Here is a 43,257-nt window from a genome sequence, read left to right on the forward strand (position 1 = left end):
CTGTCGCCCAGCTCATTACTACCTCTCGAGTTCACGCGACTTATGTATAACGCCGAGCGCCGAGCGTGGGAGCGATCACAAACACAACGGGCGTCCCACCCAGCCAGCGGGATGCCCGTTGTTCGCTTCAGCGCAGAACGAAGGCCTCCAGCTTCGGCCCCGCCATCTCATCCTTGAACCGCTGCTGCGACCACGGCCAGGTGTTGGGGATGCCCTCGGCGTCCAGGTACCAGCTGTTGCAGCCGGAGCCGAACACAGTCTTGCGGGCGGCTTCCTTGCGGGCCATGTCGTAGGCGTCCAGCGCGGGCTGCGCGGCGCTTACCTCACTGCACTGGCCGCTGCGCACCAGCTCGATCAGCTGGGCGATGTAACCCCATTGCAGCTCGGCGATGTCGATCAGCGAGAAGTTGCCGACCGGGCCGGTGGGGCCGTTGAGCATGAAGAAGTTGGGGAACTCGGGAATCGAGATCGCCATGTAGGCGGTCGGGCCCTTGGCCCAGGCTTGCTCCAGGGTGTGGCCGTCGCGGCCGGTCACCCGCATCGGGCGCATGAACTGGTCGGCCTTGTAGCCGGTGGCCAGCACCAGCACGTCCAGTTCGTGCAGCTGGCCGTCGCGGGTGCGCACGCCGCCGGCCTCGACGCACTCGATGCCGTCGGTGACCAGCTCGGCGTTCGGATGCTGGATCGCCTGGTAGTAGTCGGGCGAGTAGATCAGCCGCTTGCAGGCCGCGCGGTAGGTGGGGCGCAGCTTCTCGCGCAGCACCGGGTCGCTGACGCTGTTTTCCAGGTTGTTGCGGGCGATGGCCTCGATCTCGAGGATTTCCGGCGAGTTGGCGTCGAGCACCGCGTTGGTGAAGCGCTCGACGTTGGCCAGGTAGGTTTCCTCGTTCTGCATGCGCTTGAGCAGCGCGCGGTCGGCGCGGAAGGCGGCCTTCTGTTCCTCGCTGTAGAACGGGTTCTCGACTGGGAAGATCCACTGCGCGGTGCGCTGGAAGTGCTTGAGCTTGCCGGCGCGGGAGGCCAGCGCGGAGACGATCTGCACGCCGGTGGAGCCGTTGCCGACGATGCCGATGCGCCGGCCGTCCAGCGGGATGCTGTGATCCCAGCGGGCGCTGTGCAACAGGTCGCCCTGGAAGCTGTCCAGGCCGCGCAGGTTCGGGGTGCTGGGGTGGTGCAGCACGCCGGTGGCGGCGATGACGATGTCGGCGCTGTCGGTGAGGCCGCTTTTCATCTCCAGCTGCCAGCGGCCGTCGACGAATTCGCAGCGGACGATTTCCTCGTTGAAGCGGATCATCTCGTCGACCCGGTACTTCTTCACCGTGCGCTCGAAGTACTCCTGGATCTCCGCGCCCGGCGGCAGGAAGCGGCTCCAGTCGGGGTTGGGCTCGAAGGAGTAGGTGTAGGCGTGCGAGGGGACGTCGCAGGTCAGGCCGGGATAGGTGTTCTCGCGCCAGGTGCCGCCGATGCGCGAGGCCTTCTCGTAGATGGTCACGTTGGCGAAGCCGGCCTCGCGCAGCTTGATGCCGCTGAGAATGCCGGCCATGCCGGCGCCCATCACCACCACCCGCAGATCGGGTCTTGCCGCTTGCTTGTTCATGGTCACACCGTTTTGTTATTGGGTGGAACCAATCTAGGGAGTTGTCGGCGGGCGGACATGACCGGTCCCGGCTAGTCCTGTCGGACGATAGCGGCCGCATCCCGCAGGCGCTTCGCCTCGGCATCCTTCAAGGTCGCGGTGGTGTCGTGCGGAGGTGCCGATGGCGCTCGCCGGGCTGGCCGCCTCTGGCGACTACACTCAAGTCGAGTCAGCGCTACAACGTCGCCGTTTCGTCCCTCACGCCGGTTTCCGCAGAAGGCTCGACCATGCGCTTCAAATGGGTAGCTGCCTGTTTCGCCATCACCTTCCTCGGCGTGGCGAGCGGCCAGGAGCGGGCGGAGCAGGCCGCCGAAGACAAGGCGCAGCTTCTCGAGCAGAAGGCGGTCGAGAAGGGCGACAAGGCACGCGTGCCCAAGTCCCAGGCCATCACCGCCCCCGAGGCGCAGGCGGTCGATCCCGCCGGCGCGGCGCCTCTGGACGATGCGCTCACCTGCCTGGCACGCAGCATCTACTGGGAAATCAAGGGCGGACCGGCGACCGAGATGGAAGCCGTCGCCAGCGTGGTGATGAACCGCCTGGGCCATGACGACTTTCCCGACACGGTATGCGCGGTGGTCAAGCAGGGTTCCGAAAAGCGTGCCTGCGAGTTTTCCTGGTGGTGCGACGGGCGTGCGGATCAAGTCAAGGAAGACGACCAGTACGCCCTCGCCAAGGAAATTGCCCGCAAGGCCCTCAACAAGCAGCTCCCGGACCGCACCCACGGCGCGCTGTATTTTCACGACAAGACGGTGAAGCCCGGCTGGGCCAAGAAGTACGTCAGGACGGCGGAAACCCGCAATTTCCTGTTTTATCGACCCTGAAGGGGACGGCGCCCAGGCCGCTTCGGTCGAGCCTCTCGACCGGGCGGCCGTGGAGTGCGGCGCCGCCCGGCTCGCGCATGCATTCGCGCCGCTTGCCTGGCCGTGCCTGCCGCTGCGACGAGAGCAGACGACGGCCGCCGGATCGGCTCAGGCCTGTTGCAGCTCTTCCTGCTTCTGCTGCTGTTGCGCGCGCTGGGCGGCAACGTGCGCGCCGGCGCGGCGGCCGGAGAAGATGCAGTCGGCGGCGGACAGCCCGGAGATGTACAGGTGCGAGGGCAGGCCGATGGCGGTGCGGCCGGCGGCGTACAGCCCGCCGATCGGCGTGTCGTCGCCGCGCAGCACCTGGCCGCTGTCCTCGTCGACGCGCAGGCCGCCGACGGTCATCGCCGACAGCGGGAACAGCCGGCTGCGGATCGACACGTCGATGGCGTAGAAGGGGCCCTCGGCGATGGCGTGGATGTCCTTCTGGTCCTTGCCGAAGCAGTCGGCCTGCCAGCCGGCCGCCGCCTGGTTGTAGTCGCGCACCGTTTCCTCCAGCACGCGGGGATCGAGGCCGCACTTGTGCGCCAGCTCGGCGAGGGTGCGCGCCTTGCGCGAGGCGAACAGCAGGGCGAGGATCGCCGGCTGGCGCTGGAACGGCAGCATGTCGTCCTTGCGCACCTGCTGCCAGGCCTTGCGGTACAGGGCGCGGTCGAGGATCAGCAGGCCGGTACCGTCCTGCTCGTCGCCCATCGCCTGGCCGATGGCGGCGCCGTAGAGCATCTCGTCGCAGTAGCGCTGGCCGCGCCCGTTGACCAGCATGGCCTCGGCGAAGGCCTTGGGCGGATTGAGGAAGCGCCAGCTGCTGATCCGCCCGAGCCGGTCGGCGGCGCCACCGACGCTCTGGCCGAGGCGGATGCCGCTGCCGTTGTCGCCCAGCGAGCCCAGCGGCATGGCGTCGGCATAGCCGGGCGCGTAGTGGTTGGCCATCGCGCGGTTCTGGATGAAGCCGCCGGTGCTCAGGCATACGCCATGGCGGGCGCGGATGCGCCGCTCGACGGCGTGCGCGTTCTTCAGCGCCTCGGCCTTGCGCCAGTAGCTCAGGGCGATGGCCCCGGTGATGCCGGAGCCGGGGAAGCTGGCCGGCAGCATCAGCTGGAAGCGCGCCGCCTGCTGCATCAGGTGGCTGAATTGTGCGGCCGCCGCGCCGGGGGGTATCTGCACGACCTTGACCCCAACGACGTTGTCGTCCTGATCGACGATCAACTGGCGCACCTCGGTCTGCGCCATGAAGCGCACGCCCATGCGGCTGGCCCGCTCGCGCAGCGGATCGGTCATGCGCACGCCGAAGCCGATGGGCGCGGAAGTGGGCGGCGAGTAGACCTTGTGGCCGCGCGGCGCCGGCCGGGCGACCGCCGCGGCGCGCGGCGACAGCGAGCTGTCGGAGTGGTAGAGGTGGTAGCCCTGCGGCGGATAGGAAGTCTTGCCCGCGTACAACGTGCTGTCGAAGCGCACGCCGTGGCGGATCAGCCAGTCGATCATCTGCGGACTCTGCTCGCAGAAGCGGCGCAGGGTGCTGTCCTTGACCACGCCCTGGGTCTCCAGCTGGAGGTAGCGGAACATGTCCTCCACCGAATCCTCGACGCCCGCCTCGCGCTGGATGGCGGTGCCGCCGCCGGCGTACACCACGCCGCCGTTCATGGCCGTCGAGCCGCCGCCGTCGAAGGCGTCCATCGCCAGCACCTCCAGCCCGTGCTCGGCGGCCTCCAGCGCCGCGGCGATGCCGGCGCCGCCGTAGCCGACCACCAGGAAGTCGGCGGCATCGTCCCACGGAACGCGCGTGGCGTCGGCCACCCGCTCCGGTTGGCGAACGGGGGAATACCAGTGCTGGCTACCGGGTTCATCGCGCTGGGTCACGGCGGGCATCTCCTTGAGTTGTTGTTGTTCGATCTGTAGGGCGGATTCATTCGCCATGGGCCGCAGCGCGGCCCCGGTGGTTGCCGAGGGCAGGCCGGGGGCCTGCCTGGCGAAGAAATTCGCCCCTACAGGGATTGGCCGGGCTTGGACGCCATTCATGCGCTTGCTCCGGGCCGGGTTCGCCATTGCGTCGGCGATAGGGTTGGCCGCCAGGCGGCATTTGTAGGGGCGAATTCATTCGCCATGGGCCGCAACGCGGCCCCGGAGGTTGCCAAGGGCAGGCCGGTGGCCTGCCTGGCGAATGAATTCGCCCCTACAGGGATCGGCGGTCAGGACCGGGCGGGCAGGGCGTTGAGCTGCGCGTCGCCGGGCTTGCCCAGCACGCAGCTGGTGCCGCCCGGGGTGTACATCATGGCCACGCAGCGGTTGCAGGAGGTGCAGCCGGTGGCGCCGTCGCCGCCCGCGGCCATCTTGTTAACGAACTCGGGATCGAAGATCAGCCCGCGGCCCAGGGCCACCGCCTCGAAGCCTTCGCCGAGCGCCTGCTGCACGTTGGCGGCGGTCTTCACGCCGCCAAGGTAGGCCAGCGGCATGTCGACCGCGGCGCGCACCTTGCGCGCATGTTCGAGCAGGTACAGTTCGCGGAACTCCACCTTGGGTTCGGTGAACTGCTGGATGGTCATCGCCGCGCGGACGATGGGGTTGCTGACGCTGACGCGGTTTTCCTTGGGGAAGGACGAGCCGAACAGGGTGGTGGTGGACTCGACGTTCATCCCCGCGCTCAGCACCAGCAGGTGGGCGCCTTCGCGCTCGAGGATGCGCGCCACTCCGGCGCCGTCCTCGGCGGTGTGGCCGCCCTTGGCGCCTTCGGTGACGCTGTACTTGCAGATCACCGCCAGGTCGCGGCCCACCGCCTCCAGCACGCGGCGCAGCACCAGGCTGGGGAAGCGCAGGCGGTTGACCAGGTTGCCGCCCCAGGCATCGCGGCGCTGGTTGTACAGCGGCGAGATGAACTGGCTGAGCAGGTAGCCGTGGCCCATGTGGATCTCCACCGCGTCGAAGCCGGCCTCGCGTGCCAGCAGGGCGGCCTGGACGAACTCCTCGGCGACGCGGTGCATGTCGGCCTCGCTCATCGCTCCCTTGAGGAAGCGCCCGCTGAGCACGCCGACCTTGTTGAAGCCGCCGCTGGCCGACAGCGGCCGGCCGGTGGACAGCTCCTCGAGGAAGGTGAAGCAGCCGCCATGGGTGATCTGCGCCGAAGCCGCGCCGCCGTGGCGATGCACGGCATCGGTCAGCACGCGCAGATGGGGCACGGCGTCGCGGTCGAGGGTGATCTGGTCGGGGAAGGTGCGGCCGTCGCGGCTCACTGCGCAGTAGGCGACCGTGGTCAGCGCGGTACCGCCGGCGGCCATCGCCTCGTGGAAGCGCACCAGCTGCTTCGACGGCGTGCCGCCGCGGGCCATGCCCTCGTTGGTGGCGGACTTGATGAAGCGGTTCTTCAGCGTCAGCGGGCCGATCTTCAGCGGGCTGAACGGGGAGGGCGAGGCGGGCAGGATCTTGTTGTTATGCATGCTGAATCCCAGCGAATCGACTGCGGATGGGAAGCCTGGCGGGGCCTGGACTGGAGGAACCTGGAGGAGCGCAGTGGCGGCCGTATTGCTTCCGGTGGCCGGGCCCGCACGGGAGCCCGGTGGCTGTGCGCCCACCATAGCAGCGTGCGCGGTGGCGACCTCGTCCGAAGGGACTAATTTCCGACCAATATCCTCTGGCGGCACCGGGAGCCGGCAGGTGCGGGATAAAAAAGCGCGGCACCCCTTACGAGGATGCCGCGCAAAGACGCTCAAGCGGATCTACTCAACCTGTCGCGCCTGGAGAAGTGTTTCGCCCATTGCCCGAAGGCGCTGGCCGTGCTGGCCACTATGTGAAGAAGCCGGAGAGCGGACATCGTCCGCCGAGACTAAGCGCGAGATCGCCGCTTGTTTGCCGAGATTGCCGCGTTTTTTGGATTAGTCCCAACGGACGATGTGACCGCCCAGCCACGCCTCAAGAATCCGGCTGACTGCTTGTCGGGAACCGCTTCCCGCAGCCCATACAAAAAGAACTAGGAGCAAGGCGATGAGCGAAGGCAATGGCGCCTGGGACCACAGCTGCGACGTGCTGGTGGTCGGCAGCGGCGCCGGGGCGATGACCGCGGCGTTGCGCGCCCACGACCTCGGCCTGCAGGTCCTGCTGGTCGAGAAGAGCGACCGCTACGGCGGTACCTCGGCGATCTCCGGCGGCGGCATCTGGATCCCCGACAACCATCGCATCGCCGCGCTGGGTGGGCGGGACTCGCCGCAGGAAGCCATCCACTACATCAAGACGGTGACCCGCGGCCTGGTCGACGACGCGCGCATCGAGGCCTACGTCGCCAACGCCCGCAAGATGGTCGAGTACCTCGACCGGCAGACCCGCGTGCACTTCGAGGCGCAGCCCGAGTACGCCGACTACTACCCGGAGGTCGAGGGCGGCAAGAGCGGCTATCGCTCGATGGACCCGCTGCCCTTCGACGCCCGCGACCTGGGCGACGATTTCGAACTGCTGCGCGCGCCCTCGGGCAACACCCTGATGCTGGGCCGGATGAGCATGACCATGAAGGAAGCGCGGGTGATGATCTGCCGCGCGCCGGGCTGGATGCGCGCCACCCTCAAGGTGATGTGGCGCTATTGGAGCGACATCCCCGGCCGCCTGCGCTCGCGGCGCGACCGCTACCTCACCCTCGGCAATTCGCTGGTCGCCGCGCTGCGCTGCTCGCTGCGCGACCGCCAGGTGCCGCTGTGGCTGGAAAGCCCGCTGCGCTCGCTGATCGCCGAGAACGGCCGGGTGATCGGCGCGACCATCCTGCGCGACGGGCGCCCGCTGCGCATCCAGGCGCGTCGCGGGGTGGTCCTCGGCGCCGGCGGTTTCGAGCGCAACCAGGCCATGCGCGACCAGTACCACCCGCAGCCGTCGCAGGCCGAGTGGAGCGCCACGCCGCCCAACAACACCGGCGATGCAATCCGCGCCGGCCAGACGCTCGGCGCCGCCACCACGCTGATGGATCACAGCTGGTGGGCACCGACCGTGCACGTCGAGGGCGAGGAAAAGCCGCGCGCGCTGTTCGTCGAGCGCGCGCTGCCGGGCTGCATCCTGGTCGACTCGGCGGGCGGCCGCTTCGTCAACGAGGCCGCGCCCTACACCGACATCGTCTACGCGATGTACGCCAACCACAGCGCGCAGAAGAGCAGCATCCCGTGCTGGCTGGTGTTCGACGCCGACTACCGCCACAAGTACCCCTGCGGCCCGCTGCTGCCCGGCTACGCCCAGCCGGACCGGCAACTGTCCGAGCAGGTGCGCCGCGGCGTCCACAAGGCCGACACCCTGGCCGAGCTGGCGCGCGAGATCGGCGTCGATGCCCAGGGGCTGGTCGAGACCGTCGCTCGCTTCAACACCATGGCCGAGGCGGGCCGCGACAGCGACTTCGGCAAGGGCGACTCGGTGTTCGACCGCTACTACGGCGACCCCGGCGTCACTCCCAATCCCTGCCTCGCGCCGCTCAAGCGCGCGCCTTTCTATGCGCTGCGCATCGACGCCGGCGACATCGGCACCAAGGGCGGCCTGCTGACCGACGCGCATGCCCGCGTGCTGGGCGAAAACGGCCAGCCGATCGGCGGGCTGTACGCCATCGGCAACACCGCCGCCTCGATGATGGGCGCGACCTATCCCGGCGCCGGCTCGACCATCGGCCCGGCGATGACCTTCGGCTACCTGGCGGCCAACCATCTCGGCGGCTGCGCCGCTGCGAAGGCGGACGCCGACGCGGGGCAATCCCATGAAAAGCCTTCGAGCCTGGCCAATCTGTAGGGGCGAATTCATTCGCCAGGCAGGCCACCGGCCTGCTCCCGGCAAATCCGGGGCCGCGTCGCGGCCCATGGCGAATGAATTCGCCTCTACCAACCGGGCCCGCAGCCCGGCTATCCGGCAGCGGACGTCGGCCCGGGAGAAACGCATGAATCGCGACCGAGCCTGGCCAATCCCTGTAGGGGCGAATTCATTCGCCAGGCAGGCCAGCGGCCTGCCCCTGGCAACCCCGGGGCCGCGTTGCGGCCCATGGCGAATGAATTCGCCCCTGCAAACCGGGTCCGCAGGCCCAACCATCATCACCGCAAGGAGTCAGACATGAGTTCCGAGAATCGCCAGGTCGCCGTGGTCACCGGCGCCAGCCGTGGTGTCGGCAAGGGCGTCGCGCTGGCGCTGGGCGCCGCCGGCATGGTCGTCTACGTCACCGGCCGCTCGACCACGACCAGCGGCTCGCAGCTGCGCGGCCAGGTGCTGCCCGGCTCGATCCAGGAAACCGCCGAGGCAGTGACCCGCGCCGGCGGGCTGGGCATCGCCGTGGCCTGCGACCACGGCGACGATGCGCAGGTGAAGGCGCTGTTCGAGCAGGTCGGCCGCGAGCAGGGCCGCCTGGACCTGTTGGTCAACAACGCCACCTTCCTGCACGAGAACCTGATCGATCCCGGTCCCTTCTGGGAAAAGCCGCTGGAGCTGGTCGGCATCCTCGACGTCGGCCTGCGTTCGTCCTACGTCGCCAGCTACTACGCCGCGCCGCTGCTGGTGGGCGGCGGCCACGGCCTGATCGCCTTCGTCTCGTCCTACGGGGCGAGCTGCTACATGCACGGCCCGGCCTACGGGGCGCAGAAGATCGGCTGCGACAAGCTGGCCGCCGACATGGCCGTGGACCTGGAAAATACCGGAGTTGCCGCGGTGTCGCTGTGGCTCGGCCCGCAGCGCACCGAACGCACCGCCATCGCCGGTGAGGAGCGCGCGGACCAGTACGAGGCGTTCCTCGCCCAGGCGGAAACCCCCGAGTTCAACGGCCGGGTGATCCACGCGCTGCTCAACGACCCGGCGCTGGCCAGCCTCAGCGGCCAGACCCTGGTGACCGCCGAACTGGCCGCGGGTTACGGCATTAGCGAGGAGGGCGGCCGCATGCCGCCGTCCTACCGCGAACAGCTGGGCGAACCGCGCGTGCCGCATCCGGCGCGGGTGATCTGAAAGGCAAGTTTCGGCTCTGTAGGGGCGAATTCATTCGCCTTGGCGGGATATCCGGGCGAATGAATTCGCCCCTACAACGAATCGACCAGGCTCTGACGTCACCCATGTTTTGCCTCGGGTGAGTTGACCAGCCGTTATCAAACCTCCGCACCATCGGTCGGTGCGGACGTTTTCCACCCCCCATCAAAGGCAGCGCTTCCATGGAAAAAGTCGTCTACGTCGTCTGGCGCGAACGCCAGACCAACCCCGAAGAATTCGCCAACCGCCTGCGCGGCGAGGTTGCCGAACAGTTGCTGGCGCTCGGCGCCCGCGGCGTGCAGGTGAACGTCGCCGACGCCGCCGTCGAACCCGCCGCCGGCCTGCGCCAGGCCAACCTGCAGCCGCTGATGGACGGCACCGTGTCGGTGTGGCTCGACAGCGCCATCGCCCAGTTCCGCCGCCCGTTCGACGAGGCCATCGGCAAGGCGGTCGAGCGTCTGGCCGCCTACCTGGTCACCGAGTCGGTGCCGATCCGCAACACCCGCTACCCGGCCGCACCGGGCGAGCGCACCCACGGCTTCTCCCAGCTGGCCTTCCTCAGCCGCCCACCGCGCCTCACCCACGAGGCCTGGCTGGACGTCTGGCACAACCGCCACACCCAGGTGGCCATCGACACCCAGGACAACTTCCAGTACGTGCAGAACGTGGTGGTGCGCCCGCTGACCCGCGGCGCGCCGGCGTTCGACGCCATCGTCGAGGAGTGCTTCCCGCCGGCGGCGATGACCGACCCGCAGAGCTTCTTCGACGCACCGGGCGACGAGGAGAAGTTCCGCCGCAACCTGGCGGCGATGATGGAAAGCTGCGGCCGCTTCATCGACTTCGACAAGATCGACGTGCTGCCGACCAGCCAGTACCTGATCGCCAAGCCCGCGGCCGTCTGACCGCGGCGTGTAAAGGCGAGCGTGAACCGGAGTTCGCCATGAGCGGACTCCGGGGGGGCTCGCAGGAAAGCTCGACCCGCTGCCCGCACCGGGGCAGCGGGCGAGTGCCTCAGCCAGGCGCCCGCACGCAACGACGTTGAACAGGCGCGATGCCCGCTTCAGCCATGCGCCTGTACCACGCCTTCGGTGATCTCGGGCTTGCCGAGTGCCTGCGCCCCCAGCTGCTCCGCCACGAACCCGGCGGCGACGCGCACCGACTCCTCGGCCCCGGCCTTGTCCTGGAACACGCTGAACGACGCCCCGGTGCCATTGCCGTTATTCAGCCAGTAATAGGCGACAAACCCCGGAACTTTCTTGATGAGCGGCACGAAGGCCTCTTGGATCTTGCGGTCCAGATCCTCGTTGAGACCTTGATCGAACTGGTACTTGCGAATCACTGCGTACATGGCTGCCTCCCATCTGTAAGGCAGATCGCGACGCCAATCTCAGACCGTGGCCTGACAGCCGGTCGGCGCCACTGGGTCTATGGGCTGTCCCTGATCCGGCTCTGCTGCGCCCATCCGGGTGGCAGTACCCAACCGCTCGCGATCAGCCAGCGGCAGGTCATCCACTAGCATAGCCACTGGTTTTCTGCTGGCCGGGTACTGCTCACCAGATGAAATTGGGCGAGGTCGCCGAGCAGTTGCTCGCGCTGGGCGACCGCGGCGTGTAGGTGAACGTCGCCGACACCGCCGTCGACCTGCCGCCGGCCTGCGCCAGGCCAACCTTCAGCCGCTGATGGACGGGGCGGTTCAGCCCGTCAGATGGGGAAATCGGATGCGAAAGCGGCCTACCCAACCGCTGAATCGTGAGCTGGATGACTGCTTTCTGGCAATTGTGGACGTCCAGCTAGCGTCTGCTTAAAACCTAGCCAGCTGCTACGGAGTTTATGAAATAAAGGTAAATGGCTGAGCTGTGAAGAGCTCAAATCATACAGAGCCTAGCCGTGTGCTTGCTATTCATCTGCATAACAGGATATTCAGTCCCTTCTAGGCGGGCTGGAAGATCGGCCTCGCCTTTGAGAGGTTAGCCACTTTGCTGGTATTGCCAAGGGATGGTCGTATGCAGGATGTAAGGATTCCATTCGGTGAACGTGACGGCACGCTCTTCCGGGCCTTTGAAGTCGAGAATGGCCTTGCTTGTGGCTGCATCTGCCCGGGCTGTCGCAAGCCGCTGAATGCTGCGAATGGTGGCCAGAAAGTCATCCCGCACTTTCGTCACGTCCAATCTGAAGACTGTGTCCGCGGCTACAAGGAGGGTGTGCGCCGGGCGGCAGTAGCTCTGATAGCAGCACGGCGAGGTCTAACCCTTCCTGCATTCTCTCGCCAAGTCAGCGCCACCGCGGTTTCCGGACACTCCCTGTTTCGCGATGTGTCCTTCCAGGCGGCGCCTGTTATCGGTGACTCGGTGAAGCGATTCGTAGATCTTGGCGATGTGGTCGCACATGCAGTTGTCACGGCCTCTAATCGCCAGCTGCTTGTTCGAATCAAAGTCTTCTCCCGAGCAGAGCATGAACGATATCAGAGACTCCTCCGCATTGAAGCTTCGTCAGTTGAGATTGACCTCAGCGGGCTTACCTTTGATCAGATCAACGTCCCGGCAGCTTTTGAACGAGCGGTTCTTTCCGATCCCAATACCAGGTCATGGATTCGCTCACTGCGGGGGGAAATGCTGATTAAGCGCGCTGTCGATGAGCTAGGGGCTGAAGTTATCGTCTACAACGCCCAGTGGGAGCAGGAGCGTACTCGTCTGCAGGCGATAGAGGATGAGAGACGAGTTGAGCAAGAGGCAAAGGCTGCCGAACATGCTGCTGCACTCGCAGCGCATAGGCAGACCCAGTTAGAGGCTGCTGAGGCACAGCGTGCTAATGGGATCCCTGTGAAGGAGGAGCGCGGCGCTCGGGAGCGTCGAGAGGAATTAATCGTCAACCAGACACTTCGAGCAGCCCGAGACTGGGGTGGCCAGGCAGTCGAGTGCTCCGCCTGCTGTCTACTTAATCCACCGGGCAGTGAGTTCTGTCTCTTCTGCACCAGTGAGGCAAGCACGATGACCCGCATCCTGGTGCCGGCCGATATTGCTGCCACCATCCACCTTCGAATGCGCAGCTCGGCCAAGCCGGATCGTTCTCTACGAATGGCATCGACTCTATTAGTTCAACCCGATCCCTTCACCTGAAGCTCAGTTTGTAGCGAGATTTTGATCGTTCCTACGCTCCGCGTGGAAATTCGGTCAGTGACGCTCTGCGTCACTGAGGCGGGCACGGAGCGGCCAGTGAGAAGCTCCCACGCAGAGAGTGGGAGCGATCACGAAAAGGCGCCTTGGGAGCAGGGTCGCTTTTCGTTGGATTCGTTCGACGACTTCACCTAGAAGCCTCCCGGCGCAGCAGCAAATCCGACGCGCCTCCCTCTTTGCTCTGGGGTATCCCCGCCGCTATCGGGGCTTGCGTCGTTTTCTGTGCTTGGCTTCCAAACCGAGATGATAGGCGTGGTATTCCGGTGAGTCCTCGGCATTGGAAAGACCATTAAACTCGAACGATCTCCCTCGTCGCATTGGCCCAAATCGCCGAGCATATTCACCCTGAAACGCTAAGAAGCTGTCCCAGTCCTCCCGGCTCGGCGCATTCCCGCTGTACCCGCTTTGCCCAGGTCGCCGGCCGTACTCATCCATTGCCTCCGCTCGACCATCCTTGTACCCGATCAGGATTTCAGTGGAATACGAGAGGGAACGGGGGTCCGGCATCAACAGGTAGCTGTCGCCGAAATCGGACCAGAGCTTAGGTGCCACGCTTGCCTCGGGATAGAGCCATTCTTTGCGCCTGGCAGCTATGTACCGGTTAGCCCTCATCTTGGTGATGTAGTTGAGCTGTAGGACCTCCTGCTCAGTCAGTTCACGATGGGTCTGGATGTCAGTGAAATTGAACATGGCGCCCCGGAATAGCTTAGGGTTGGGGCGATTATTCATCGGATTGCCGTACGGATGCCTTACCCAGGAGAGATTCGTGAGGATCAGAACGCGCTCTTCCGACAACGGGAAGTAGGTATGAGTACCGTTGGCCCAGATCTCTGGATCACCCGCTGTTCTAGCGACGACGGAAAGCGGAAAGCACCCTTTGTTGTAGACGGTTACAGGGTGGTCGGACAGGATGAGCTTCGTATCCGTTTTCTTACAATCTGCCAGCTGCCATACACATTCTGTCCACAGTGCGCAGAATATATTCCGCAGCCGCTGCAAGTCGAACAGCAGCTCATTCTTGCGTGAACCGGTCCTACGGGCTAGATGCGCCAACCCCTTAGGCGTGCGGAGCTTCTGCGTGCTCATGTAGAGCATCAGATTGTGAAAGGCCTCAGGCTCAACATCAGGGTGTTCAAAGGTGGCGAAGTACTCGACTGCGGCCTTTCCCTGTACATCGATATTTCCGAAGAATTTCTCCTCGATCTCGGTCGACTCGAAATCGCCAAATTTCGTCGTGTAGAGGTCCGTCTCTACGAAGCAGCTATCAGGCCCCCAGCGCAGCATGTGTTTTCGCTGATAGCAAGTACCATTGGCTGCAACCACGGTTTTCGGCTTCAAATCCAGGTAAAAGAATTTCTTCTCACCGCTCCCTGAGGGGAGGAAACGCTTCTGGTACCACTCCGGCACGTAGTGGTTACGACGATATTCGTGAGACGCCATGATAATACTGGCCTACCCTGTCGATGGACTTGCGGGGGGACTAGGCCATTGCCAGTCCAGTATCGGAACTTTGCCTAAAATTTGGCGACATCAGGATAGAGCAGAAATAGATGGCCGGAATAGTCGTTGTCGCCGTCCGAAAAGCCGAGGTCCCCGTAGTCAATCGCGTGACTTGCAATGTGAATCGCCCCGGCTTTCCTAGACACTCGATGACCGCTATTGGCCGATAGTGTCCATCCATTGTCCATCTGACCTATACCCTATCCGGACAGTCGGCAAACCCGCTTCCGAGCGTCTGGATAGGATTCTCTCCGAGATTGTTCGACAGCTGTTCAGCAGCGCCATAGGCCTCATCCCGACACAGTTCAGCCTCGACGAACCGTGCACACGAAGCGGGAGTACCCAGCTCCCAGGATGACTTCCAGGGGACCCGTGCGGTCGCGCGTCCAGGCGTAGGTAAGCGCCTCGCCGGGTCTCCAGCCTCACCTGCCCGAGCGTTCCTGCGCAGCGGCAGTGCGAAAGAAAGCGGCGTCGCCACCGGCTCGCCAGAACCTCACTCCGGGCCATGGCACTGCCTCCCGTAGCGAAACATCCCCCAAGCGGACCATGCAAAATCCGCAGACCCAACAGGATTAGTCTCCTGAGACGATGTAGCCCCTCCAACCCGTTGCAAGAATCGGCTCCAGTCGATAGCGGGCTCGATCCGCGCTGATCCAGCAACGGGAGAACAACAATGAAACGAGTCGAAGGCAAAGTGTGCATCGTGACCGGCGCCGCCAGTGGCATCGGTCTGGAGGACGCCAAACTGCTGGTCCGTGAAGGTGCCAAGGTGGTGCTGACCGACCTCAACGAGGAGGCGGGCCTCAAGGCGGCTGCCGAACTCGGCGGCGATGCCCTGTTCGTGCGCCACGACATCGCCAGCGAAGCCGACTGGAAGCGGGTGATCGACACCACCCTGGAAACCTTCGGTCGTCTCGACGTGCTGGTCAACAACGCCGCCATCCTCGCCGTCGGCACCATCGAGGACACCTCGCTGGAGCTGTGGCGCAAGGTGCAGAGCATCAACAGCGACGGCTACTTCCTCGGCTGCAAGTACGCGGTACTGGCGATGAAGGAAACCGGCGGCGGCTCGATCGTCAACATCTCCTCGCTGGCGGCACTGGGCGGCATGCCGGCGTTCTGCGCCTACTCGGCGTCCAAGGGCGCGGTGGCGGCGATGACCCGTTCGATCGCCATGCACTGCAAGCAGCAGGGCTACCGCATCCGCTGCAACAGCGTGCATCCGGACGGCGTCAACACGCCGATGACCAGCGCCCTGGCCGGCGGCCGGCCGATTGCCCAGGAGGAGCTGGAAAAGGATCCGAAGAACCGCATGTGCGCCCCGGCGGACATCGCCAACGTGGTGCTGTTCCTGGCCTCGGACGAGTCGCGCTTCATCAACGGCGCGGAGATCCGCGTCGACAACGCCCAGCTGATCGGCGGTGCTGCCTGATTTGGCGCAGCGGGCGGAAATCGCCCGCGTGAAGAACTTCGTGTGCTGACAGACCTATCCCTCTGTCACCCTTTCCCCGGCCCCGAGGCCGGGTTTTTTTTGCCCATACGCCGCCAGTATCGCCAGGAGCCGGGAACGGCGTGGGGCAGGGCAGAGGGTTGGCGCTCAGGCCAGCGCGGCGACGCTGTTGAGCAGGGTCTTGACCAGTTGGGCCTGGCGGGTGGCGCCGGTCTTGGCGAACACCCCGCGCAGATGGGCGCGGATGGTGTTGCGCGAAAGGCACAGGCGCTCGGCGCTCTCGTCCAGAGTCAGGCCGTCCATCATCAGCATGGCCACCTCGGTTTCCGTGCGGGTCAGCTGGAACAGGCTGCGCAGCAGACTCCGCGAGGCCTGCGGCGAGTCGCTCGGGTCGCGGATGAACACCGCCACTGCCGGCCGCCGGGCGTTGCCCTGGCCTTCGTAGTTGAGGGCGATGGGGCGCAGCAGCAGGTTCAACGGCACTTCGCCGGTCGGGCGCGACAGGGTGAGCACCTCGACCGACTCGTCGCGGCCCTGCTGGCGATGCAGGAGCACGCTCTGCACGGCTTTCTGGAGATCCCGGTTGTCCTGGGCGGAGTAGGCGTGCAGTCGCTGCTGGCGACACTCCAGGCCATCACAGGCGGCGAACAGGCGCTGCGCCGCCTGGTTGCTGCGCATCACCTTGCCGGTTTCGTCGAGGATCGCCGTGCCCACCAGCAGGCGGTCGATGGTGGCCGCGTAGAGCAGGCGCTCGGAATCCAGCTCGTCCACCGTCGAATGCAGGTCCACCGCCTGCTGCAGGTGGGGCGTGAGCACCTCGATCAGCGCCCGCTCCGCGGCGTCGAAGTCCGCCGCCGCGTGACCGCGGCAGGCGAACAGCGCGCAGTGCATGCCGGCCTCGGTGCGCAGGTTGGCGACCAGCACGTACCGCAGATCCAGCGGTTGCAGGTAGCTGCGGTAGAAGTCGTCGGCCAGCCAGGCCTCCTGGCCCAGCACCTGGTCGGCGCTGGTTACCTGTCCCGGCGGCCAGTCGAGGAAGGGGCAGATCGAATAGTAGTGCTCGCTGTAGGACGGCTCGCCCGGCAGGTGCGGTCCGTGGACCGAGGCGTTGACGATCAGGCCGGGGCGGTCGTGGGCGGGGTTGCGCAGCACCAGGGTCGCGAAGCTGGCGCGAAAGCGCAGGCGCAGCGCTTCCAGCAGGCCGGACCAGGGCGTGGGTTCCAGCGGGCCGCGGTAGGTGAGGGCGAGCAGCTCGCTCAGTTCGCGGGCGCTGAGCCCTGCCAGTTCATGGGCATTGGACGAGTCGTGCATCCGCGCCTCGCTTGTTGTGGTTGTCGGGCTGGATGAGGCCAGTATTTGCGCCCGGCGGGGCGGGCAAATCGTCCGTTCGGCCTATGCGCGGGACTCGCATGAGCTGCAGGGGCGAATTCATTCGCCATGGGCCGCAACTCGGCCCCCAGGGGTTGCCAAGGGCAGGCCGACGGCCTGCTTGGCGAATGAATTCGCCCCTACAAGATGGCGCCGCTTGGCCTGTCAGCGCGACAGCAGGAAGTGCCGATCAGTTGATCGGCTTGGAAGTGATCCGCCACTGCGCATCCAGGGGGCCGATCATCTCCAGCAGCCGTTTGTAACCGGTGCGCAGGATGCGCCACTCGCCCTGCAGCTTGACGTAGCGGTCTTCGTAGATCGCGCTGCCGTTGAGCAGGGTCTGCTTGTCGAGGTTGATGAAGACGTCGTTGAGGTACCAGAGGCCGGTGGCTTCGTCGCCGTTGACGACGATTTCCGGGGTGTGGCCATTGTGCATGCCGAAACGGCGGTTGGTGAAGCTGGTGCGGTAGAACTCCATGGCCTGCTCCAGGCCGTTGAGTTCGAGTTGGTAGGTCGGGCTGTCGAAGCGGATCTGCACCTCGGGGGCGAGGACGCTGCGCAGCAGTTCCAGGTTGCAGGTGTCGATACCACGGAAATAGCGGGCCTTGAGCTGTTTGATCTGCTCAATGGCAACGAGATCCAGCATGTCGATGATCTCCAGAGGGAGGGCGAGGGCCATTCTGCGAGTAGCGAAAGGAGGCGACTTCCCTGTCGCCCGGGCTGGTCAGCAAGGCAGGAAGTGACCGCCGTTGACGTCCAGTTGCGCGCCGGTAATGACCTTGGCGTAGTCGCTGGCCAGGTACAGGGCGGCCATGGCGCAGTCGCCGTCTTCGGGGATCTTGCGCAGCGGAATCTGCTGGGCGATTTGGTCGACCAGCGACTCCATCGAGACGCCCAGGCGCTTGGCTTCGCTCTGGAAGTAGCCGATCACCGGCGCGCCCCACATCCAGCCCATGAAGGTGGAGTTGACGCGGATGCCGAACGGGCCGAGATCCTGGGCCAGGTACTGCACGGCGGTCTTCAGCGCGCCCTTGGAGACGGCGTAGCCGGATTCCAGCTGGTTGGGGATGCGGGTGGCCATGGTGTTGATCATCACGATGCTGCCCGAGCGCTGCTGCTTCATCTGCGGCAGCACGGCCTGGGTCATCTGCATGGTGCCGAACAGGTTGACCTCCATGGAGTTGCGCCAGTCGTCCATCGACGACGCGGAGGAGCTGCCCCAGGCACCGTGGGAGTAGGCGGAGTTGATCAGGGCGTCGATCCGCCCGAAGTGCTCGACCGTCAGGTCGGCGAGCTTCTGGCACTGCTCGACCTGGGCAATGTCGGTGGGGACCTTGAGGACCGGGGTGTCGTAGCCCGCGTCGCGGATGGCCTGCTCGGCCTGGTCCAGCTTGGCCGGGGTGCGGGCGGCCAGCACCACGGCCTTGGCCTGGTATTCGGCGGCGCGCACGGCCAGCTTGATGCCCAGGCCGGGACCGATACCGGAAATGATGACGACTTTATCCTTCAGCAACATGGCGATTACCTTCTTGTTGTTGTGGTGCGGAAATGGGCCGCTCAGGCGCGGCTGGCGTGCAGTTGTTCGGCGCGCCGTTTCAGATCCAGGGCCATCTGGTCGAAGCCTTTTTTTACCCAGGCACCGTGCTCGCGCATGATGGTGTCCTGGTTCAGGCCCAGGAAAATATCGGTGGTGAAGTAGCTGCAGCGGTTGGCGTCGATGGCGGTGATGTATTGATCGCGGCGCGCGGCATCCATGTTTTCCGGGACCGGGCGCTGCTCCCAGGACAACAGCCGCTCGGGGTCGCAGGCCACCAGATATTCGAAGACCGGAACGGTTTCGGCGCTATCGGGGACGCGTACCTGCATCAGCACCGGATCGCCGATCTGCAGGCCGCACTTGATGCTCGGACAGAAGCTGTTCCACGCGTGGTAATTGTCCAGATCGGTCAGCACCTCCCAGACCACCCGGGCGGGGGCGTCGATTTCCACGGTGATCGAGGTGACGATGTTTTCGGCCTTGGCCATGACTCGCTCCTGTAGTGCACTCAGTTGATGGGTTTGGAAGTGATTTGGAGCTGCTTGCTCAAGCACTGCTCCGGTACTCGCTGGCAGCCGCCCGGGACCGACTGGCGGCCCCAAGGCGGGTAGAGGCACCTGTAGGGGCGAATTCATTCGCCAAGCAGGCCATCGGCCTGCCCTTGGCAACGTCGGGGCCGCGTGGCGGCCCATGGCGAATGAATTCGCCCCTACAAGGTGGTGCTCCCGCCACGGCCCGCATGGACTTTCAGCGCGCCAGCAGGTACTCGACGATGCGCTCGGCGGCGGTCTCCGCCGATTCGCGGCTGGTGTCGATGCGCAGGTCCGGCGCCAGCGGCGGCTCGTAGGGCGAGTCGATGCCGGTGAAGTTCTTCAGCTCGCCGCGCCGCGCCTTTTGGTACAGGCCCTTGGGATCGCGCTGCTCGGCCAGCGCCAGCGGCGTGTCGACGAAGATCTCCAGGAAGGCGCCGTCGCCGGCCAGGCTGCGCGCCAGCTCGCGCTCGGCGCGGAACGGCGAGATGAACGACACCAGGGTGATCAGCCCGGCGTCGAGCATCAGCCGGCCCACCTCGGCCACCCGGCGGATGTTCTCCACCCGGTCGGCTTCGCTGAAGCCCAGGTCGCGGTTCAGGCCGTGGCGCACGTTGTCGCCGTCGAGCAGGTAGGTGTGGCGGCCCAGAGCGTTCAGCTTGCGTTCCACCAGGTTGGCGATGGTCGACTTGCCGGCGCCGGACAGCCCGGTGAACCACAGCATGCGCGGCGTCTGGCCCTTCAGCGCGGCGCGGGCGGCGGCGTCGACGTCGATGGCCTGCCAGTGCACGTTCTGCGCCCGGCGCAGGGCGAAGTGCAGCATGCCGGCGCCGACGGTCTGGTTGCTCAGCCGGTCGATGACGATGAAGCCGCCGGTGTCGCGGTTGTCCGCGTAGGGATCGAAGGGGATCGGCTGGTCGAGGCCGAGGTTGCACACGCCGATCTCGTTGAGCTGCAGGGTCCGGGCGGCCAGCTGTTCCAGGCTGTTGACGTCGACCTTGTGCTTGAGGGTGGCGCAGCTCATGGCCAGCGTGCGGCAGCCAATCTTCATCAGGTAGGGGCGGCCGGGCAGCATGGGTTCCTCGCCCATCCACACCAGGGTGGCCTCGAACTGGTCGGCGACCGCCGGCGGCGCGTCGGCCAGGGCGATCAGATCGCCACGGCTGATGTCGATCTCGTCTTCCAGGGTCAGGGTCACCGCCTGGCCGCAGAGCGCCTCCTGCTGCTCGCCGGCCATGCCGAGGATGCCGGCGACGCGGCTCTGCTTGCCCGAAGGCAGCACGCGGATGCTCTCGCCGACGCGCAGGCTGCCGGCGGCGACGTTGCCGGCGAAGCCGCGGAAGTCGAGGTTGGGCCGGTTCACCCACTGCACCGGCAGGCGGAAGGGCGCGCGGCTGGCGCGGCCGTCGTCCAGCGGGGCGCTTTCCAGGTGCTGCAGCAGGCTGGGGCCCTGGTACCAGGGCATGGCTTCGCTGCGCTCCAGCAGGTTGTCGCCCTTGAGCGCGGAGAGCGGGATGCAGCGGATGTCGGTCAGGCCGAGCTTGGCGGCGAAGGCACGGTACTCGGCCTCGATGTCGCGGAACACGCTTTCCGAATAGTCCATCAGGTCCATCTTGTTCACCGCCACCACGACCTGGCGGATGCCCAGCAGGGACACCAGGAAGCTGTGCCGGCGGGTCTGCGCCAGCAGGCCCTGGCGGGCGTCGATGAGGATCACCGCGAGGTCGGCGGTGGAGGCGCCGGTGACCATGTTGCGGGTGTACTGCTCGTGGCCGGGGGTGTCGGCGACGATGAACTTGCGCTTGTCGGTGGCGAAGAAACGGTAGGCGACGTCGATGGTGATGCCCTGTTCGCGCTCGGCGGCCAGGCCGTCCACCAGCAGGGCGAAATCCAGTTCGCCGCCCTGGGTGCCGAGCTTCTTCGAGTCGACTTCGAGCTGGCCGAGCTGGTCCTCGAAGAGCACCTTGGTCTCGTAGAGCAGGCGGCCGATCAGGGTGCTCTTGCCGTCGTCGACGCTGCCGCAGGTGATGAAGCGCAGCAGGTCCTTGCGCTGTTGCTGCTGCAGGTACTGGTCCAGGTTGGTCATCGCGTTCATCAGAAGTACCCCTCTTGCTTCTTCTTCTCCATGGAACCGGCGGAATCGCTGTCGATCAGCCGGCCCTGGCGCTCGGAGGTGCGGCTCACCAGCATCTCCTGGATGATGGCTTCGAGGCTGTCGGCCTCGCTGTCGATGGCGCCGGTCAGCGGGTAGCAGCCCAGGGTGCGGAAGCGCACCTTGCGCATCTCGGGCGTCTCTCCGGGCAGCAGCGGCAGGCGCTCGTCGTCGACCATGATCAGGGTGCCGTCGCGGCGCACCACCGGGCGCTCGGCGGCGAGGTAGAGGGGAACGATGGGGATGCGCTCGAGGTAGATGTATTGCCAGATGTCCAGCTCGGTCCAGTTGGACAGCGGGAACACCCGCAGGCTTTCGCCCTTGCGCTTGCGCGTGTTGTACAGGTGCCACAGCTCAGGGCGCTGCTGCTTGGGGTCCCAGCGGTGCTGCGCGGAGCGGATCGAGAACACCCGCTCCTTGGCGCGCGACTTCTCCTCGTCGCGCCGCGCGCCGCCGAACGCGGCGTCGAAGCCGTGCAGGTCCAGCGCCTGCTTGAGGCCCTGGGTCTTCCAGACGTCGGTGTGCAGGGCCGAGCCGTGCTCGAAGGGGTTGATGCCGCGCTCCACGCCTTCGGGGTTGACGTGCACCAGCAGCTCCAGGCCCAGGCGCTGCGCGGTCTGGTCGCGGAAGGCGATCATCTCGCGGAACTTCCAGGTGGTGTCGACGTGGAGCAGGGGGAAGGGCGGCTTGCCCGGGGCGAAGGCCTTCATCGCCAGGTGCAGCATCACTGCGCTGTCCTTGCCGATGGAGTAGAGCATCACCGGGTTCTCACACTCGGCGACCACTTCGCGGATGATCTGGACGCTTTCCGCTTCCAGGCGTTGCAGGTGAGTCAGCATCGCTTGTCTCCGTGGGAGGGGATCGGCGCCGCGGGCTGCGGGCCGGCTTTTTTCCACGGTAGGGAAGCTGCCGCTCTGGCTTCTTCGTCTGACCAGACGAACTTTTTCCGCCCTCGACGAGCAGGGCTTCCGGCCACCCACCGGCTGCCCGCTTTTTAGTCCGCCCAGACGAAGAATCGATGCCCGCGGCCTCCCTAAGGTGACGACAGCGGCGCCCCCTGCGCCGGACCAGAGGAGACCGACATGGCGATAGACGAGATCGAACGGCAGGTATGCAGCGGGCAGGTCTGGAGCGATTTCTGCGACCAGCTCAAGCGGTGTGGCGAGCAGATCCTGCGGGCCGAGGCGCCCAGCGACGCGCTGAACCGCGCGGAGGGTTACCGCTACCTCACCCGCCTGCTGCGCATCGCCCTGGAAATGCACCTGGAGTTCGCCGACCCGGACTTCCCCGGCTTCTTCTCGCCGTCCCATGAGACGGCCAAGATCGGCGCCGACAACCCGGACAACCTGTACCAGTACGCCCGCCTCAACGGCGAGAACCAGTACCGGGTCAGCGGCCGGCGCGGCAGCGTGGCCTACCTCAGCTTCGGCACCCAGAAGGGCGGCTACGAGAGCGACGGCACGATGATCCAGACCGGCTTCATCGACGCCAGCCAGTTGCAGCTGGAGGCCGACGGCAGCTTCGAGCTGATCCTCAGCCAGCAGCCGCCGGCCAGCGGCAACTGGCTGCGCCTGGAGCCGGCGAGCAACGCGCTGATCGTGCGCCAGACTTTCCTCGACCGCGGCGCCGAGCAGCCGGCCCAACTGCGCATCGAGCGTCTGGACAACCGGCAGCAGCCCGACCCCCTGACTGCCGAACGTCTGCAGCAGAGCCTGGGGCGGGTCGCCAGCTTCGTCGAGAACACCGCGCGGCTGTTCGCCGACTGGGCCGAGGGTTACCAGGCCCGGCCGAACCAGTTGCCGCCGGCCGACCAGGCGCTGTGCCAGGCGGTGGGCGGCGATCCGAACATCTTTTACTACCACGGCTACTGGAAGCTGGCCGAGGACGAGGCGCTGCTGATCGAAGTGGAGCAGGTACCCGACTGCGACTTCTGGAACCTGCAGATCGACAACTACTGGATGGAGTCGCTGGACTACCGCTACCACCGCATCTGCCTGAACAAGCACTCGGCGCGGCTCGACGGCCGAGGCGGCGTGCGCCTGGTGCTCAGTCACCGCGATCCCGGCCTGCCCAACTGGCTGGAAACCGCCGGGCATGCCGACGGCACCTTCTGCCTGCGCTGGGTCGGCGCCCAGTCCCCGGTCCATCCCACCACCCGCGTGGTCAAGCTCGCCCACCTCGAGGAGCTGCAATGAGCCATTCCGTTTCCTTCGCCCCCGACAGCCTGCTGGCCGAGGCCAGCGCCCGCACCGAAGGGCTGGACGACTTCGGTCCCGGCGATTTTCGCGAGGCCCTGCGCGTGCTGGAGCCGGCCCTGCACGGGCAGGCCCGCCTGTCGGCCCAGGGCGCGACCCTGCTGCGCGAGAAGCTGGTGTCGCAATTGGCCAACCGCCTGGTGATCGAGGACCACTGCAAGCGCTTCCCGGAGATCCTCGAGCAGCCCGTCGACGACCCGCTGGTGATCGTCGGCCTGCCGCGCACCGGCACCACGTTGCTGCAGCGCCTGCTGGCGGTGGACCCGCAGTTCAGCAAGGCGCAGTGGTGGGAGACCCGCTATCCGGCGCCGCTGCCCGGGGAAAGCCTGGAGCGGCCGGACCAGCGCATCGGCCGGGCGCGCGGCGAAGTGGCGGCGATGATCGAGTTCGTGCCGCAGATCCTCGCCATCCACCCGCTAGACGCCGAGCAGCCGGACGAGGAGTTCATGCTGATGGAGCACTCCTTCCTCTGCGCCATGGACTCCTACGTCAACGTGCCGGACTACACCGCCTGGCTCGATCGCCAGGAGCAGACCCAGGTCTACGCTTACCTGAAGAAGACCCTGCAGTTCCTGCAGTGGCAGCAGGCCCGCCGCGGCATCGCCCCGGGGCGGCGCTGGCTGCTCAAGAGTCCGCAGCACCTGCACACCCTGGAGCTGCTGCTCAAGGTGTTCCCCGGCGCGCAGGTGATCCTCACCCACCGCGATCCGGGCAAGACCATTCCGTCGCTGGCCAGCTTCATCCATACCCTCTGGCAGATGTACAGCGACCAGGCCGACCCGGCCCAGGTCGGCGAGCAGTGGAACAGCCGCATGGCCCGCGCCCTGCGCCACAGCATGGCGGTCCGCGAGCGGATGCCGGCCGGCGCCTTCCTCGACGTGCGCTTCGAGGACACCGTGCAGGCCCCGCTGGATGTGGTGGAGCGCATCTACCGCTTCGCCGGCCTCGAACTGGCGCCGGCGACCCAGGTGGCGATGGCTGCCTGGCTGGCGCTGAACGGCCGCGACAAGCGCGCCGCCCACCAGTACGACGCGGCCGCCTTCGGCCTGGACGAGGCCCGCCTGGAACAGGACTACGGCGCCTATCGCACCCGCCACCTGGCCCACTGATTTTCCCGCCCGACAACAAGCACAGAGAAAAACCACATGCTGCTGAACGACAAGGTTGGGATGCTCTCCGGCATCGGACCCGGCGGGGACATCGAGCCCGCGCTGTTCCCGGTCTCCGACTATGCCAGTGCGATCAATGGCGCCCAGCTCGACACCAACGGCGAGCGGATGCGCTGAGGAGGCGAACATGCTGGATCATTGCGCCTTCAACGGCGACGCCGACGGGCTGTGCGCCCTGCAGCAACTGCGCCTGGCCGGCGAACTGGACGCGGCGGTGCGCCTGGTCAGCGGGGTGAAACGCGACATCGGCCTGCTCGAACGGGTGCAGGCCGGCCCCGGCGAGCGGGTCACGGTGCTGGACATCGCCCACGACAGCAACCGCGCGGATGTCGCGCGGCTGCTCGCCGGCGGGGTCCGGGTGCGCTACTTCGACCACCACTTCGCCGGCGAGCTGCCGGAGCATCCGGGGTTCGAGTCGTTCATCGACACCGCCGCGGACGTCTGCACCAGCCTGCTGGTGGATCGCTTCCTCGACGGCCGCTTCCACCGCTGGGCGGTGGCGGCGGCCTTCGGCGACGGCATGCCGGGACCGGCGCGGGCGCTGGCCCTGCGCCACGGGCTGGGGGAGGGCGACACCACGCTGCTCGCCGAGCTGGGCCTGCTGCTCAACTACAACGCCTACGGCGAGCAGCCGGCCGACCTGCATTTCGACCCGCTGGCGCTGGCGGCGCAGCTGCTGCCGTACCGGGACCCGCTCGACTTCGTGCGCGATAGCCCGAGCTTCCAGCGCCTGCGCGAAGGCCATGCGGCCGATATGGCGGAAGCCGCCGCACTGCGCCCGTGGCGGGAGGTGCCGGGAGCCCGCCTGTACCGCCTGCCTGACGCACCCTGGGCGCGCCGGGTCAGCGGAGTGCTGGCCAACCAGCTGGCGGCCGCCGATCCGCAGCGCGCGCTGGGGCTGCTCTCGGCGCGCGCCGACGGCGGCTGGACCTTCAGCCTGCGGGTCCCCGCCGCCGCGCTGGAGGCCGATGCCTTCTGCCGGCGCTACCCCAGCGGCGGCGGCCGCAAGCGCGCCGCCGGCATCAACCACCTGCCGGACGAGATGCTGGAGAACTTCGCGGCGGCCTTCCTGGCCGACTATCCCGCGCCCGCAGTCCCCAGGGCGAACGCATGACCCGCTGTAGGGGCGAATTCATTCGCCAGGCAGGCCCTCGGCCTGCCCTTGGCAACAGCCGGGCCGCGTTGCGGCCCAAGGCGAATGAATTCGCCCCTACAGGCCAGCAAATCGCCCGCAGTCGCCCGGCAAGCCAGTCGCCAGCGACCCGCGCGTTAGTCCCATAGGACGATGTTGGCCCCCTGACGCGGGAGTTAAATCCGATTCATGGGGCCTCACGGCAGGCCCCCATGAACACGCGCGAGGGGTGCGCCGCATGGCTATCCGTGGACGGGCCTGCCGCTCGCAGGATTTCCGGCAGGCGCGCGGCTTCGTCGTCGAGAGGCGCAGCGCGCGATTTTCCCAGGCTGAGGCAGGCCGACCATGCAACTGAACTACACCCCGGCCCAGCAGGCCTTGCGCGCCGAAGCGCGCGCCTGGCTGGCCGCCAACGTGCCGGCCACGCCGCTGGCGTCCTTCGATACCGCGGAAGGCTTCCAGCAACACCGCGCCTGGGAGGCCCGGCTCAACGAGGGCCGCTGGGGCATGGTGACCTGGCCGACCGAGCTGGGCGGGCGCGGCTGCGACCTGATCGAGTGGCTGATCTTCGAGGAGGAGTACTACCGGGCCGGCGCCCCGGCGCGGGTCAACCAGAACGGCATCTTCCTGCTCGGCCCGACCCTGATGGAGTTCGGCACCGCCGAGCAGCAGGCGCGCTTCCTGCCGCGCATGGCCACCGGCCAGGACATCTGGGCGCAGGGCTGGTCGGAGCCGGGCGCCGGTTCGGACATGGCGGCGATCCGCTCCACGGCCAGGCGCGACGGCGACCACTACGTGCTCAACGGCCAGAAGATCTGGTCGACCCGCGCGGTGTGGGCCGACTGGCTGTTCGGCATCTTCCGCAGCGATCCGCACTCCAGTCGCCACCATGGCCTGACCTTCATCCTCCTGCCGCTGGACAGCCCCGGCGTCACCGTGCGGCCGATCCGCCAGCTCAACGGCCTGGCGGGCTTCGCCGAGATCTTCTTCGACGATGTGAAGGTGCCGGCGGAGAACGTGCTCGGCGGCGAGGGCATGGGCTGGCAGGTGGCGATGTCCACCGCCGGCTTCGAGCGCGGGCTGCTGCTGCGCTCGCCGGCGCGCTTCCAGGAAACCGCGCGGCGCCTGGTGCAGCTGTACCTGGCCAACCGCGAGCAGGCCGACCGCGACCCGGCCATCGGCGAGGCGGTGATGCGCGCCTGGCTGGACGCCGAGGCCTACACCCTGAGCACCTACATGACCGCCTCGCGGCTGGTGCAGGGCGGCAAGATCGGCCCCGAGTCGTCGACCAACAAGATCTTCTGGTCGGAACTCGACCAGCGCATGCACGAGACCGCCCTGAGCATCCTCGGCGAGCGTGCCGAGCTGCTGCCGGAGGCGCCGGACGCCGGCGAGGTCGGCCAGTGGCTGGACGGCTTCCTGTTCGCCCAGGCCGGGCCGATCTACGCCGGCACCAACGAGATTCAACGCAACATCATCGCCGAGCGCATGCTCGGCATGCCGCGCGCCTGAGGAGCAGCGACCATGGACTTCACCTTCAGCAACGACCAACTGCTGTTCCATGAAAGCGTCCACCAGTTCTTCACCAACGAGGTGACGCCCGAGCTGATCCGCGAGCTGTGGGACAGCCCGAGCGGCCGCAGCGACGCACTCTGGGCGCAGCTGGTCGAGCTCGGCCTGCCGGCCCTGAGCGTGCCGCAAGGCCATGGCGGACTGGGCATGAACGAACTGGACTGCGTGCTGATCGCCCAGGAATGCGGCTACGCCGGCCTGCCCGAACCGCTGGTGGATACCGTGCTGGTCGGCGTGCCGCTGCTGGCGGCGCTCGACGATGACCGGGCCCAGCTCAAGGACACCTGGCTGCCCCGGGTGGCGGCGGGCACGGCGCGCCTGGCGGTGGGGCAGCCGGGGCGTGCGCTGGTGGCCGACGCGCATGTCGCCGACCTGTTGCTGCTGGCGCATGGCGACGAGGTGCACGCCGTGCCGCGCGCCGCGGTGACGCTGACCGCCAACGCCTCGCTCGACCCCAGCCGCCGGCTGTTCCGGGTCGACTGGACGCCCGGCGCCGCCACCCGCGTGGCCGCCGGCGCGCAGGGCAGGGCGCTGTGGGCCGCCAGCCTGAACCGCGGCAAGCTGGGCACCGCCGCCCAACTGCTCGGCCTGGCCCTGCGCATGCTTGATCTCGCGGTGGACTACAGCTTCGAGCGCAAGCAGTTCGGCAAGCCGATCGGCTCGTTCCAGGCGGTCAAGCATCTGATGGCCAACGTCGCAGTGCAGATCGAGTTCGCCAAGCCGCCGCTGTATCGCGCCGCTTACACCATCGCCCACGACCAGGCCGCGCAGGACGTGCTGGTTTCCCACGCCCGCCTGGCCTGCGGCGAGGCCGCGCTGCTGGCGGCCAGGCACGCCATCCAGGCCCACGGCGCGATGGGCTACACGTGGGAAATGGATCTGCAGATTTTCATGAAGCGTGCCTGGGCGCTGGACAAGGCCTGGGGCGGACGCGGTGCGGACAAGGCACGGATCCGCGAGGCGCTGTTCGGCGGAAGACTGGCCATCGGCGCCGGCACCACCTTCGCGGCCGCCGGCTGAGCGCCGACGCCATATCCCGGCCCTCCCCGGGGAGGGCGTTGCCCGAGAGGAGAGGCTCCCATGCAGGCTGCCGCCGTCCCGAAACACCCGGTCGCGCCACCGGCCAGCGGCGCCACCGTGCTGCCCGAGCTGATCGGGCTGGTCTATGAAGGCCTCAACGAAGCCCGGCCCTGGGCCGCTCTGGCCGACCGCCTGCGCCAGGTGCTGGCGGCGATCAACGTCACCGTCACCCTGCTGCACGCCGAGGATCGGCCGACCGATATCCAGGTGATGTCCGTCGATCCGGACGACGGCACCGACTGGCTACAGGCGGAGCGGGTCCACCGCGAGCGTTTCGCGCATGTCGAGCTGGTCGACCCCAAGTCGCTGCGCCCGGGCGAGGTGCTGGTGTTCGGCCCGCAGGACGTCGAGCCGGACTGCGCCGAGTTCATGGCCTTCCTCAATCTCGCCAGCTGCCTGCGCACCTGCTTCGCCGAGCCGGGCGGCATGCGCTGCTGGATCGACGTGATCCGCGGCCACTGCGAACCGCAGCGGCCGTTCGCGGCCAGTGAGCTGGAGCTGATCGGCGCGCTGTTGCCGCACCTGTCCCGCGCCCTAGGCCTGTTCGCCCGGCTCAAGCGCCAGGAGGCGGAAAAGTCGATTTACGAAGGCTGCCTGGATCATCTGCTGCTCGGCTGCCTGCTGCTCGACGGCGATGGACAGCTGCTGTGCGTCAACCGGGCGGCGCGGGCGATCGTCGACAAGCACCAAGGCATCGAGCTGAGCCATGGCCGCGTGCAACTGCAGGACCGAACGGCCCAGCGCGCACTGGACAAGGCCATCGGCAATGCCATCGCGGCCAGGACGCAGGAAGGCGGGCGCTACCGTGGCGAACTGGTGCGCCAGCACGCCCAGGACGGCGTGCTGCTCGGCATGCTGGCGACGCCGGCGCCGCTGTTCGACTACTACTACCAGGGCCGCCACGTACCGAGCGTGATCATCTACCTCTCGGAGCTGACCGAGAGCCTGGCCATGCAGCAGGTCTCCGGCGGCTCGGCGGCGGAGCTGATCGCCCAGCTGCTCGACCTGACCCGCCAGGAAGCCCGCCTGGCCGCGCTGCTGGCCTGCGGCCAGACCATCAGCGAAGCCGCCGGGCAGATGGGCATCGCGGTGACCGCTGCGCGCAACTACTCGAAGAACATCTACGCCAAGCTGGGCATCAAGGGGCAGACGGACCTGGTGCGGATCCTGTTCAAGAGTTTCGCGTTGTTGCGCTGAGCGGTGTATCCCGACAGGGCCGCCAATTTCTCCTGTAGGGGCGAATTCATTCGCCAAGGGCCGCAACGCGGCCCCCGGAGGTCGCCCCTGGGCAGGCCGCTGGCCTGCTTGGCGAATAAATTCGCCCCTACAAGAGATGGTGCAGGCTCGGAAGCCGTGCGTGCGAGGCCCCCGAATCCTTCCGGGGCAAGCGCATGCAGACATTTCCCCACGGCGGATCGAGCGGGCAGGAGAGTCGGGGCGGGCCTTTGTGGTGGACAAGGCTGCGCCGTTGTCCACCCTACGGAAAATGCTGCGCTCACCTGTAGGGGCGAATCCATTCGCCATGGGCCGCAACGCGGCCCCCAGAGGTGGCCCGGGGCAGGCCGCGGGCCTGCTTGGCGAATGAATTCGCCCCTACAGCGGATTGACCGGGGGCCGCTGCTGCAGGGTGATCGGCACGCTGGCCGCGGCCGCCAGGGCGGCGCAGAGCAGCAGGGCAGGGGCGTAGCTGCCGGTGGAGTCGACCAGGTAGCCGACGGCGGCCGGGCCGAAGGCTGCGCCGAGTCCGCCGAGCAGGTTGCCGATGCCGAGCAGGCTGGCGAAGTTGCGCGGGCCCACGGCCTCCACCAGCAGCAGCGGGGCGAGCTGGTTGACCAGGTTGAAGGTGCTGCCCCAGCCCAGGGTGAACACCGCGACCGCCGCCAGGCCCCAGGCCGGGTGGCTGGCGAGCAGCAGGCAGAGCACGCCGGCGATGCCGATGGCGTTGCCGCACAGCAGGAGGGTCCTCGCGCTCAAGCGCTGGCTCAGCGCACCGAACAGGAAATTGCCCGCCAAGGAGGCGGCGCCCACCCCGGCGTACCAGCTGGCGGCGGTCTGCGCCGAATAGCCGGCCGCGACCAGGCAGGCAACCAGCGAGATGTAGATGCCCACGCCGCTCATGGTCAGCAGCAGCTGCATGGCGATCCACAGCCAGTAGCGCGGCATGCGCAGCACCTGGCCGATGGCGTGGCCGGGTAGCGCCTGCGTCGCGTGCGGGCTGGCCGCCGCCGGCGCATCGGGCAGGCGCGCCAGCCACATCAGCAGGGGCACGCAGACCAGCAGGATCAGGCCGGCGATGGCCTGCATGACGCTGCGCCAGCCGAGTTCGCCGATCAGCCGGGTGAGCAGGTTGGGGAAGATCACCCCGCCGATGGCGGCCCCGGCGAGCAGGAGGCCGAAGGCCAGGCCCTGCCGGGCGGGGGCCATCCAGCGGGCGGCCAGGGTCATGGCCGGCACGTAGGTCGAGGCGCCGACGCCGATGCCGGCCAGCGCCAGGGCCAGGGTGAGGCGGTCGATGTCGGGACTGCCGGCGGCGAGCAGGTAGCCCAGCGCCGCCAGCACGCTGCCGGCGGTCATCACCGGCCGCGGCGCGAGGCGGTCGAGCAGCCAGCCGGCCAGCGGCATGCTCAGGGTCATGCTGAGCATGAAGGCGGTGGCCATGCGCGCGGCCTGCTCGTGGCTGCAGTGCAGGTCCGTGGCGATCGGCAGGGTGAACAGGCCGAGGGCGCTGATGGTGGTGCCGAAGATCACGCACAGCACCACCGCCAGGCCAACCACCAGCAGCCAGCCCTGGCGCTGGTCGGGCAGGGCGGCCGCCGCTGCCTGGGGCGCGGGGCGGCGTTCGGCGGCCTCCGCGAGCGCTGCGCCGTCCAGCGCCACTGCCGTCTGTTGCATACGCGCCATGCTCGATCTCTTCAGGTGATGGGTCGGAAAGTCCGGCCCGGAGTCTACCCAGCGACCGATCTCCCCCAGCAGTACCAGCTGGTACTGGAGCGCCGCTTCGCCTCCTCAATAGGATCGATACCGCTGTGGCAGGCAGCGGCGGTGGGATTGCGCCGCGCCCTGCGCAGTTCGAAGCGAGGGTTGTGGCGTGAATGCGAGGAGGCGGCAGTGAGTGGGCGAGGGTTGCGCAGTGCAGTGGCGGGGCAGGTTCCCGTCTTTCCGGTAGCCGATGCCTACGAGGCAGGGGTGGTGCCGATTCGCTTCAGCGGCTGGCCGCTGCCAGGGGAAATCCCGGCCTACCCGGCCCTGGATCGGGACATCGAGGCGGACGTGGTGGTGGTCGGCGCCGGGCTGGCCGGTGCTTCGCTGGCCCTGCGCCTGGCCGAGCAGGGCGTCGCCGTGGTGGTGCTGGAGGCGGATCAGCCGGGCAGCGGCGCCTCCGGCCGCAACGCGGGGCACGTGCAGCCCTACCTGGGCTCGTTCGAGCCGCTGCGCGCCCATGCCGACGGCGGGCGACGCTTTACCGACTACTTCATCGAGCACCGCAACGTGGTCTTCAATCTGTGCCGCAAGCATGGGTTGCAGGCCGACGCCGCCCAGTCCGGCATGGTCGATGCAGCCACCCGCCGGCACGCCGCGCTAGAGACCAAGGTGAAGAAGTGGAAGTCCCTCGGCTATGACGTGGACGTGGTCGGCGCCGAGCGCCTCAATGAGCTGCTCGGCACCAGCGCCTACAGCTACGGCATCCACTGGCGCGAAGGCGGCCGGGTCAATCCCTTCCTGTTCACCAACGGCATGATCGCTGCCGCCGCCCGCCTCGGCGCCCGGGTGCATGGCAACTCCAGCGTGGTGGGCTGCGAGCGCAGCGGCTCGTCGTGGCGCGTGCGCACCGCCGTCGGCAGCGTGCGCGCCCCGCAGGTGGTGCTGTGCACCAACGGCCACGCCGGCAATGCCTTCTTCCCGGAGCTGGCGCGCACCCAGTTCCCGCTGGTGGCCTGCGGCCTGGCGACCCGGCCGCTGCCGAAGGCGGCCCTGGAGATCATCAACCCGGCGCGGGTCGCGCTCATGCAGTACCCGGCCGGCCTGTATCCGCTGGTCGTCGACGGGCGCAACCGCCTGATCACCGCGACCATTCCGGCCTCCGGCCGCGCGCAGAGCGCGGCGGATCATTTCGCCTACTTCCTGCGCTACCTGCGGCGCACCTACCCGCAGCTGGGCGACACGCTCATCGAGCTGGAGTCCTACTGGACCGGCATGACTGCCAATTCGTCCTCGGTCTACGAGGCGGCCTATCCGAAGTTGTACCAGGTCGCCGATGGCGTGCTGGCGCTCAACAACTTCGGCTCCTGGGGCAACGTGCTGGGCCCGATGATGGGCGTCAACCTCGCCGAGGCGCTGGCCGCCGGCCGCCTGGCCGCCTGCCTGCTGCCGCTGGAAACGCCCAAAGCCGTGCAGTTCCCCGGCCTGTTCGAAACCAAGATCCGCCGCGTGCTGATCCCGGCGGCGCGCTGGGCCGACAAGTTCCACCTCGTCTGAGCGGGCAGTGCCCGCGCAGCGAATGCCTTGCAGAAGAACAACAACCATAGAAGAAGGAAGTAAGCATGAAAGTCTTGCTATTGGGATGCGGCAACGTGGGCGCCAACGTGGCGCGGCAGCTGGTCCCGCGCCACCCCGAGCTGGAGTGCGTGGTCGGCGACCTCAATCTCGCCGTTGCCGAGAAGCTCGCCGCCGAGCTGGGCCCGCGGGTTCGCGGCGTGCGTGCCGATGTGCTCGATCCCGCCTGTCTGGACGAGCTGCTCGACGGCGTCGATCTGGTGTTCAACGCGGTGGGGCCGTTCTACCGCAGCGCCGTGCCGGTCATCGAGGCCGCGCTGCGCGCGCGGGTCGACTACATCGACATCAACGACGACCACGACGTGGCCGAGCAACTGTTCCTCGATCCGTCCTGGCGGCAGCGCGCGCTGGCCGCGGGGATCCGCCTGATCATCGGTTGCGGCTCGACGCCGGGGCTGACCAACGTGATGGCCCGCCTGCTCGCCGACCGCCTCGACACGGTGCACGAGATCCATCTGGCCACCGCCGTGCCCTTCGTGCCGGGCCTGCTGTCGCCCGCGGTGGTCGACCACATGATGCACATCACCGCCGGCGAGGTGCTGCAGTTCGTCGACGGCGCGTACCGCAAGATGCCGGGCTGGGGCGGCCGCCTGGAAGTGCCGTATTCCTTGCCGTTCAAGCCCTATCCGTCGTTCTTCATCGGCCACGGCGAAACCGTCACCCTGCCGTACTTCATCAAGGGCGTGAAGCAGGTGACCAACCGCATCGGCTTCTTCCCCGAAGCCGGCTCGGAAATCTGGCGCAAGCTGATCGACCTGGGCCTGGGCAGCACCGAGCCGATCGAGGGACTGGGCATCTCGCCGCTGAAGTTCCTCACCCGCCACCTGACCAGCGAGGCGGGCCTCAAGAGCATGAGCGTCGACCTTTCCGACGAGCCCTGGGCGGTGGTCTTCCGCGTGGAGGTGATCGGTGAGCGCGATGGCGCCGAAGTCTGCTCGGTACTGGAGCAGCACCTCGATCTGCCGGTCGAGGAGACCGCGGACAGCACCTCCGACCCGACCCCGACCTGCGCGCGCCTGGCCATCGAGGCCTGGCTGGCCGGCCAGGTGACCGGCCAGGGCCTGCTGGCCCCGGAGGTCTGCCTGGATGCCGAGGCCTACGTTCACGCCTACGCCTGCGAGACCGGCGCCACCTTCATCACCACCGAAACCAAGGTCAAGCGCCACGAGCACGCCTGATCGGCGCGCCACCGCGAACGATCACCAACGGACCGCTCCCCGTCGGGAGCGGCCTGGGGCACAACAAGAACAAGAGGCAAGCCATGAATATCCCGTTTCGTAGCAGCCTGCCGCTGGCAGCACTGCTAATGCTGGTCGCCCAGGGTAGCTGGGCCAAGATCGACGGCGCCGAGGCGCAGAAGCTCGGCAAGGAACTCACCTGCTTCGGCGCCGAGAAGGCCGCCAACGCCGATGGCTCGATCCCGGCGTTCAGCGGCAAATGGCTGGGCACCCCGCCGGGCATGAAGTTCGACGGCGTGGGTACGCGCCACCCCGATCCCTACGCCGACGAGAAGCCCCTCTACACCATCACCGCGCAGAACATGGAGCAGTATGCCAAGCGTCTGTCCGACGGCCAGAAGGCGCTGCTGCGCAAGTATCCGCAGAGCTTCGCCATCCCCGTCTACCCCAGCCACCGCGACTTCCGCCTCGACGACATTCGCTGCGACATCACCCGCAAGAACGCCCTGACCGCCGTGCTGGAGGACGGCAACATGGGGGTGAAGGCCTTCAAGGGCGGCACGCCTTTCCCGCTGCCGAAAACCGGCGACGAACTGCTGCGCAACATGCTGCTGCCGGCCTACGTCATCCAGGAGGATGCGGTCTACGACCAGGCGGTGGTCTATCCGGACGGCAAGGCGGCCTGGGGGCAGATGCGCTACGAGATCCTCGACAAGACCGGCGGCCCGGAGGATATCGGCCAGCCGACCACGGGGATCTTCGCCTACTCGCGGGCGACCGTGCTCAAGCCCGAACGCCAGAAGGGCGAGGCGTCGATGACCTACACCTACTTCAACGAGCTGACCAATCCGCAGACCAGTTGGCAGTACAACCCCGGCGCCCGCCGCGTGCGCCAGTCCCCCGGCTTCGGTTTCGACATGCCGCTGGGCGTGGGCGGTTTCCGCACCATCGACGACGACCGCCTGTTCAACGGCTCCCCCGAGCGCTACGACTGGAAGCTGGTCGGCAAGCGCGAGCTGTACATCCCCTACAACGGCTACCGGCTGGAAGGCTCCGATGTGAAGTATGCCGACCTGCTGAAGGCCGGCAGCATCGACCCGCGCGCCATGCGCTACGAGCCGCACCGCGTCTGGGTGCTGGAAGCCACCCTCAAGGAAGGCTATCGCCACCGCTACGCCAAGCGCGTGCTGTACATCGAGGAGGACAGCTGGCAGGCGGTGATGGCCGACAACTACGACGCGCGCGGGCAGCTGTGGCGGACCAACTTTATGAACACCTACTACGCCTACGACGCCCGGGTGTTCCACGCCGGGGTCACGGTCTACCACGACCTGATGTCCGGGGCCTACCTCGCCGACCGCCTGACCAACGAAGGCGAGGCGCCGCGGCTCAACGGCGACCGGCTGAAACCCTTCATGTACACCACCGACATGCTGCGCCAGGCGGGCCGCTGAGCGGTCCGGCGAAACGGGATTTCCCCAACTTCCCCAATAGGCTCGGTGACGACGCTATGCCGTCGTCGCCGCGACCTGCCGCGCCCTGAACGGGCGAAACGAACCCCGCGCGGCAGGCAATCAGGAGACAGAAGATGAAGCATTTTGCAGATCGGGCGATGGCACCGTGGCTGCTCGGGGCCTGCCTGCTGCCGCTGGGCGCGCCGGTAGCGGCCGGCTCCTTCGAGCTGGGCGACGAGGTCGACGCCGACTACGTGGTCAACCTTTCCTATGCCGCGGCCTGGCGCCAGCACGATCCGGCCCGCGCCCTGGTCGACGGGCCGATCGACCCGGAAAGCGGCCTGCCGACCACCGTCAACTCCGACGACGGCAACCGCAACTTCAAGGGCGGCGCGATGATCAACAACCGCGTGGCGCTGCTCGGCGAGCTGGACCTGAAGTACCGCAACTACGGCGGCTTCGTGCGCGCCAGCACCTTCTACGATGACGTGTACTTCCACGCCAACGACAACGACTCGCCGGAGACCGTCAACAAGACCGGCGCGCACGACCACTTCAGCTCGCAGGCCAGGAACCGCGCCGGCAGCCGCAGCCGCATCCTCGACGCCTACCTGTACGGCAGCCTGCAGACCGGCGAGGAGTCGATGCTCAACCTGCGCGCCGGTCGCCAGGTGGTGCAGTGGGGGGAAAGCCTGTTCTTCCCCAACATCGCCGGCGCCCAGTCGCCCGCCGACGCCACCAAGGCCAACGTGCCGGCCACCGAGGTGAAGGACATCCTGCTGCCGGTCGGCCAGGTGCTCGCCCAGTGGCAGCTCAGCCCGGACTTCGGCTTGGCCGCCTACTACCAGTACGAGTACAAGCGCACCGAGCTGGACCCGGTCGGCAGCTATTTCTCCTACGCCGACATGATCGGCCCGGGCGCCCAGTTCATCTACGCCGCGCCGGGCTTCGTGATTCCCAAGGGGGATGACGACGAGCCCCGCGACAGCGGCCAGTGGGGGGTGAGCGCGCGCTTCGCGCTCGGCAGCGAGAGCGAGGCGAGCCTCTACCACCTGCGCTACCACGACAAGAACCCCAATGTGGCGCTGAATTTCGAGGACGGCTTCCTGGCCTCGTACAGCGTGGTGTACTTCGACGACATCGAGCTGAGCGGGGCGAGCTTCTCGACCCGCCTGGGCGATGTGAACCTGGCCGGCGAGGTCAGCTACAAGGAAGGAGTACCGGTGCTGGTCGACTCGGTGATCGGCGCCTCCGCCACCCGCGCCGACGCCACCCAGGCCCAGCTCTCTGCCATCTACCTCACCGGCCCGATGCTGCTGTCGGACCAGACCACCTTCATCGCCGAGGTCGCCTACCTGCACGTCAACGACGTCGATGCCTTCGAGTTCGAGGGCATGCGTTCCGACGAGCTCACCTACGACCGCAACGCCTGGGCCTATCAGCTCCTGATGACGCCGTCGTGGAACAACGTCATCGACGGCTGGGACCTGAACATGCCGATCTCCTTCGCCCATCAGGCCCGCGGCACCGCCGCGGTGGCCGGCGCCTTCGGCAGCCTGGTCGGCGAGGGCGACAAGCGCGTGAGCGTCGGCCTCAACGGCAAGTATCTCAACAACCTCGAGCTGGGGATCGCCTACAACGGCTTCCTGGGCAGCGCCGATCTGGACAAGCGCCCGCTGGCTGACCGCGACTACTACGCGTTCAGCGCCAAGTACAGCTTCTGAGGTTTGCGCGCCGTCCTGTAGGGGCGAATTCATTCGCCAGGCAGGCCTTCGGCCTGTCCTTGGCAACATCGGGGCCGCGTTGCGGCCCAAGGCGAATGAAGTCGCCCCTACAACGGATCGCCCCCGTTGGCACCCTGCAGCCTGCGGATCGTCCATGCGGACGATTCCGCGCCACGCCCCCACGACCCACGCCCCGGAAGACCGCCGCTTTTTCGCGTTCAGCGCCAGGCATCGCTTCCGAGATCTGCGCCGCCGTCCTGTAGGGGCGAATTCATTCGCCAGGCAGGCCTTCGGCCTGCCCTCGGCAACATCGGGGCCGCGTTGCGGCCCAAGGCGAATGAATTCGCCCCTACAACGGATCGCCCCGTTGGCACCCTGCAGCCTGCGGATCGTCCATGCGGACGATTCCGCGCCACGCCCCAGTCGCCAGACTCGATCCCACCGGCCGCCCACGGCGCGCCCCCACGACCTGGAAAAAGGTAGCTATATGGAATTCGCATTCAGCGACGAGCAGGAGATGATCCGCACGTCCGCCGAGGCTTTCCTCGCGGACGTCTCGGATTCCGCCGCCGTGCGGGCGGCGATGGCCAGCGAGCAGGGTTACGACCCGACGCTATGGCAGCGGCTGTGCGGCGAGATGGTCTGGCCGGCCATCCACATCCCCGAGCAGTACGGCGGCCTCGGCCTGGGCTTCGTCGAACTGGCCATCCTCCTCGAACAGATGGGCCGCCGCCTGCTCTGTTCGCCGTTCTTCGCCACCGCCTGCCTGGCCACCCCGGCACTGCTGCTGGGCGGCAGCGACGCGCAGAAGGCGCGCTGGCTGCCGCAGCTGGCCGAGGGCAGCCTGACCGCCACCCTCGCCTACGCCAGCGACAATCGCCAGGGCCTGGACGCGGTGCAGGCCAGCGCGCGCGCCGAGGGCGAGGGCTTCGTCCTCGACGGCGTGCTGCGCCATGTGGTCGACGGCCACAGCGCCGACCTGCTGATCGTCGCCGCGCGCGGCGCGCAGGGCATCAGCCTGTTCGCCGTGGACGCCACCACGCCGGGCGTCAGCCGCCGCCTGAAGCCGACCCTCGACCAGACCCGCAAGCTCGCCGAGGTGCAGCTCGAGCAGGTGTACGTCGGCGCCGACGCGCTGCTGGGCGAGGCGGGGCAGGGCGGGCCGCTGCTGGAAAGGGTGCTGCAACTGGCCTGCGCGGCGCTGGCCGCCGAGCAGACCGGCGGCGCCCAGCAGGCGCTCGACCTGACCCTGGCCTACATCCAGGAGCGCCAGCAGTTCGGCCGCCCGATCGCCAGCTTCCAGGCCATCAAGCACCGCGCCGCGGACATGATGCTCGAAGTGGAATGCGCGCGTTCGGCCGCCTACTACGCGGCCTGCGCGGCCCAGGAGATGCTCGACACGCAGGGCGATGCCTTCGTCGCCGCTGAGCTGCCACTGGCCGCCGCGCTAGCCAAGGCGCGCTGTTCGGAAGCCTTCTTCCACTGCGCGGCCGAGTCGATCCAGCTGCACGGCGGCGTCGGCTTCACCTGGGAGTACGACCCGCACCTGTATTTCAAACGCGCGCGTGCCAGCGAGGCCTTCCTCGGCGCCCCGTCCTGGCACCGCGAACGCATCGCCACCGCGCTCATGGGAGAGTCGGCATGAAGATCAGTTTCAGCGCCGCGGACGAAGCCTTCCGCGCCGAAGTCGCCGCCTGGCTGGCGGACAACCTGGGCGGCGAGTTCGAGCAGCTGCGCTTTCGCGGCGGCCCGGGCGACGAACACAGCTTCCCCGAGGAGCGCAAGGCCTGGGAGCGCAAGCTCGCCAAGGGCCGCTGGACCTGCGTGGGCTGGGCGCCGGAGCACGGCGGGCGCGGCCTGTCGATCAGCCAGCAGGTGATCTTCCACGAGGAATACGCGCGCGCCGGCGGCCCGGGGCGCATGGGCCATATCGGCGAGGGTCTCGCTGGCCCGACCATCGCCGCCTTCGGCACCGCCGAGCAGCAGCGCCGCTTCCTGCCGGGCATCGTCGCCGGCACCGAGTTCTGGTGCCAGGGCTATTCCGAGCCGGGCGCCGGCTCGGACCTCGCCAACGTCAAGACCCGCGCGGTGCTCGACGAAGCCAGCGGCAAATGGCGGATCAGCGGCCAGAAGGTGTGGACCTCGCTGGCCCACGAGTCCGAGTGGTGCTTCGTGATCGCCCGCACCACGCCGGGCAGCGTCGGCCACCAGGGCCTGTCGTTCCTGCTGGTGCCGATGGCCCAGCCGGGCGTCACGGTGCGGCCCATCGAGCAGCTCACCGGCACCTCGGAATTCAACGAGGTGTTCTTCGACGAGGCCGAGACGGACGCCACCAACATCCTCGGCGCCCCCGGCGATGGCTGGAAGATCGCCATGGCGCTGCTCGGCTTCGAGCGCGGGGTATCCACCCTCGGCCAGCAGATGCTGTTCCAGAACGAGCTGGAGGAAATCATCCGCATCGCCCGCGCCAACGGCGCCGCGCGCGATCCGCTGCTGCGCCAGCGCATCGCCGAGGCCTGGGGCGGCCTGCGCATCCTGCGCTACAACTCGCTGCGCATGCTCTCCGGCGCGCAGGACGGCGCGCTGCGCCGCGAGGCGATGATCTACAAGCTGAACTGGGCCAGCTGGCACGCCGATCTGGGCAAGCTGGCCATGGACGTGCTCGGCCCCGACGCCGAATTGCTCGAAGACGGGCCGTACCAGCTCGGCCGCCTGCAGTCGATGTTCCTGTTCAGCCGCTCCGACACCATCTACGGCGGCACCAACGAGATCCAGCGCAACATCATCGCCGAACGCGCGCTGGGCATGCCCCGCGAACCGCGCGTGCGCGCCTGAGGAGCGACGCCATGCTTACCCCACAGCAGATCCAGGCCCGGATGGCGCTCTACGTCGAGCTGGTGGATGCCGGCGATGTCGACGGCATCCTCGCCCTGTATGCCGCCGATGCGACGGTCGAGGACCCGGTGGGCACGCCGGTCCACCAAGGCCGCGAGGCCATCGGCCGGTTCTACCGCGAGGGACTGGGGCAAAGCCGGGCCAGCGCCAGTCTCCAGGGCGCCGTCCGCGCCACCCACAACGGCTACGGCGCCATGCCCTTTCGCGTCGAGCTCGACTGGGACGGGCGGCGCTGCTCGATCGAGGTGATCGACGTAATGGAGTTCGACGCCGAAGGCTGCATCCGCTCCATGCGCGCCTACTGGGGCGAAGCCAACCTGACGATGAGGGATCTGTGATGAACCTGGAAGAGCGCATCGCCCGCCTGGAGGCGCTGGAAGCGATCCAGCGGCTCAAGCACCGCTATCTCAACGCCTGCGACCTCAAGCAGGTCGAGACGATCCGCGACTGCTTCGCGGCAGGGGAGATCCTTATCGACTACGGCCCGATTGGGATTTTCCGCGACCGCGACAGCTTCGTCGCGCTCTACCAGGAGCTGGCCTGCCAGCCGCGGGTGATCGACCTGCACCACGGCTCCAACCCGGAGATCGACCTGCTGAGCGAGGACGAGGCCGTGGCGCGCTGGGCGCTGTGCTACTTCAACCTCGACGCCGAGACCGGCGCGACCCGCCAGCTGGGCGGCTTCTACCAGGATCGCTACCGCCTGATCGACGGGCAGTGGCGCATCGTGGAAACCACCTTCCGCGGGCATTTCGAGGCCAGCGGCGTGTGCCTGCAACGCAGCGCCTGACGGCCTGGGCAGTAGCCGCAAACGAAAAACGGGGATCGTCGCGATCCCCGTTTTTCGTTGTGCCTCGTTAGGTGACGTGGTCAGCCGGCATTGGAAGCGGCCAGGAAGGCCGGACTTTCCCCGCCGCCGTGCACGCAGATATCCACCCCGCTGACATAGCCGGCCATCGGCGAGGCCAGGTAAAGACAGGCATTGGCAATGTCCTGCGGGCTGGCCATGCGCTGCAGCGGGATGCTCGCCGCAACGCGCGCCACCCCCTCGGCATCGCCGTAGTGCAGCTCGGCCTGCTCGGTGAGGATCAGCCCGGCGGTCACCGCATTCACCCGCACCCTGGGCGCCCACTCCACCGCCAGCGAGCGGGTGAGATTGAGCAGGCCCGCCTTGGCCGCGCCGTAGGCGGCGGTGCCGGGCGAGGGGCGGATGGCGCTGACGCTGCAGATATTGATGATCGCGCCGCCCTCGGCCTGCGCCTGCATCACCCGGTTGGCCAGCTGGCAGAGGTTCAGCGGCGCCAGCAGGTTGAGGCGGATGATGGATTCGGAAAAGCGCGGCGAGGCGGTCGCCGCGTCGGCATGCGGGGCGCCGCCGGCGTTGTTGACCAGCACGTCGAGGCGGCCGTGACGCTCGACCACCACCTCGACCAGGCGCTGGGCCTGCTCGAAGTCGCGCACGTCGCAGGGCAGAAACAGCGCCTGGCGGCCGTCATGCGCCGGCAACTGCTCGGGTGCGTTGCGCCCGCAGATCACCACCTCGGCGCCGCGTTCGAGGAAGCTCTGGCTGATGCCGCGGCCCACCCCCTTGCCGCCGCCGGTCACCAGGACCACCTTGCCGCTGAAATCGATCGGATCGTGCATGCACCACCTCCTTAGCCAGTCGCTGATGCCGCCAAGGCTAATGGGGCAGGGCGCGAGCGCCTTCGTCCACGCGGACTCGGCGCTGTTGCTTAGTCTCCTCGGACGATTCCGGCGCGGATTCCCCTTCGGACAATGCCTTTCCAACAATAAGACGGGGAGGGCCGCCATGGGCGCGCTACCGCAAGGGCGATTCGTGACGCTGAACGATGGGCTGCAATTGCATTATCTTGAGGCCGGCTTTCCGGAGGCCGGCTGCACGGACGCCGGCTCCGGAGAGCCGGTGGTGTTCATCCACGGCAGCGGGCCGGGCGCCAGCGGCCACAGCAACTTCAAGCAGAACTATCCGCAGTTCGCCGAGGCCGGCTACCGGGTGATCGTGCCCGACCTGCCGGGCTACGGCGCCTCGGACAAGCCGGAAACCGCCTACACCCTGGACTTCTTCGTCGATGCCCTGAGCGGCCTGCTCGATGCGCTGGACATCCCGCGCTGCGTGCTGGTCGGCAACTCGCTGGGCGGCGCCATCGCCCTCAAGCTGGCGCTGGACCAGCCGCAGCGGGTCAGCAAGCTGATCCTCATGGCACCCGGCGCGCTGATGGAGAAGGAGGAGTACTACCAGCAGATGGAAGGCATCCAGAAGATGGGCGCGGCCTTCGCCAATGGCGAGCTGAACGACGCCGCCGGCATGCGCCGCCTGCTCGGCCTGCAGCTCTACGATGCCTCGACGATCAGCGACGAGACCGTCGCCGAGCGCGTCGCCGTGGTCCAGCAGCAGCCGCGTTGCGTGCTCTCCACCATGCAGGTGCCGAACCTGGCGCCGCGCCTGGGCGAGCTGCAGTGCCCGATCCTCGGTTTCTGGGGCGTGAACGACAAGTTCTGCCCGGCCTCCGGGGCGCAGACGCTGATGGCTGCCTGCCGCAATATCCGCTTCGTGCTACTCAGCGAGTGCGGGCATTGGGTGATGGTGGAGTATCGCGAGCTGTTCAACCGCACCTGTCTGGACTTCCTGGCCGAAGGGCGCAAGTAAGCGAAGCCTGCAGCGCCGCAGGGCGCTGCATCTCCGGTGTGTGATGGGGTGAATTCGTGCGTCTGGCGGGGCTTTCTGGCGAATGAATTCGCCCCTACAGGGATCGTGCAGACCCGACGCCAATCGTATGCTTGCCCCGGATTCCGCCAACAGCCATCGCATGCAGCCATCGTTCCGCGTGTAGGGGCGAATTCATTCGCCTTGGCACGGCCTATTGGCGAATAAATTCGCCCCTACAGAGATTGGCGGGCCCGTCAGCCAATCGCGCGATTGCCCGAATCCCGTCCAGAGCAAGCGTATGCAGCCGATGCCCAACCTGTAGGGGCGAATTCATTCGCCTTTTCGCGGCCTTCAGGCGAATGAATTCGCCCCTTGTATCTCGACTGCCATCCCTCCTGGGGTGATAGTTCCCGACTGAT

General features: G+C 67.5%; 35 protein-coding genes. 22 read left to right on the forward strand and 13 right to left on the reverse strand.

Going from position 1 to position 43,257, the window contains the following annotated elements:
* Positions 1-127: 127 nt before the first annotated feature.
* Complete coding sequence (locus LMJ29_RS01690) at positions 128-1,597, reverse strand: flavin-containing monooxygenase (protein ID WP_229603387.1); 1,470 nt, start codon at positions 1,595-1,597, stop codon at positions 128-130.
* 266 nt (positions 1,598-1,863) lie between these two features.
* On the opposite strand from LMJ29_RS01690, the gene LMJ29_RS01695 reads away from it, so the two are divergent.
* Positions 1,864-2,457 carry a cell wall hydrolase gene (locus LMJ29_RS01695; protein WP_229603389.1) on the forward strand — a complete coding sequence of 198 codons (594 nt, stop codon included), beginning with the start codon at positions 1,864-1,866 and terminating at the stop codon, positions 2,455-2,457.
* Between the two features lie 147 nt (positions 2,458-2,604).
* On the opposite strand, the gene LMJ29_RS01700 is transcribed toward LMJ29_RS01695, so the two are convergent.
* Positions 2,605-4,353: an FAD-binding protein gene (locus LMJ29_RS01700; protein ID WP_229603392.1), complete on the reverse strand. Its 1,749-nt coding sequence runs from the start codon at positions 4,351-4,353 to the stop codon at positions 2,605-2,607.
* Between the two features lie 329 nt (positions 4,354-4,682).
* Entirely contained in the window at positions 4,683-5,924 is a 1,242-nt protein-coding gene (locus LMJ29_RS01705; protein ID WP_229603394.1) for an NADH:flavin oxidoreductase, read from the reverse strand.
* 544 nt (positions 5,925-6,468) lie between these two features.
* Between LMJ29_RS01705 and LMJ29_RS01710 the strand changes: the two genes are divergently transcribed.
* From LMJ29_RS01710 to LMJ29_RS01720, 3 genes are all read left to right on the forward strand, one after another.
* Positions 6,469-8,235, forward strand: a complete 1,767-nt coding sequence (locus tag LMJ29_RS01710) for an FAD-dependent oxidoreductase (protein ID WP_229603396.1) — start codon at positions 6,469-6,471, stop codon at positions 8,233-8,235.
* 315 nt (positions 8,236-8,550) lie between these two features.
* Positions 8,551-9,429: an SDR family NAD(P)-dependent oxidoreductase gene (locus tag LMJ29_RS01715; protein ID WP_229603398.1), complete on the forward strand. Its 879-nt coding sequence runs from the start codon at positions 8,551-8,553 to the stop codon at positions 9,427-9,429.
* A 200-nt stretch (positions 9,430-9,629) separates the two neighbouring features.
* On the forward strand, positions 9,630-10,349 hold the full coding sequence (locus LMJ29_RS01720) for an EthD domain-containing protein (protein ID WP_229603401.1): 720 nt from the start codon (positions 9,630-9,632) through the stop codon (positions 10,347-10,349).
* A gap of 158 nt (positions 10,350-10,507) precedes the next feature.
* Here the strand turns inward: LMJ29_RS01720 and LMJ29_RS01725 are convergent, their stop codons facing one another.
* Positions 10,508-10,795 (reverse strand): hypothetical protein, encoded by a 288-nt coding sequence (locus tag LMJ29_RS01725; protein ID WP_229603404.1) that lies wholly within the window; start codon positions 10,793-10,795, stop codon positions 10,508-10,510.
* Positions 10,796-11,450: 655 nt separating this feature from the next.
* Here LMJ29_RS01725 and LMJ29_RS01730 point away from each other — a divergent pair.
* Positions 11,451-12,563 carry a competence protein CoiA gene (locus tag LMJ29_RS01730; RefSeq protein ID WP_229603407.1) on the forward strand — a complete coding sequence of 371 codons (1,113 nt, stop codon included), beginning with the start codon at positions 11,451-11,453 and terminating at the stop codon, positions 12,561-12,563.
* Between the two features lie 255 nt (positions 12,564-12,818).
* Here LMJ29_RS01730 and LMJ29_RS01735 read toward each other — a convergent pair whose 3' ends face one another.
* Positions 12,819-14,060 (reverse strand): DUF4238 domain-containing protein, encoded by a 1,242-nt coding sequence (locus LMJ29_RS01735; protein ID WP_229603410.1) that lies wholly within the window; start codon positions 14,058-14,060, stop codon positions 12,819-12,821.
* Positions 14,061-14,793: 733 nt separating this feature from the next.
* Here LMJ29_RS01735 and LMJ29_RS01740 point away from each other — a divergent pair.
* Positions 14,794-15,552, forward strand: coding sequence for a glucose 1-dehydrogenase (locus tag LMJ29_RS01740; protein ID WP_229603413.1), 759 nt, complete (start codon positions 14,794-14,796; stop codon positions 15,550-15,552).
* A gap of 165 nt (positions 15,553-15,717) precedes the next feature.
* Here LMJ29_RS01740 and LMJ29_RS01745 read toward each other — a convergent pair whose 3' ends face one another.
* The 6 genes from LMJ29_RS01745 to cysD form a co-directional block, all read right to left on the reverse strand.
* A complete protein-coding gene (locus LMJ29_RS01745) occupies positions 15,718-16,881 on the reverse strand; it encodes a helix-turn-helix transcriptional regulator (RefSeq protein ID WP_229603415.1) in 1,164 nt (387 codons plus the stop codon).
* Positions 16,882-17,128: 247 nt separating this feature from the next.
* Entirely contained in the window at positions 17,129-17,584 is a 456-nt protein-coding gene (locus LMJ29_RS01750) for a nuclear transport factor 2 family protein (RefSeq protein WP_229603417.1), read from the reverse strand.
* A gap of 78 nt (positions 17,585-17,662) precedes the next feature.
* Positions 17,663-18,454, reverse strand: coding sequence for an SDR family oxidoreductase (locus tag LMJ29_RS01755; protein WP_229603419.1), 792 nt, complete (start codon positions 18,452-18,454; stop codon positions 17,663-17,665).
* Positions 18,455-18,495: 41 nt separating this feature from the next.
* On the reverse strand, positions 18,496-18,963 hold the full coding sequence (locus LMJ29_RS01760; protein ID WP_229603421.1) for an SRPBCC domain-containing protein: 468 nt from the start codon (positions 18,961-18,963) through the stop codon (positions 18,496-18,498).
* A 259-nt stretch (positions 18,964-19,222) separates the two neighbouring features.
* On the reverse strand, positions 19,223-21,100 hold the full coding sequence (cysN, locus tag LMJ29_RS01765; RefSeq protein ID WP_229603423.1) for a sulfate adenylyltransferase subunit CysN: 1,878 nt from the start codon (positions 21,098-21,100) through the stop codon (positions 19,223-19,225).
* The gene (gene cysD, locus LMJ29_RS01770) at positions 21,100-21,996 is read right to left on the reverse strand and encodes a sulfate adenylyltransferase subunit CysD (RefSeq protein ID WP_229603425.1); all 897 of its coding nucleotides are present in this window, start codon (positions 21,994-21,996) and stop codon (positions 21,100-21,102) included. Before cysD ends, cysN begins: the two co-directional genes overlap by 1 nt.
* Before the next feature lie 243 nt (positions 21,997-22,239).
* Here cysD and LMJ29_RS01775 point away from each other — a divergent pair, with 243 nt between their 5' ends.
* The 7 genes from LMJ29_RS01775 to LMJ29_RS01805 all read left to right on the forward strand — a co-directional run bounded on the left by LMJ29_RS01775 (position 22,240) and on the right by LMJ29_RS01805 (position 29,562).
* Positions 22,240-23,352, forward strand: a complete 1,113-nt coding sequence (locus LMJ29_RS01775) for a DUF1214 domain-containing protein (protein ID WP_229603426.1) — start codon at positions 22,240-22,242, stop codon at positions 23,350-23,352.
* Positions 23,349-24,521: a sulfotransferase family protein gene (locus LMJ29_RS01780; protein ID WP_229603427.1), complete on the forward strand. Its 1,173-nt coding sequence runs from the start codon at positions 23,349-23,351 to the stop codon at positions 24,519-24,521. The genes LMJ29_RS01775 and LMJ29_RS01780 overlap by 4 nt, the downstream gene beginning before the upstream one ends.
* Before the next feature lie 36 nt (positions 24,522-24,557).
* The gene (locus LMJ29_RS01785) at positions 24,558-24,698 is read left to right on the forward strand and encodes a hypothetical protein (protein WP_229603428.1); all 141 of its coding nucleotides are present in this window, start codon (positions 24,558-24,560) and stop codon (positions 24,696-24,698) included.
* A gap of 10 nt (positions 24,699-24,708) precedes the next feature.
* Positions 24,709-25,695, forward strand: a complete 987-nt coding sequence (locus LMJ29_RS01790; protein WP_229603431.1) for an acetyltransferase — start codon at positions 24,709-24,711, stop codon at positions 25,693-25,695.
* A 363-nt stretch (positions 25,696-26,058) separates the two neighbouring features.
* Positions 26,059-27,225 (forward strand): acyl-CoA dehydrogenase family protein, encoded by a 1,167-nt coding sequence (locus LMJ29_RS01795; protein WP_229603434.1) that lies wholly within the window; start codon positions 26,059-26,061, stop codon positions 27,223-27,225.
* Positions 27,226-27,237: 12 nt separating this feature from the next.
* On the forward strand, positions 27,238-28,305 hold the full coding sequence (locus tag LMJ29_RS01800) for an acyl-CoA dehydrogenase family protein (RefSeq protein ID WP_229603437.1): 1,068 nt from the start codon (positions 27,238-27,240) through the stop codon (positions 28,303-28,305).
* Between the two features lie 60 nt (positions 28,306-28,365).
* Positions 28,366-29,562, forward strand: coding sequence for a helix-turn-helix transcriptional regulator (locus tag LMJ29_RS01805; protein WP_229603440.1), 1,197 nt, complete (start codon positions 28,366-28,368; stop codon positions 29,560-29,562).
* Positions 29,563-29,958: 396 nt separating this feature from the next.
* Here LMJ29_RS01805 and LMJ29_RS01810 read toward each other — a convergent pair whose 3' ends face one another.
* Positions 29,959-31,266: an MFS transporter gene (locus LMJ29_RS01810; RefSeq protein ID WP_229603443.1), complete on the reverse strand. Its 1,308-nt coding sequence runs from the start codon at positions 31,264-31,266 to the stop codon at positions 29,959-29,961.
* 288 nt (positions 31,267-31,554) lie between these two features.
* Between LMJ29_RS01810 and LMJ29_RS01815 the strand changes: the two genes are divergently transcribed.
* The 8 genes from LMJ29_RS01815 to LMJ29_RS01850 all read left to right on the forward strand — a co-directional run bounded on the left by LMJ29_RS01815 (position 31,555) and on the right by LMJ29_RS01850 (position 40,960).
* Entirely contained in the window at positions 31,555-32,841 is a 1,287-nt protein-coding gene (locus LMJ29_RS01815) for an NAD(P)/FAD-dependent oxidoreductase (RefSeq protein WP_229603446.1), read from the forward strand.
* Between the two features lie 65 nt (positions 32,842-32,906).
* Positions 32,907-34,097, forward strand: coding sequence for a saccharopine dehydrogenase family protein (locus LMJ29_RS01820; RefSeq protein WP_229603449.1), 1,191 nt, complete (start codon positions 32,907-32,909; stop codon positions 34,095-34,097).
* A gap of 83 nt (positions 34,098-34,180) precedes the next feature.
* Positions 34,181-35,551, forward strand: coding sequence for a DUF1329 domain-containing protein (locus LMJ29_RS01825; RefSeq protein WP_229603452.1), 1,371 nt, complete (start codon positions 34,181-34,183; stop codon positions 35,549-35,551).
* A 134-nt stretch (positions 35,552-35,685) separates the two neighbouring features.
* Positions 35,686-37,275 (forward strand): DUF1302 domain-containing protein, encoded by a 1,590-nt coding sequence (locus LMJ29_RS01830; protein ID WP_229603454.1) that lies wholly within the window; start codon positions 35,686-35,688, stop codon positions 37,273-37,275.
* A gap of 487 nt (positions 37,276-37,762) precedes the next feature.
* On the forward strand, positions 37,763-38,920 hold the full coding sequence (locus tag LMJ29_RS01835) for an acyl-CoA dehydrogenase family protein (RefSeq protein ID WP_229603456.1): 1,158 nt from the start codon (positions 37,763-37,765) through the stop codon (positions 38,918-38,920).
* Positions 38,917-40,110: an acyl-CoA dehydrogenase family protein gene (locus LMJ29_RS01840; RefSeq protein ID WP_229603458.1), complete on the forward strand. Its 1,194-nt coding sequence runs from the start codon at positions 38,917-38,919 to the stop codon at positions 40,108-40,110. The genes LMJ29_RS01835 and LMJ29_RS01840 overlap by 4 nt, the downstream gene beginning before the upstream one ends.
* An 11-nt stretch (positions 40,111-40,121) precedes the next feature.
* On the forward strand, positions 40,122-40,508 hold the full coding sequence (locus LMJ29_RS01845; RefSeq protein WP_229603460.1) for a steroid Delta-isomerase: 387 nt from the start codon (positions 40,122-40,124) through the stop codon (positions 40,506-40,508).
* A complete protein-coding gene (locus tag LMJ29_RS01850; protein WP_229603462.1) occupies positions 40,508-40,960 on the forward strand; it encodes a nuclear transport factor 2 family protein in 453 nt (150 codons plus the stop codon). The genes LMJ29_RS01845 and LMJ29_RS01850 overlap by 1 nt, the downstream gene beginning before the upstream one ends.
* 80 nt (positions 40,961-41,040) lie before the next feature.
* Here the strand turns inward: LMJ29_RS01850 and LMJ29_RS01855 are convergent, their stop codons facing one another.
* Positions 41,041-41,814 carry an SDR family oxidoreductase gene (locus LMJ29_RS01855; RefSeq protein ID WP_229603464.1) on the reverse strand — a complete coding sequence of 258 codons (774 nt, stop codon included), beginning with the start codon at positions 41,812-41,814 and terminating at the stop codon, positions 41,041-41,043.
* A gap of 166 nt (positions 41,815-41,980) precedes the next feature.
* Here LMJ29_RS01855 and LMJ29_RS01860 point away from each other — a divergent pair, with 166 nt between their 5' ends.
* Positions 41,981-42,838, forward strand: coding sequence for an alpha/beta fold hydrolase (locus tag LMJ29_RS01860; protein WP_229603466.1), 858 nt, complete (start codon positions 41,981-41,983; stop codon positions 42,836-42,838).
* The last annotated feature ends 419 nt before the right edge of the window (positions 42,839-43,257 follow it).

Source organism: Pseudomonas oryzagri (genome assembly GCF_020831405.1).
Taxonomy (GTDB): Bacteria; Pseudomonadota; Gammaproteobacteria; order Pseudomonadales; family Pseudomonadaceae; genus Geopseudomonas; species Geopseudomonas oryzagri.

What these genes read in the sequence shown, in the direction of transcription:
- LMJ29_RS01735 (WP_229603410.1), bottom strand. Translation starts at nt 14,060, where the DNA reads ATGGCGTCTCACGAATATCGTCGTAACCACTACGTGCCGGAGTGGTAC.
- LMJ29_RS01695 (WP_229603389.1), top strand. Translation starts at nt 1,864, where the DNA reads ATGCGCTTCAAATGGGTAGCTGCCTGTTTCGCCATCACCTTCCTCGGC.
- LMJ29_RS01840 (WP_229603458.1), top strand. Translation starts at nt 38,917, where the DNA reads ATGAAGATCAGTTTCAGCGCCGCGGACGAAGCCTTCCGCGCCGAAGTC.
- LMJ29_RS01825 (WP_229603452.1), top strand. Translation starts at nt 34,181, where the DNA reads ATGAATATCCCGTTTCGTAGCAGCCTGCCGCTGGCAGCACTGCTAATG.
- LMJ29_RS01730 (WP_229603407.1), top strand. Translation starts at nt 11,451, where the DNA reads ATGCAGGATGTAAGGATTCCATTCGGTGAACGTGACGGCACGCTCTTC.
- LMJ29_RS01845 (WP_229603460.1), top strand. Translation starts at nt 40,122, where the DNA reads ATGCTTACCCCACAGCAGATCCAGGCCCGGATGGCGCTCTACGTCGAG.
- LMJ29_RS01855 (WP_229603464.1), bottom strand. Translation starts at nt 41,814, where the DNA reads ATGCACGATCCGATCGATTTCAGCGGCAAGGTGGTCCTGGTGACCGGC.
- LMJ29_RS01780 (WP_229603427.1), top strand. Translation starts at nt 23,349, where the DNA reads ATGAGCCATTCCGTTTCCTTCGCCCCCGACAGCCTGCTGGCCGAGGCC.
- LMJ29_RS01795 (WP_229603434.1), top strand. Translation starts at nt 26,059, where the DNA reads ATGCAACTGAACTACACCCCGGCCCAGCAGGCCTTGCGCGCCGAAGCG.
- LMJ29_RS01775 (WP_229603426.1), top strand. Translation starts at nt 22,240, where the DNA reads ATGGCGATAGACGAGATCGAACGGCAGGTATGCAGCGGGCAGGTCTGG.
- LMJ29_RS01745 (WP_229603415.1), bottom strand. Translation starts at nt 16,881, where the DNA reads ATGCACGACTCGTCCAATGCCCATGAACTGGCAGGGCTCAGCGCCCGC.
- cysN (WP_229603423.1), bottom strand. Translation starts at nt 21,100, where the DNA reads ATGAACGCGATGACCAACCTGGACCAGTACCTGCAGCAGCAACAGCGC.
- LMJ29_RS01820 (WP_229603449.1), top strand. Translation starts at nt 32,907, where the DNA reads ATGAAAGTCTTGCTATTGGGATGCGGCAACGTGGGCGCCAACGTGGCG.
- LMJ29_RS01720 (WP_229603401.1), top strand. Translation starts at nt 9,630, where the DNA reads ATGGAAAAAGTCGTCTACGTCGTCTGGCGCGAACGCCAGACCAACCCC.
- LMJ29_RS01760 (WP_229603421.1), bottom strand. Translation starts at nt 18,963, where the DNA reads ATGGCCAAGGCCGAAAACATCGTCACCTCGATCACCGTGGAAATCGAC.
- LMJ29_RS01715 (WP_229603398.1), top strand. Translation starts at nt 8,551, where the DNA reads ATGAGTTCCGAGAATCGCCAGGTCGCCGTGGTCACCGGCGCCAGCCGT.
- LMJ29_RS01850 (WP_229603462.1), top strand. Translation starts at nt 40,508, where the DNA reads ATGAACCTGGAAGAGCGCATCGCCCGCCTGGAGGCGCTGGAAGCGATC.
- LMJ29_RS01790 (WP_229603431.1), top strand. Translation starts at nt 24,709, where the DNA reads ATGCTGGATCATTGCGCCTTCAACGGCGACGCCGACGGGCTGTGCGCC.
- LMJ29_RS01835 (WP_229603456.1), top strand. Translation starts at nt 37,763, where the DNA reads ATGGAATTCGCATTCAGCGACGAGCAGGAGATGATCCGCACGTCCGCC.
- LMJ29_RS01805 (WP_229603440.1), top strand. Translation starts at nt 28,366, where the DNA reads ATGCAGGCTGCCGCCGTCCCGAAACACCCGGTCGCGCCACCGGCCAGC.
- LMJ29_RS01690 (WP_229603387.1), bottom strand. Translation starts at nt 1,597, where the DNA reads ATGAACAAGCAAGCGGCAAGACCCGATCTGCGGGTGGTGGTGATGGGC.
- LMJ29_RS01785 (WP_229603428.1), top strand. Translation starts at nt 24,558, where the DNA reads ATGCTGCTGAACGACAAGGTTGGGATGCTCTCCGGCATCGGACCCGGC.
- LMJ29_RS01800 (WP_229603437.1), top strand. Translation starts at nt 27,238, where the DNA reads ATGGACTTCACCTTCAGCAACGACCAACTGCTGTTCCATGAAAGCGTC.
- LMJ29_RS01705 (WP_229603394.1), bottom strand. Translation starts at nt 5,924, where the DNA reads ATGCATAACAACAAGATCCTGCCCGCCTCGCCCTCCCCGTTCAGCCCG.
- LMJ29_RS01710 (WP_229603396.1), top strand. Translation starts at nt 6,469, where the DNA reads ATGAGCGAAGGCAATGGCGCCTGGGACCACAGCTGCGACGTGCTGGTG.
- LMJ29_RS01750 (WP_229603417.1), bottom strand. Translation starts at nt 17,584, where the DNA reads ATGCTGGATCTCGTTGCCATTGAGCAGATCAAACAGCTCAAGGCCCGC.
- LMJ29_RS01860 (WP_229603466.1), top strand. Translation starts at nt 41,981, where the DNA reads ATGGGCGCGCTACCGCAAGGGCGATTCGTGACGCTGAACGATGGGCTG.
- LMJ29_RS01740 (WP_229603413.1), top strand. Translation starts at nt 14,794, where the DNA reads ATGAAACGAGTCGAAGGCAAAGTGTGCATCGTGACCGGCGCCGCCAGT.
- cysD (WP_229603425.1), bottom strand. Translation starts at nt 21,996, where the DNA reads ATGCTGACTCACCTGCAACGCCTGGAAGCGGAAAGCGTCCAGATCATC.
- LMJ29_RS01755 (WP_229603419.1), bottom strand. Translation starts at nt 18,454, where the DNA reads ATGTTGCTGAAGGATAAAGTCGTCATCATTTCCGGTATCGGTCCCGGC.
- LMJ29_RS01725 (WP_229603404.1), bottom strand. Translation starts at nt 10,795, where the DNA reads ATGTACGCAGTGATTCGCAAGTACCAGTTCGATCAAGGTCTCAACGAG.
- LMJ29_RS01810 (WP_229603443.1), bottom strand. Translation starts at nt 31,266, where the DNA reads ATGGCGCGTATGCAACAGACGGCAGTGGCGCTGGACGGCGCAGCGCTC.
- LMJ29_RS01830 (WP_229603454.1), top strand. Translation starts at nt 35,686, where the DNA reads ATGAAGCATTTTGCAGATCGGGCGATGGCACCGTGGCTGCTCGGGGCC.